32 protein-coding genes are annotated in these 41577 nt (G+C 60.5%); 19 read left to right on the top strand and 13 right to left on the bottom strand.

The window, feature by feature from the left end:
• Positions 1–253, bottom strand: a 253-nt coding sequence (locus ABSB13_RS06580; RefSeq protein WP_428106676.1) for a 4Fe-4S dicluster domain-containing protein, incomplete at its 3' end; no start/stop codon positions are given.
• A gap of 296 nt (positions 254–549) precedes the next feature.
• On the opposite strand from ABSB13_RS06580, the gene ABSB13_RS06585 reads away from it, so the two are divergent.
• From ABSB13_RS06585 to ABSB13_RS06595, 3 genes are read left to right on the top strand one after another with little or no spacing between them, the layout of a single operon-like run.
• Positions 550–1737 carry an acyl-CoA dehydrogenase family protein gene (locus tag ABSB13_RS06585; RefSeq protein WP_428106679.1) on the top strand — a complete coding sequence of 396 codons (1188 nt, stop codon included), beginning with the start codon at positions 550–552 and terminating at the stop codon, positions 1735–1737.
• A 45-nt stretch (positions 1738–1782) separates the two neighbouring features.
• The gene (locus tag ABSB13_RS06590) at positions 1783–2889 is read left to right on the top strand and encodes an acyl-CoA dehydrogenase family protein (RefSeq protein WP_428106680.1); all 1107 of its coding nucleotides are present in this window, start codon (positions 1783–1785) and stop codon (positions 2887–2889) included.
• Positions 2890–2907: 18 nt separating this feature from the next.
• Entirely contained in the window at positions 2908–3873 is a 966-nt protein-coding gene (locus ABSB13_RS06595; protein ID WP_428106683.1) for a D-2-hydroxyacid dehydrogenase, read from the top strand.
• A gap of 30 nt (positions 3874–3903) precedes the next feature.
• Here ABSB13_RS06595 and ABSB13_RS06600 read toward each other — a convergent pair whose 3' ends face one another.
• On the bottom strand, positions 3904–5592 hold the full coding sequence (locus ABSB13_RS06600) for a chloride channel protein (RefSeq protein ID WP_428106684.1): 1689 nt from the start codon (positions 5590–5592) through the stop codon (positions 3904–3906).
• A gap of 221 nt (positions 5593–5813) precedes the next feature.
• On the opposite strand from ABSB13_RS06600, the gene ABSB13_RS06605 reads away from it, so the two are divergent.
• From ABSB13_RS06605 to ABSB13_RS06615, 3 genes are all read left to right on the top strand, one after another.
• The gene (locus ABSB13_RS06605) at positions 5814–5966 is read left to right on the top strand and encodes a hypothetical protein (protein ID WP_428106686.1); all 153 of its coding nucleotides are present in this window, start codon (positions 5814–5816) and stop codon (positions 5964–5966) included.
• 98 nt (positions 5967–6064) lie between these two features.
• Positions 6065–6547: a response regulator gene (locus ABSB13_RS06610; protein WP_428106689.1), complete on the top strand. Its 483-nt coding sequence runs from the start codon at positions 6065–6067 to the stop codon at positions 6545–6547.
• 164 nt (positions 6548–6711) lie between these two features.
• Positions 6712–7953: an aspartate aminotransferase family protein gene (locus ABSB13_RS06615; RefSeq protein WP_428106690.1), complete on the top strand. Its 1242-nt coding sequence runs from the start codon at positions 6712–6714 to the stop codon at positions 7951–7953.
• 19 nt (positions 7954–7972) lie between these two features.
• On the opposite strand, the gene ABSB13_RS06620 is transcribed toward ABSB13_RS06615, so the two are convergent.
• Positions 7973–8464 carry a nitroreductase family deazaflavin-dependent oxidoreductase gene (locus ABSB13_RS06620; RefSeq protein ID WP_428106692.1) on the bottom strand — a complete coding sequence of 164 codons (492 nt, stop codon included), beginning with the start codon at positions 8462–8464 and terminating at the stop codon, positions 7973–7975.
• 67 nt (positions 8465–8531) lie between these two features.
• Positions 8532–9941, bottom strand: a complete 1410-nt coding sequence (locus ABSB13_RS06625) for an amidase (RefSeq protein ID WP_428106693.1) — start codon at positions 9939–9941, stop codon at positions 8532–8534.
• Positions 9942–10536: 595 nt separating this feature from the next.
• Here ABSB13_RS06625 and ABSB13_RS06630 point away from each other — a divergent pair.
• Positions 10537–11247, top strand: coding sequence for a TetR/AcrR family transcriptional regulator (locus ABSB13_RS06630; protein WP_428106695.1), 711 nt, complete (start codon positions 10537–10539; stop codon positions 11245–11247).
• On the top strand, positions 11244–12437 hold the full coding sequence (locus tag ABSB13_RS06635) for an LLM class flavin-dependent oxidoreductase (protein ID WP_428106698.1): 1194 nt from the start codon (positions 11244–11246) through the stop codon (positions 12435–12437). Before ABSB13_RS06630 ends, ABSB13_RS06635 begins: the two co-directional genes overlap by 4 nt.
• A gap of 14 nt (positions 12438–12451) precedes the next feature.
• On the opposite strand, the gene ABSB13_RS06640 is transcribed toward ABSB13_RS06635, so the two are convergent.
• Positions 12452–13036 carry a hypothetical protein gene (locus ABSB13_RS06640; RefSeq protein ID WP_428106699.1) on the bottom strand — a complete coding sequence of 195 codons (585 nt, stop codon included), beginning with the start codon at positions 13034–13036 and terminating at the stop codon, positions 12452–12454.
• Between the two features lie 126 nt (positions 13037–13162).
• Here ABSB13_RS06640 and ABSB13_RS06645 point away from each other — a divergent pair, with 126 nt between their 5' ends.
• The 5 genes from ABSB13_RS06645 to ABSB13_RS06665 all read left to right on the top strand — a co-directional run bounded on the left by ABSB13_RS06645 (position 13163) and on the right by ABSB13_RS06665 (position 21453).
• Positions 13163–14677, top strand: a complete 1515-nt coding sequence (locus ABSB13_RS06645; protein WP_428106702.1) for a SagB/ThcOx family dehydrogenase — start codon at positions 13163–13165, stop codon at positions 14675–14677.
• Positions 14678–14918: 241 nt separating this feature from the next.
• Positions 14919–16574, top strand: a complete 1656-nt coding sequence (locus ABSB13_RS06650; protein ID WP_428106704.1) for an APC family permease — start codon at positions 14919–14921, stop codon at positions 16572–16574.
• A gap of 116 nt (positions 16575–16690) precedes the next feature.
• Positions 16691–17518 carry a PP2C family protein-serine/threonine phosphatase gene (locus ABSB13_RS06655; protein ID WP_428106705.1) on the top strand — a complete coding sequence of 276 codons (828 nt, stop codon included), beginning with the start codon at positions 16691–16693 and terminating at the stop codon, positions 17516–17518.
• Between the two features lie 224 nt (positions 17519–17742).
• Positions 17743–19791, top strand: a complete 2049-nt coding sequence (locus ABSB13_RS06660) for an APC family permease (RefSeq protein ID WP_428106708.1) — start codon at positions 17743–17745, stop codon at positions 19789–19791.
• Positions 19792–20508: 717 nt separating this feature from the next.
• Positions 20509–21453, top strand: a complete 945-nt coding sequence (locus ABSB13_RS06665; RefSeq protein WP_428106710.1) for an IS1595 family transposase — start codon at positions 20509–20511, stop codon at positions 21451–21453.
• A 499-nt stretch (positions 21454–21952) separates the two neighbouring features.
• Here the strand turns inward: ABSB13_RS06665 and ABSB13_RS06670 are convergent, their stop codons facing one another.
• From ABSB13_RS06670 to ABSB13_RS06680, 3 genes are read right to left on the bottom strand one after another with little or no spacing between them, the layout of a single operon-like run.
• Positions 21953–22651: a hypothetical protein gene (locus ABSB13_RS06670; RefSeq protein ID WP_428106712.1), complete on the bottom strand. Its 699-nt coding sequence runs from the start codon at positions 22649–22651 to the stop codon at positions 21953–21955.
• Positions 22648–23007 carry a hypothetical protein gene (locus ABSB13_RS06675; RefSeq protein WP_428106715.1) on the bottom strand — a complete coding sequence of 120 codons (360 nt, stop codon included), beginning with the start codon at positions 23005–23007 and terminating at the stop codon, positions 22648–22650. Before ABSB13_RS06675 ends, ABSB13_RS06670 begins: the two co-directional genes overlap by 4 nt.
• On the bottom strand, positions 23004–23744 hold the full coding sequence (locus ABSB13_RS06680) for a hypothetical protein (protein ID WP_428106716.1): 741 nt from the start codon (positions 23742–23744) through the stop codon (positions 23004–23006). Before ABSB13_RS06680 ends, ABSB13_RS06675 begins: the two co-directional genes overlap by 4 nt.
• Before the next feature lie 265 nt (positions 23745–24009).
• On the opposite strand from ABSB13_RS06680, the gene ABSB13_RS06685 reads away from it, so the two are divergent.
• From ABSB13_RS06685 to ABSB13_RS06705, 5 genes are all read left to right on the top strand, one after another.
• Positions 24010–25026 carry a serine/threonine protein kinase gene (locus ABSB13_RS06685; RefSeq protein WP_428106717.1) on the top strand — a complete coding sequence of 339 codons (1017 nt, stop codon included), beginning with the start codon at positions 24010–24012 and terminating at the stop codon, positions 25024–25026.
• Entirely contained in the window at positions 25026–26456 is a 1431-nt protein-coding gene (locus ABSB13_RS06690; RefSeq protein ID WP_428106719.1) for an ammonium transporter, read from the top strand. Before ABSB13_RS06685 ends, ABSB13_RS06690 begins: the two co-directional genes overlap by 1 nt.
• Positions 26457–26681: 225 nt before the next feature.
• Positions 26682–27245 carry an Lrp/AsnC family transcriptional regulator gene (locus ABSB13_RS06695; protein WP_428106721.1) on the top strand — a complete coding sequence of 188 codons (564 nt, stop codon included), beginning with the start codon at positions 26682–26684 and terminating at the stop codon, positions 27243–27245.
• Complete coding sequence (gene gltB / locus ABSB13_RS06700) at positions 27242–31801, top strand: glutamate synthase large subunit (protein WP_428106723.1); 4560 nt, start codon at positions 27242–27244, stop codon at positions 31799–31801. Before ABSB13_RS06695 ends, gltB begins: the two co-directional genes overlap by 4 nt.
• Positions 31802–31860: 59 nt before the next feature.
• Positions 31861–33306 (top strand): glutamate synthase subunit beta, encoded by a 1446-nt coding sequence (locus tag ABSB13_RS06705; protein ID WP_428106726.1) that lies wholly within the window; start codon positions 31861–31863, stop codon positions 33304–33306.
• Between the two features lie 23 nt (positions 33307–33329).
• On the opposite strand, the gene ABSB13_RS06710 is transcribed toward ABSB13_RS06705, so the two are convergent.
• Genes ABSB13_RS06710 through ABSB13_RS06720 form a run of 3 tightly spaced genes read right to left on the bottom strand, consistent with a single transcriptional unit; the run spans position 33330 to position 37333 of the window.
• A complete protein-coding gene (locus ABSB13_RS06710; protein WP_428106727.1) occupies positions 33330–34607 on the bottom strand; it encodes a (Fe-S)-binding protein in 1278 nt (425 codons plus the stop codon).
• Positions 34607–35878: an FAD-binding oxidoreductase gene (locus ABSB13_RS06715; RefSeq protein WP_428106729.1), complete on the bottom strand. Its 1272-nt coding sequence runs from the start codon at positions 35876–35878 to the stop codon at positions 34607–34609. The genes ABSB13_RS06710 and ABSB13_RS06715 overlap by 1 nt, the downstream gene beginning before the upstream one ends.
• Positions 35879–35899: 21 nt before the next feature.
• Positions 35900–37333 (bottom strand): FAD-linked oxidase C-terminal domain-containing protein, encoded by a 1434-nt coding sequence (locus ABSB13_RS06720; protein ID WP_428106731.1) that lies wholly within the window; start codon positions 37331–37333, stop codon positions 35900–35902.
• 183 nt (positions 37334–37516) lie between these two features.
• On the opposite strand from ABSB13_RS06720, the gene ABSB13_RS06725 reads away from it, so the two are divergent.
• Positions 37517–38737, top strand: coding sequence for a pyridoxal-phosphate-dependent aminotransferase family protein (locus ABSB13_RS06725; RefSeq protein WP_428106734.1), 1221 nt, complete (start codon positions 37517–37519; stop codon positions 38735–38737).
• Positions 38738–38743: 6 nt separating this feature from the next.
• On the opposite strand, the gene ABSB13_RS06730 is transcribed toward ABSB13_RS06725, so the two are convergent.
• A complete protein-coding gene (locus ABSB13_RS06730; RefSeq protein WP_428106735.1) occupies positions 38744–39163 on the bottom strand; it encodes a GFA family protein in 420 nt (139 codons plus the stop codon).
• 90 nt (positions 39164–39253) lie between these two features.
• Positions 39254–41577: DNA gyrase subunit A (gyrA, locus tag ABSB13_RS06735; protein WP_428106737.1), on the bottom strand; the 2324-nt coding region annotated here is incomplete at its 5' end.

Genomic DNA, 41577 nt, shown 5'->3' on the forward strand with positions numbered 1-41577 from the left:
CTTCGGTCTCTACGTTGGCCGGGTCGGGGATACAGCAATCGACGGGACATACCGCCGCGCACGCTTCATGGTCGAAAAAGCCGACGCATTCGGTGCACTTCGACGGCACGATGTAATAGATGTCCTGCGCGATCGCGGGACTGGTCGCGCCGTTGAGATCCCACGGCGCTCCGCCCGCGTAGATCGCCGTGTTAGGACATTCCGGCTCGCACGCTCCGCAATTGATGCATTCGTTGGTGATCGTCGTTGCCATCTCGTGAACCCCGGTCTATCGGCAAAACTGGATTGTGATCGATATCAAAAAAACTCTAACAACGCCGATCTGAGCGGGCAATCGATCCCCCACGAATTGCTCTAATAGAACCCTGCGACGGAGTTTATACTGAGCGAAGTCGAAGGGCTCAGAGCAAACTTCGCTGGCTCTCTCTTAACACTGAGTGCAGGGGTCACCCGTGCCTTTTCGCGGCGACGTGGTATTGACTATGCTGGGCGGCAAGCCGCGGTACGCCCGACCCCAAGCGCAATCACGACCGCAGGAGTGTCTCGCACATGGATCTTCAATTCACGTCCGAAGAAGAAGCATTTCGGCTAAAGGTCCGCAGCTGGTTCGCCGAGAACCTGCCGAGCAGCGGCCTGTCCGCCGACAGCGATGGCCGCGACGACAAAGCCTGGATCGCCAAGGCCAAGGTCTGGCAGCGCCGATTGTACGAGGCCGGCTACGTCGCGCTCGCATGGCCCAGGGAATACGGCGGCCAGGCGTTGGATCCCGTGCGCCAATCGATCGTCAACGACGAGATGGTCCGGGCCAAGATGCCGTATCTCGTCGGCCAATTGGGACTCTCGATGCTCGGGCCGACGCTTATCTCGTGGGGCAGCGAGGAACAGAAGCAGCGCTACCTGCCGAAGATTCTCAGCGCCGAGGAAATCTGGTGCCAGGGTTACTCCGAACCCGGCGCGGGTTCCGACCTCGCCGCGCTGAAGACGCGCGCGGAAATCGTCGGCGATGAATTCGTCGTCAACGGTCAGAAAGTCTGGACGTCGGGCGCGCAATACGCCGACATGATGTTCTGCCTGGTGCGCACCGACCCCGAAGCGCCCAAGCATCGCGGCATCTCATACATGCTTATCGACATGCACACGCCGGGAATCACCGTGCGTCCCCTGGTTCAGATGACCGGCGATCGCGGCTTCAACGAAGTGTTTTTCGACAACGTCCACGTGCCGCGCAAAAACCTGGTCGCCAAGCTCAACGAAGGATGGATCGTCGCCAACGCCACGCTCTTTCACGAGCGCAACATGCTCGGCTCCGCCAGCGGCAGCGAGCAGCGCTTCAATCGCCTGCTCGCATTGGCCAAATCGATCGAGCGCGGCGGCCGTCCGCTCACCGAGGACCCCGTCTTTCGCCAACGGCTCGTGGAGCTGGAGATCCGCGTCGAGGCGATGCGCTTTCACGCACTGCGCCAACTGACCGATCAGATTCGCGGCAAGAATCCCGGCGTCGAGGCAATGATCAACAAGCTGGTCGGCACCGAGCTGAATCACGACCTCGCCACCGCCGCGATGGAGGCGATGGGCGACTACTCGATGCTCGCGCGCGATGACGAAGCCGTGCTCGATCACGGCTACTGGCCGTATGAGTGGATGTTCTCGCTCGGGCTGGTGATCGGCGGCGGCACGTCGCACATCCAGAAAAACATCATCGCGGAGCGCGGCCTGAAAATGCCGAAATCCCGTTGAGCCGGGTGAGAGTGCAGCGGCGCCAAATTTGGAGAGAGAACAATCATGGATTTCGGACTCAGCGAAGAACAACAGCAACTCAAGGAAAGCGCGCGCGCGTTTCTGAGCGGCGAATGCCCTGCCGCGTTCGTGCGCAAAACAATGGCCACCGATGACGGCTATCCGCGCGAACTCTACGCCCAGATCGCGAAGCTCGGATGGAGCGGGCTGGTCGTTCCCGAGAAATTCGGCGGCGCGGGACTCGGGATGCTCGACATGGCGATGATTCTCGAAGAGGGCGGCTACGCGGCGATGCCGGGGCCGTTCCTGTTCTCGTCGGTGCTCGCGGCCAGCGCGCTCAAACTCGGCGGCTCCGAACGGCTCAATTGGAAATGGCTCACCGCGCTCGCCGAGGGCAAAGCAATCGGCACGGTCGCGGTCGTCGAGCGCGCCGCCAGCATCGATCCGGTTGACATCGCGACGATTGCGGCCAAAGACGGCTCGGGATGGCGTCTCAACGGCGCCAAGATGTTCGTGCCGTATGCCAACGTCGCCGACTTCATCGTCGTCGCCGCCAAAGATAATGCTCGCAATATTTTCCTGTTTGTCGTCGATACAAAAGCGCCGGGCGTGACGACCCGTTTGCTCAAGAATCTCGATCTGACGCGGCGCGTCTCCAGCGTCGAGCTCAAGGGCGCACCCGCCGAGCGGCTTGGCGGCGGAACCGATCTCTTCGCGAAACTGATCGACGTCGCCGCGGTCGCGGTCGCTGCCGACTCGCTCGGCGGGACTGAACGCGCGCTCGAGATGGCGGTGGAATACTCAAAAGTCCGCGAGCAGTTCGGCAAACCGATCGGATCGTTCCAGGCGCTCAAGCACGCGGCCGCCGAAATCGTCGCCGACCTCGAACCTGCGCGCGCGATGCTCTGGTACGCCGCCTACGCTCAGGACATCGGCGCGGCGGACGCCTCGCGCACGGCTGCGATGGCGAAAGCGCGGCTGTGCGATATCTACAGCCGCGGCACCGACCGCGCCGTTCTGATGCACGGCGGCATCGGTTTCACCTGGGAGCACGACATGCATCTGTGGTTCAAGCGCGCGCGCTTCAACGAGTCGTGCTTCGGCTCGCCCGCGTACCATCGCGAGCGCGTCGCCGCGCTCGGCGCGTATTGAGGGCCACGCGGGATCGAGATGACCGTCACGAAGATAGTTGTTCTCGACGGTCATGCGTTGAATCCGGGCGACTTGAACTGGGAGGCACTGCGCGCGATTGGCGAGCTGCAAGTCTTTGACCGTACCGCAGACGATCAGATTGTAGCGCGCGCGCACGAAGCCGAAATCGTGCTGACCAACAAGACCCGGCTGTCGGCGCAAATTATCCGGCAGCTCAAAAGTACCCGTTATATCGGCGTGCTGGCCACCGGGTACGACGTAGTCGACGTGCAAGCGGCACGCGAGCTCAAGATCTCCGTCACCAATATCCCGACCTATGCCACCGCCTCGGTTGCGGAATTCACCTTTGCGCTGCTTCTCGAGCTGTGCCATCACGTGGCCCTTCACGCCGACTCGACGCGCGCGGGAGAGTGGTCGCGATCGAAGGATTTCAGCTTCTGGAAAACGCCCTTGGTCGAGCTGGCGGGCAAGACGATCGGGATAATAGGTCTCGGTCAGATTGGCCGGCGCGTGGCCGCGATCGCCCTGTCGTTCCAAATGCGGGTGATTGCTGCCGGTGCGGCCAGCAGCCCGGTTCCCGACTGGCCTGGCTTTCGATGGTGCGAAGTCGATGAGCTCCTGCGGCAAGCCGATGTCGTGAGCCTGCACTGCCCGCTGCTTCCACAAACCCAGGGAATTATCAATGCTAAATCATTGGCGATGATGAAACCCAGCGCCTTTCTCATCAACACGTCGCGTGGTCCGTTAGTCATCGAGCAGGACCTGGCCGATGCGCTCAACAACGGGCGTATCGCGGGCGCCGCGGTTGACGTGCTTTCGACAGAGCCGCCCTCCCCAGACAATCCGCTTTTACGTGCGAAGAATTGCATCGTGACACCGCACATCGCGTGGGCATCTAGGGAAGCGCGAACGCGGCTGCTCGATACCGCGATCGCCAACGTGCGCGCATTTCTCGACGGCCATCCCGTCAACGTCGTGAACTAAGTTCCCACGGCCTGCGGCATCTTCACCGTTTCACTGTTTCACGGCGCGCAGGATGTCGGTCTTGGTCACGATTCCATTGAGAGCGCCGGCGCCGTCCGTCACCAGCAACATCTGCGCGCCGCGCTCGCGCACCAGCAGCCGCAGCGCCTCGCTCAAGTCGCAGTCGTCGGTCACGCGAATCGCGCCGCGGTCCGCGAATTCGCCGACGGTGATTTTGTCCCAATCCGCGGGGGCGACCCGGCTGAGAGCGGATACGGAAATCGTCCCAACGGCCTGGTCGCCTTCGTACACCGGGAAGAACGTGTGCCGATGACGGGCCGCGACGCTGGCGACGAATTCGCGGATGGTTGAGCGGGATTGCACGGAAATGACGCGACGCTGCATCACGTCCCGCACCGCCATCCCGGATAGCTCCGCGAGTTTGGCGGTCTCGTGAAGATGCTGATCGCCGGAGACCGACGCCTCGCCCGAGATTGCGTAGGCGACCGCGGCGCCGATGAGGCTCGGGATGATGTAGGAATGGCCGCCGGTGGTTTCCGCGACGAAGACCACTGCGGTGAGCGGAGCTTTGTATCCGGCCGCGAGGAACGCCGCCATTCCGACCGCGGCATACAGATCGTGCGTCGGCGAGTGAACGACCGATTGCGCGTAGGCGTTGCCGATCGCTCCGCCGACCAGCAACAGCGGCACGAACATCGCGCTGACGCCGCCCGAGCCGAGCGAGAAAATCGTCGCGAGCAGCTTCAACGCGGCGAATGCCAGCAGCACTTCGGTCGGAATCGGATGCCTGAGTACGTAGCGGACGGCTTCGTAGTTGGGACCGATCGGAATGAGCGGGCCGTTGTAAATCGTCACGAACGCGAGGCCGCATAGCGCGGTGCCGAGTCCGCCGATCGTGAGCTTGAGTGTATGCGGTATCCTGGCAGTGATGAAAAACATGCGCACGCGGCGAAACGTGATGTCGAAGACGATTGCGATGAGCCCGATTCCAGCGCCGAGCAGCGCTGACCATGCGACGTCGATTGCCCGGAAGCTGGTGCTGCCCGCGAAACCGAACAACGGCGTGGCGCCGACGATCGACACCAGCGTTGCGTAAGCGACCACCGACGCGATCAGCGACGGCAGCAGCGCTTCGTGCGCGAGGTCGTCCTTGTACGGCATCTCGAGCGCGAACACGATGCCGGTAAGCGGAGCGCGGAACACCGCCGACATGCCCGCCGCCGCGCCGCTGATCAACATGATGCGGCGGTCGCGCGTTTCCAGACCGAAACGGCGCAGCTTGGTCCATAGCCACGATCCGATCGCGCCGCCGCTGTAAATGCTTGGTCCTTCAAGCGCCGCGCTGCCGCCCGAGCCGACCGTGGTCACCGCGGCGAGCAACTTCCACCAGAACGGATGCATGTCGATGTCGCCCAGATGCTCGTGGTAGGAGCGAACGATCTCCTCAGTCGAGTGTTCGTCGGGGTCGGGCGTGCGAAACTGCATTATCAGCCCCGTCACGAAGAAGCCGGCGACGAGTCCGGCCACGATTGCCCAATGATGGGCAAGGTAGTAGGGAAGTAGTGTCGCCCAGATGATGTCGAGGATGAGCACGGCGATCCCGGTGATGATGAGGCCGGTCAGGATACCGATGATAGGCGCGACGAGGAGCCATTTCTGGATGTCACGCGAGTACGTTGCCCTCAGGTCTTCATTGACCAGAGCGGTGTACTTTCGCAATAGGGGATGCTTAAAGAAACTTGATTCCAGGAAGCTCGCCAAGATTCCCAATGCTGCGATCCTTTCCCCGCCTGGATTTGGCTCGGCGAGTCATTTTCCAATATCAATGATTAGCATCATGTGTCGGCTGGGCACACTCGCAGTGACGAATGTAGCAGAATTGACACAAGCAATCGCATGCGGCAGGTTGACGCATTGAAGAAGCGGCAGCGGTATGCAGGATGGAACTGATGTTCAACGTCCAAATCGGCGATTTGCGGGTCATCGAGAGTTACAACTGGCTCCGCAGCATCATGGGTCGAGTAGGCACGTCGTCCCTCGTCATGTCGCGATTTGAATATAACGCCGTGGTAAATGGCACGGCAATTGGATGACTTAGTTAAGGTGGGGTCTCATCCGACCTCGTCCAGGCGTCGCTAGTTGGCATGTTTTAAGAATCGACTGCCACGGATTTGTCAGGTGATGGGGGATTATGAGTGATCAAGAGAAGGATAAGGAACAAGACAAAGAATCGAGTCTGTTGAACTCTGCGGTCAGGATTTTTCTCGTCGAAGACAATCCGGACCACGTTTTTATCGCGCTCACCGTAGTAAGGCAGGTGCTGGGCGACGATATCGAATTGGTGCATGCGTCGAATGCCGACGAGGCATTGCTCATGATCGCGCAGTTCACCGAGCAGGATCGCCCGGATTTGTTTTTGGTGGATTTGCGTTTGCCTGACAACGGCGGCTTCTCCGTGTTGCAGGCGACGCGAGCGAACGAGGCGCTGACGGCGGTGCCGATGTTCGTTATCACGAGCTCGCTGTACGACCGCGATATTGCGGAGAGCTATCAACTCGGCGCGTCTGCCGTCCTGTGCAAGCCGCTGTCGCGCGCCAAGCTGCGCGACGAGTTGGTGCGCGTCGGCGCACTGCCGCCGTCGCAGCGGCGGGTCGATCCGTCATATCGCCAATAATCAAGCCGGATTGCATTCGCATACGGGCTGTGAGTCGCGCGACTCACGGCCCGTTCGATTTTGCAGGCTTGACGCTTGCGCCGGCAAATAGGATTCTCGCTGACGGTCTGCCCGGCAGCAGACGGGATTTGCATTGCGGCGAAAATCATCGCACAGGAGTTGCCGTGAAACCCTACACATTTGAGCATAGTGACGCGCTGATGGAGCGCGCCAAAAGAGTTGTTCCCGGCGGCATCTACGGCCATCAGGCGCCCGTGCTGCTAACCCGGGGCGCTTACCCGTCATTTTTCGCGCGCGGCGAGGGGTCGCACGTCTGGGACGTCGATGGCAACGAGTACATCGACTACCTTTGCTCATACGGCCCAATCGTGCTCGGCCATCGGCATCCCAAAGTCGAGGAAGCCGCGCGCCGGCAGATGGAACTCGGCAACTGCTTCAACGCGCCGGGGCCGGTGTGGGTCGATCTCGCGGAGCATCTTGTCTCGATCACGCCGTTTGCCGACTGGACGGTGTTCGCCAAAAACGGTTCCGACGTATGCACCTGGGCGACCGAAGTCGCGCGTCAAGCGACCGGGCGGCCGAAGATCGCGATGTGTGCCGGCGCATACCACGGCACCGATGCATGGTGCACGCCGCTTCCCGGCGGAGTGACGGCGGAAGATCGTGCGAACATGGTTTATTTTCGATTCAACGACCTCGAGAGCCTGCGCCACACGGTCGAGGAAAACCGCGGCAAGATGGCGGGCGTAATCCTGTCGCCGTTCAAGCACGACGCCGGCCACGACTCGGAGTTGCCGGTCGAAGGATTTATGTCCGGCGTGCGGAAAATCTGCGACGACAACGGCATCGTCTTCATCCTGGACGACGTTCGCGCCGGCTTCCGCCTGCACATGGGCGGCTCAGGCGAGTTGTTCGGAGTGCGTCCGGATCTCACGACTTACTGCAAGGCGATTGCCAACGGCTATCCGCTGGCCGCATGCCTTGGCCGCGACAGTCTCAAGCAGGCAGCGCAGGAAGTGTTCTTTACGGGATCGTACTTCACCAGCGCCGTGCCGATGGCGGCGGCGCTGGCGAATCTCAAGGAGCTGCAAGCGGGTGGCGGAATAGAGAGGATGCGCACCAACGGCGAGAAGCTGCGCACCGGCCTGCTCGCGCAGGCGCGCGGCGCCGGACTCGAGGTGACTTACTCCGGACCGCCGGCGATGCCGTACATGACGTTCAAGGCCGACGCGGGCCATCATGATCGCGCCAGGGTTTTCTGCGGCGCATGCTCGCGCAGCGGCGTGTACTTCGCGCCGCGTCACAACTGGTTCATCTCGGCGGCGCATACCGAGCGCGACATCGAGCAGACCCTGGACGTGACCGAGCGAGCATTCGAGGCCGTGCGCAAGCAATTCGGCGCATAGCCCGTCGCGCAAGCGTCGGTTACGACTTGATACGCTCCAGAACGATGACCGGGATTTGACGGGTGGTGTTCTTCTGGTAGCCGACAAAGGCGGGCATCGCTTTGGCCTGGGCGTCGAACAGCCGCTTGCGCTCGGGGTCGGCGGTGATGACGGCCCTGGCCTGGAATTTTTCCTTGCCGATCTCAATCGTAACCGCCGGGTGAGCCTTGAGGTTGTGGAACCAGGCGGGATGCGTCGGCGCTCCGGCCTTCGACGCGATTATTACGATTCGATCGCCATCCCTGGTGTACACCAGCGGAGTGGTAGTGGGACGGCCGCTCTTCGCGCCGGTCGTAGTCAGAAGCAGCAGCGGCGCGCCCACGAAGGGGCCGCTGAGAACCTTGCCGCCGTTGGCGCGAAACTCTTCGATCAGCTGGTCGTTGAATCCGCGCAGCGCTTTATCGTTGGCGCGAAACTCTTCCATCTGTTTGTCGCTGAGTCCCGGCATCGCTTTCTGGTTGAAATCCGGCATGGTGGTCTCCTTTTTTTCGGGAAAGTTGTGGCTGATCGTGAACCCGGTCCGTCAGCTTACGCCTGACTTAAATCTCGGGCCATTTGTTGTTCCAGGGGCGCGCCTGTTCGTACGCGTACGAAGCCTGCAGGACAAGGTCCTCGCGATAACGCTCCGCAACGATCTGCAATCCGCAGGGAAGGCCGGAGTCGGTGAGTCCCGCGCGCACCGACGCGGCGGGATGGCCGCTCATGTTGAATGGATAGGTGAACACGACGGCATTGAGCGGGTCCTTGAGCGGTTGGCCGTTGATCTCGGCCGGCATCGGACCCTTGGCGGGAAAGGCCTCGGTCGGAAGCACGGGACATAGCAGCAAGTCGAAGCGCTCGAACACGCGCTGGCACCAATCGTTGATCTCGCGGCGGCGTCGATACGCCGCGCCGTAATGCTTCCACGTGACGCGCGGCGCGCCTTCGGTGCCGGTGGCGAACGCGCGGCCGAAATTCTCGCGATCCTTGTCGAGCCATTCATGCAGCATCGCATAGCCTTGCGTCGCGCCGACTTGCATCCAGGCGCGGCCGGTATCGGGCATAGGGTCATCGATAGTCGTCAGGTCGTAGCCGAGGTTCTTGAACACGGCGACAGCTTTTTCGATTTCGCGCGCCACGTCGCGCTGCACGAGCTGGCCGAAGTCGGGATGAAATGCGATGCGAAGTTTTTTTGGGATGCGGTCAAGTATGGCCTGATAGGAAATTCCCGGATGCGGCACGGAGTCGGGATCGGCCGGGTGATAGCCGACCACCGCGTCCATGAAAAGCGCGGCGTCGCGCACGGTGCGCGTGAGCGCTCCATGCACGGAGGTGTCGTTCCATTGTTGCATCCCGAGCGTAGGGTCGTTCGGAATCCTGCCGAAGGTCGGTTTCAGCCCGTAGCATCCGGTGTAACAAGCAGGGATTCGCACGGAGCCGCCGCCGTCGGAGCCGGTCGCGATCGGTACGACGCCGCCGGCGATGGCGGCCGAGCTGCCGCCCGATGATCCGCCGGGCGTGCGCTCGAGATTCCATGGATTGCGGGTGACACCGAACAACAGGTTCTTGGTGAAAGCGGTGTAGCCGAACTCGGGCGCGTTGGTCTTGCCGATCACGATCGCGCCGGCCGCTTTCAGGCGCGCGACTTGAATCGAATCGGACTTGGGCAGGTTGTCCTTGAACGGCTTCGAGCCGAACGTGGTTCGCAGACCGACGGTATCCTCGAGGTCCTTGACGCCGAGCGGCAACCCCGCCATCGCTCCGACTTCTTCCCGCCGCGCGATCTTTTCGTCCAGCGCGCGCGCCTCGGCCATCGCGGCGTCGGCGCGCAGTGCGCAAAACGCGTTGAGCTTGGGGTTGGTCTGTTCGATTCGTCTGATCGTCAGCTCCATCAATTCGCTGGGCTTGAGTTCGCGTCCGCGAATCATCGCGGCGAGTTCGTGTGCCGGCTTCCAATACAGTTCGGTCATGGCGAATACCTCCCGAGGAGAGGGGACAATCACCTGCGCGGCAGGGGTGACCCCTGCACCCAGTGAAAACGCGAAGACGCGAAATCCGCGCAGCGCGGCTTTCGCGAAGGGTTTATGTGAGCAACGGCGATTCCGTGGGCTTCTGCCCCATCCCTTCGAGCCGAACTTACTACGATGCGCGCGAAGGTGGAAAGCGAAGCGACCAGGGAGCGCAAGCCACGCGGCTCAGCGCGCCTTCGCGCTCATTGCTGTCATCCTGACGATGCGAGCGAAGGCGAGCTGAGGAAGGATCTCGGACAGCTTCGCGTCACGCGAAGCCGGTACCGGTTTCGGATCGCCCGCTGCGCATCGGGTGATGAACAAACCGTGGGTTCCGCCGGCGAAGGTGAAGTGAGTCGGGCTACCCGGCGGAGGATCAAATCACCTGCGCGGTGGGCGGCAGGGGTGACCCCTGCACCCAGTGAAAAGTGAAAATGTGAAGACGCGAAATCCGCGCAGCGCGGCTTCCGCGGAGGGTTTGTAGAGGAGACAGCCATCTAGTTTGACAGCCTAACAGACGTTAGATAGGGTTTTTGCCGGGTCAGTGCGAAGCGCTTTGAAAAATTCGGCCGCGCGCGCGAGCGCCAGGGTGGTTGATCTGCGGCGGCCCGTCGACACGCGTGACCGCGTGCTGCAGGCGGCGCAGGCGCTGTTCGCCGAGTTCGGCTATCGCGGCACCAGCCTGCGAGACATCGCCAGGCGAATCGGGGTCAAGGCGCCGTCGCTGCTGCATCATTTTCCGTCCAAGCAACAGCTCTATCTCGCGGTGCTGGACCAGATGTTCGAGAGTCTGGACGATGCGGCCAACGCGATCGTCTGGAGGCATGAAGGCCGGCAGGAGCGGATGCGCCAGGCGGTCGGGCACACGGTCGACTTTATCGCCAGCCATCCCGATTTCGTGCGAATCATGTGGAAAGAGATGGCCGACGAAAGCGGAACCGGGCGGCAAGTGCTCAAACGGCGGCTGCCGCCGCTGTTTTCCACCGCGGTCACTTTTATTTTCCACGGCCAGCGCGACGGCGAATTCCGCACCGATATCGATCCGCTGCATTTCATGTGGGGGCTGAACGCGATCACGATTGGCTACTTCACGATCGCGTCGATGATCCGGCGGCTGTGGGACGTGAACCTGCTCGAGCCTGCGATGGTTGAGCGGCGCAAGCGCGAGCTGACCGACATGGTCGAGCGCACGCTGTTCATTGTTGACGGCGCCGCGCGGCTGGAGAATGAATCGACGAAAACCCGAAGGAGAAAATCGCGCTTATGAAACTGGGAACCTTTTATGAGCATCAGCTGCCACGGCCATGGAAGGAGGGCGCGGAGCTTAAGCTGTTCCAGGATGCGCTCGATCAGGTCGAACTCGCGGACCGGGTCGGCATGGACCATATGTGGGAAGTGGAGCATCACTTCCTCGAGGAGTACGCGCATTCGTCGGCGCCAGAAATTTTTCTGGCCGCGGCGAGTCAGCGCACCCGGCAGATTCGGCTCGGTCACGGGATCGTCTTGCTGCCGCCGGGCTACAACCATCCGGCGCGGGTCGCGGAGCGAATCGCGACGCTGGACCTGGTGAGCGGCGGGCGGGTCGAGTTCGGTACCGGCGAATCGTCGGCGGAGCTGGAGTTGGGCGGCTTTTGCATCCCGCGCGCGGACAAGCGCGCGATGTGGCAGGAGTCGCTGGGCGCGATCGCGCGAATGTTTGTCGAGGAACCGTTTCTTGGTCATGAGGGCCAGTACTTCAAGATGCCGGTGCGTAACGTGGTGCCCAAGCCCGTGCAGAAACCGCATCCGCCGCTGTGGGTCGCGTGCTCGCGGCGCGAGACGATTCATCTGGCGGCCAAGCTCGGGATCGGCGCGCTGACCTTCGCGTTCGTATCGCCGGAAGAGGCGCGGGAGTGGGTCAACGACTATTACACGACGCTCGAGAATGAGTGCGAGCCGATCGGATACGCGGTCAACGCGAACATCGCGATCGTCACCGGCTTCATGTGCGACAACGACGCCGAGCGGGCGCGCAAGATGGGCGAAGAGGGGCTGAAGTTTTTCGGCTACGCGCTAGGCCATCATTATGCGTTTGGGCGGCACGAGCCGGGCAAGACCAACATCTGGAACAATTTCAAAGCGAGCCCGATGAATTTGCCGGGGCTGGACGGGGCGACCTCATGCGTCGGATCGCCCGACCAGATTCGCACGCGGCTTGGCCAGTTCGAGCAAGCCGGCGTTGACCAGGTGGTGTTCATCTCGCAGGCGGGCAACAACAAGCACGAGGACATCTGCTCGTCGCTCAGCCTGTTCGCCGAAAAGGTCCTGCCCGAGTTCAAAGAGCGCGAACAAAAGCGCGCCGGGCAGAAGGCCGAGCGGATGGCGCCGATCGTCGAGAAAGCGATGAAGCGCAAACCCGAGCCGAAAATTCCCAAGAGCGACGGACCCGTCGTGGTGCAGGCCGGGATGCTCGTGTAAGCGCGACGGCGCCTTCAATCTGTGACGGGCGCGGTCGGCGCGGGTCCGACGCGAGTGAACTTTACCGGGAATCCGCCGCAGTCTTTGGGATTGACGAGTTCTTCGCGGAAATTACTCGGGTCGCTGACGATAATTCGCGCCTTCACCCATCGCGACTGCTGGAATCCATGATCGGCGCATATCTGATCGGCAATCACGATGCCCGGCACGTGTTGATCGAGAGTACCGCGCCACACGACGTTGCCCGGCGGGATATTTTTGTTGCCGTCGATCAGGGTTGCGACGTAATTGCGGCCGCGCAGCATCTGGTCCAGACCGATAACCACTCGAAGCGGGCCGCCCGGATAGGTGGCAATCCAGTTTCCGTTGAGCAACCTCGCCACATTCATCGGCGGCGGGGGCGGCTGCACGGGAGCGGCCGGAAGCATCGGCATCGATGGCCCCGAAGATTGTTGGAACGACTGCGAATTGCACGAGGAGGTCACGCATGCGAGCACAATCGTCAGCGCTGCAAGGGCGGCGCGGCGCGCGATAGCAGGTGGCGGACTCGCGGCGGTCAACGTTCGTGAGCAGCGGCGGTGGATGCTCGGACGCGGCATAGATTCCTCCAGCGGATGGATGCTCAAGTATAGACTGAGTTACGTTGCAGAACAGCAGGGTCCGGTTTGCCGCGGTGCGCCAATATCGATGAGTTAACGCTGCGAGCCAGCATCAGGAGTGACGAGTTGGGCAACGATTACATCGAAGCGTCGCGCGTCTTTCACGAAATCACCAAGCATTCGTACACCAGCGTCCGTTCGTCGCCGCACTTTCTGGACTGGGACATCAAGCCGATGCCCTACAAGATTTATCCGGGAGCCGCGTCCGTCGCGTTGCCGCGCGATCTGAATCTTTCCGCGACGCCCACGCTGTCGGCGCTCTCGTCGTACGTACCGGCGGGATTTTCCGCACCGATCGAAACCGCCGCGCTGACCCGCATTTTGTTCTGTGCCGGCGGGCTGACGCGGCACAAGCAGGTGGGAGGTGAGGAATATCATTTCCGTGCGGCGGCGTCGGCGGGCGCGCTATATCCGATCGAGATTTACGTGGCGGCAGGAGCAGTGGAGGGCCTCGAGTCGGGCCTTTATCATTTTTCACCGGGCGATTTGCGGATGACCGGGCTGCGACGCGGCGATTGGCGCGGTTCCCTGGCAGACGCGGCCGCGAAGCGCAGCTCGATTCTGGACGCGCGCGCGGTGATCGCATTGTCGGCAATCTACTGGCGCAGCGAATGGAAATATCGCGCGCGGGCGTATCGGTATTGCTATTGGGACGCGGGAACCATGCTGGCTAACCTGCTTGCCGCGGCGGCGGCCGAGGAAATTTCCGCCGACGTGATCACCGCATTCGAGGATCCCGCACTCGAAGCGTTGCTCGGAATCGACGGCGAGCGCGAAGGCATGGTCGCGCTGGTTGCGCTGGGGCGATCGGACGGGCCATCGGCGCCATCGCCTGAAATCAAGCCGTTGACGCTCGAGACGATTCCGCTTTCGTCGCGGGAAGTCGCGTACCCTGACGTGGACAGGATGCATCGCGAATCGCGGCTGGTGACGGCCGATGAGGTCGCAAGGGTTGCGGCTGCGAAATTGGATTCGGCGCCATCGTCGTCAAGCACGGGCGAGCTTCGTTTCGAAACGATCGCGTCCGAAGATTCCACGGGACTCGGCGAGACCATCATCCGGCGCGGATCGTCGCGAGCATTTGCCCAGGATGCGATTGGCGCGGAAGAACTCGCGACGATCATGGCCGCTTCAAGCGAGCATCCGCAGGCCGACTTTCCGCCGTTGACCGACACTTATCTAATCGTCAACGCGACCGACGCAATGGAACCCGGGGCGTACTACTACAACCGGCAAGCGCGCGCGTTCGAGATGCTGAAGGCGGGCAACTTCCGGGGCGAGGCCGGATATCTGTGCCTCGAACAGCCGCTCGGCATGGATTGTTCCGCGCTGGTGGTTTACATGGCCGATCTCGAGCGCACGCTTCGCGCGTTGGGAAATCGCGGTTACGGCGACGCGCATCTCGAGGCTGGAATTCTTGGCGGCCGCGCCTACCTTGCGGCATATGCGCTCGGCCGCGGCGCTACGGGACTCACCTTCTACGATGACGACACGAGCAAATTTTTCGAGCCGCACGCCGCCGGAAAAAGCCCTCTGTTGATGGTTGCGCTCGGAATTCCCCGCTCGCGGACGAAATCGTAGTCAAGACTGCGGGCAGGTTGAAAGAGTCGGCGAGACGCAGCCGCAGCGGGGTACTGATGACTGCCTGATAGGCGGATGCCTGTCGTTTGAGCAGGCACGTTGCAATTTTCATCAATACTCATTCGATTTTGAAGTGGCACTTTTCCTGCTTTGAGCTTCCTTCATACTCCCGCCCGTAACGGGAGCGACGCGTGTGCATGCGGCGGACAACCACTCCGGCCCATGAATTGAAGGAGGTAAGATGGCTGAAGAACAGAAAAAGATGCTGCCGACGCTCGGCTTGACCGGGGTCACGGTCAACGCGATGGCGCTGATCGCCCCGGGGGCCTTCCTGTGGATCACGTTTGTCGTTCAAGCCGGCTACGCATACCCGTCCGGCATGTGCATGTGGGCGGGTATCTTCGCTGCGTTGATGCTCGCGTACGCGACGGCAATTTCGTACGCGGAACTTGCCAAGCTGTATCCCGGCGCAGGCAGTTCCTATTTCTTTGCTGAGCAAGCATTTCTCAGCAAGACGCACGCGTATCGGTTTGCACGCATCGCCAAATTCACAATGGGATGGGCGTCGCATCTGTATTACTGGGTCTATCCGGGTGCAATGGTCGCCACGATCGGGATCATGGTCGGATACATCGTCGGCAACTTTGCGCCTGGCACCATCAACGCCGGCACGCCGGGCCCCGTGTTCATGGCGCTGATCGCGGTTGTCGCTGCTTTTGGAATCGCATACATCGCGTTTCGCGGCGTTAACGGCTCGACGATGGTTAATATCGCGATCAACGGTATCCAGATAGTCGCCCTGCTGTTCTTCGCGGCATTGGCGATCGCTTACCGACTCGGGCACCCCGATGGGTCCACCGGTCTTGCCCTCGATGGCACCAGCAAGGTGCTGCACTACGCTTTCAGTGGCGACGCACCCGCACATGCAAGCGCCTGGTCGGTCATCGCGCCGCACAACTTCAGCTATGTCATGCTGCAGGCCACCATCGCGATCTTCCTGCTGGTCGGCTTCGAGTCGGTGACCGCACTCGGCGAGGAAGCGAAGAACCCCAAGCGCGACATCCCTCGCGGCGTACTGCTCTCGCTAACGATCCAGGGGCTGTTCTGCTACCTGATCGAGTACTTCGCCGCCAACTATTTCATGAACAGCGCCTACAGCCTTGCCGACGCAAAAGGCTCGGCGGCGCCGCTTGGCGACATGATGACGATCATCGGCAACGCGCTGCTCGGCGGCCATGGCCAGGCGTTCATGATGCTCGAAGCGCTGACCGTGTTCCTCGCGCTGATTGGCACGACCCTTAGCTGTATCAATACCGGCGCCCGCGTGACCTACGCGATGGGCCGCGACGCGGAAGTGCCGGAGCACTTCGGTCTGCTGCATGGCGAGAATCTCACGCCGCATCGCACGATTTGGACGCTCGCGGCTATATCGGCGGTGCTCGGCGCGTACGCGGCGCTTTATTTCTTCGCCGGCAGTTCCGCACCGGACGACAAGACGATCGCCACCCTGCCGCACAACTTGTGGTATGCCGTCGGAATGAGTTCGAACGCATCTCTGACGGCTCTGCCGAACGGACTGGCGTTGGTCACCCTGCTCTCAAACTTCGGAACGTTCGTAGTCTACGGGCTGACGAATCTCTGTTGCATCGTCGCGTACCAGGAGCGTCACGAGTTCCATGGCATAAAACACATGGCGATACCGATATTTGGCGCGGTCGCGAATTTTGCTTGCATGGCGTTCTACATCATCGGGCCGATTGAGGGGCTCGGCAGCGTGAAGGAACCGCTGATGGCGGTCGCGATCGCGGTGATTTGGGGACTCTACGGCGCGGTTTACTTCATGCGTAATTCCAAGAAGCGCGGCAAAGACACGATTCTGGTAACCAAGCCGGCCTGATCCCAGGCGCTGGTTTGGCGAATAATCCCGGGGGCGAGCCGCGTGGGACCGCGGCTCGCCCCCTTGGCCGTTCAAGCGACTTTACTCCTCAGCGTTAGCCGGGTAGCTCAATTCAAATGGATTCGTCGCTCGCCGCTCCTCCTTCGGTAGAGCAGGCTTTCGAGTTGGCGCTGCTGTCCGACGTAGGTACGAACCGCCCGGACAATGAAGACGCGTGCGGGCATTTTATCGAGAGTCCCGACAGCGTGGTGTTCGCGATTGCCGACGGCGTCGGCGGCTACGAAGGCGGTGAAGTCGCGAGCCGGATGGCGATCGACATAACTCTCGAAGCTTATCGCGAGAGCCCGCCGGCGTGGGGCGCCGGCAAGCGGCTCCATCGCGCGATTACGCGCGCCAACATCGAGATTCACGACAAGGCGCTTACCGTGCCGGAACTGGGCCGGATGGCGACCACGATGACCGCGGTTGCGGTCGAGAAGGGGATGCTCGCGGCGGTGCACGTCGGAGATTGCCGGCTGCATCTGATCCGTCACCGCCAAATCTCGCAAATCACAAAAGATCACACGATGGTCGCCGACCGGGTCAGGATGGGCATGATGTCGGCGGCGCGCGCGAAGAATCATCCGGAGCGCGGGATGCTTCTGCGCAGCCTGGGTCACGAGTTGATCGTGTCGATCGATCGGATCGCGATGCCGCTGCTGGAGCGCGATCGCCTGATCCTGTGCAGCGACGGGATGTACAACGTCCTCGATGACAAGGAACTGGAATCGCTGACGCGTGGCGTTGACCCCGAGACGGGATGCCGTATCTTGATCGACACGGCCAATCGGCGCGGTACCGCGGACAACCTGACCTGCGCGGTCTTCAGAATGACGTCGCCGACGGGGCATACGGCGACCGCCGGCGGATGGCGCGATCGATTGCGAGGATTGTTCGGGCGATGAAGCGTATGAGCGCTGGCAGTGATCTAATTGAATACGGGTTCAAAACAGAAATTCCGGATAATGCTGCAAAATGCAACGAAGGACCGTGCATTTTGTGGATATCATCGCACTACAAAATTTGCCTCACGCGGATATCCTGTTATGATCTTTAACTTCGCAGGCTGCATTTTGCATGATCGCGGCGTGCAGTCGGCATTTCCGGCGGCGCCTGGGGAAGGTCCTACTTGGCCGTCACTGTAAAGCCGATCCAGCCAACGGGCCTTAATCAGTCCCATCCGCAGGCATTGTTCGGAAAGCAGACCACGGCAATCGTCGTCACGACGGGGATGCTTGCCTTCATTTCCTTCTGGCGGGCGTCTGCGATCGTCCTGTGTGACCTTGCTTCGACCTCCTACTACATCGGCGGCATTGTCGAGCAGGCCTGCGGCCGTTCGGCGCCATATTTCATCCTGGCCGTGATGCTTTTCTCGTATGCGGTGCGCGCGGTGTACGTCGAGTCGTGCTCGATGTTCACGCGCGGCGGAGTTTACCGCGTCGTCAAGGAGGCAATGGGTCCGACGCTCGCGAAAATCTCGGTGTCGGCGCTGATGTTCGATTACATTCTGACCGGTCCGATCAGCGGCGTCTCCGCCGGCCAATACCTGGTCGGCTTGATCAACGAACTACTCAAGCTCGCCCACTCCGGAATTATTCTGCCGCCGGATTTCTCGGCCGCCTTCTTCGCCATCGCCGTGACCGTATATTTCTGGCATCAGAATATTCTTGGCATCGAGGAATCCAGCGGCAAGGCGATGCGAATCATGCAGGTCACGACCGTGATGGCCGTGATCATGATCGCATGGTGCGGGATCACGATGGCGGTGCGCGGGGCGCATCTGCCGCCATTCGAGCTCCGCTTCACGGCCGACTCGCTTGGTTGGCTGGCGAATTTTCCAGCCGCGCGCACGATCGGCGCGATCGGCATCCTGATTGCCTTCGGCCATTCGATCCTTGCGATGTCAGGCGAGGAGTCGCTGGCGCAGATCAACCGCGAAATCGAGACGCCCAAGCTCAAGAACTTGCTCCGCACGGGACTGGTGATCTTCCTCTACAGCATGTTGTTGACCTCGTTGGTGTCGTTCTTCGCCGTGATGATCATCCCCGATAGCGTCCGGATGTCTCAGTACGGCAACGATCTGATCGGCGGGTTGGCGATGTTCATGGTTGGCCCGCTGTGGGCGCGGCTTGCACTGCGCGTGTTCGTGGTGTTCGTGGGCTTCCTGATCCTGGCCGGCGCGGTGAACACAGCCATCGTCGGCTCGACCGGCGTGCTCACGCGGGTGGCCGAAGACGGCGTGCTGCTCGACTGGTTCCGCCACCCGCATAAGCGCTACGGGACGAATTATCGCATCGTCAACCTGGTCGCCGGCTTGCAAATCGCGACCATCGTGCTGTCGCGCGGCGAAATATATGTCCTGGGCGAGGCCTACGCCTTCGGCGTCATATGGAGCTTTGTCTTTAAGACGCTCTCGGTGCTGGTGCTCCGCTACCGGGAGAAATACAAGCGGCTCTGGCGGATGCCGCTGAACCTCAGGTGGTTCCGGCCCGGCGGCCAGGATTTCCCGCTCGGCTTGGCGCTGACGTTTCTGGTGTTGCTGCTCACCGCCGTCATCAATCTGTTCACCAAGAAGGTTGCGACCATCTCGGGCGTCGGATTTACGCTTGCCCTGTTTGTCATGTTCGAGATCTCGGAACGCTTTAACGGCCACGTTGAGCACGTCTACGGCGAGGAGCCGGAGAAATTCAACCTCGAACTCGTCGAAGAGGGGGAGGTTGACCCGGTCCACCTCGGCCTCGCGGCGCAGCACAAGCGGCTCATCGCGATTCGCGATCCCGGCAACTTGACCCACCTGCACCGCTATCTCTCCGAGCCCGACGACGCGGAACTGATCGCAATGACCGTCCGCGCCGAGCGGGGTCTCGCCTCGAGCGAGGGCGCGCAGGTCTTCACCGACCACGAGGAGAAGCTCTTCAGCAAGGTGGTCAAGGTCTGCGAGGATCACGGCCGCGCCGTGACGCCGCTGGTCGCGGTTTCCAACGACCAGATTTACGCGATCGCGCGGATGGCCTACCTGTTGGACGTTGAAGAAGTCGTGATGGGCGTGTCGGAGCGCTTCCATCCTGACGTGCAGTTGGAGAATTTCGCGATGCACTGGGGATCACTCGGCGACTCGGAGCGTCATATCAAGGTCCGCGTGCTGTCCGACACCCGCGACATCCGGGCGGAGATCTGATTTTAGACCTCGCGCAATGGAACGCTGGAAGGCGACCAAGTCCCGCAAAACGCCACACCAACCTGCGCACGTCAAACTTCCAAACTGAAACCGCGCGCAAATCCCTGTGACTCCTCAATCCGGTTTAGGGGCCCGGTTTTGGGGATGAACTATTTCAGCCTGCCCGCGCCGGATTTCAAGTGCTATTCATACACCATGGTCAACCGCCAGGATGTCCCGTGCTCGCCCGGCTCACCCGAAATCGGGCGACCACTGCGTCTGGCAGAATTTGTTTTTGGCGGAACAAAGCTAGCCCTAGTGCGGAGCCGTCCCAAAACCACAACGGATGGTGTAAATTGCGCTCTCCGGCTCTATTCGATCAGCCAGATAGACGTGAGCGAATCGCTGTGAAGTTCCGCCACGCCGCCGCACTCGCGCTTGCAGGCTGGTATTTGATACTGCCCCCGCTAACTCCCAACGGGCGATGGATCGATACAACTGCACCGCTCAGCGCATGGTACAAGGTGAAACCTCCGTATGCATCAAAAGATGGCTGTGAGAGAGCGAAAAACGGAATGATTGCACTTCACCGCGCGAATCCTTCAAGTCCCTCGAAGCTACTGAGCCTCAAGGATGAGCAAGCCGGTCTTTGCGTCCACTCCGATGATCCCCGTCTCTATGCAAATTAGGGCAATAATATACTTGACTCATCAGACCGAATCCTGTATGATTAATGACATGAAGGAACCACGCACATTGAAAGATGCAGTTGTTTATTTCTCCGATCCTGATAACTGCTTGAATTATCTGGTTAAACGCCGCTGGCCGAACGGCGTTCATTGCCCTAGTTGTGGCTCGGAACGGGTTAGTTTTGTTCCCAAGCGGCGCGTATGGCAATGCAAAACCCGGCATCCGAAATGCCAGTTTAGCGTTAAGGTCGGAACGATCTTTGAGGACTCTCCGCTTGGCTTGGACAAGTGGCTCCCCGCTGTCTGGATGATCACTAATTGCAAGAATGGCGTTAGCTCTTGGGAGATTCATCGCGCCATCGGCGTTACACAAAAAACCGCGTGGTTCATGCTGCATCGCATCCGGCTCGCGATGCATAGCGAAGATGGCAAGTTGAGCGGCGGAGAGATTGAAGCCGATGAAACTTTTATCGGCGGTCTCGCTCGCAATATGCATAAGGACAAAAAGGCCAAAATTACCGGCACTGGCGGAGCGGGTAAGGCTATTGTAATGGGATTGCTGGATCGCAATAGCAGCAAGGTTCGACTCGCGCATGTACCAAACACCCAAGGCGATACCCTCCACACTCATGTTCGTAAGTATGTAAAAGGTGGTTCGTATCTCTTTACCGATGCGTTTGCTGGCTATCACGGCCTGGATCGCGAGTACATTCATCAAGTGATCGATCATGCCGAAAGCTATGTCGAGGGAAACGTCCATACCAATTCGATTGAGAATTTCTGGTCGCTGCTCAAGCGCGGCCTCAAGGGTACTTATGTTAGTGTTGAGCCTTTCCATCTATTTCGCTACTTGGATGAACAAGCCTTTCGGTACAACAATCGAAAGGAAATGGACGATGGCGACCGATTTAACGCTGTCGTTTCGCAAATCACTGATAAGCGCCTGACCTATGATCATTTGACTGGTAAGGATGCCTCTACGACGCCACTCTAAGCCCCGCCAAGGTCGCGGGAAACGAAAGGAATAGATAACTAGTCCTGTTGAACGAATTCCAAACGCAATCGAAAGCTCAATGTGTCATTATAAGTAAGGAGAGCATTTAGGGAGTCAGCTAACATTTTAAGTGTAAGTGCTTCCCTTCCATCTTTAATCAACTGCACAAAGCAGTTAGGGCATGTGACTTCGGCGGGCTTCCAATCCTTCAAACGACAGGAAATCGTAGCTCCGCATTTCCTGCATTCTAATTGTATCGCTAGTATATCAGATGGCTCGAAATAAATGCGCTTGATAATTGTCATTTCATTTTCCGTTTTGGTTTTGGCCCACGCTTGTGTGGATTCCGCGCAACGTGCTTTTGATATTCCTGCTCGCGCTTCTGAATCTCCGAATGCGATACCGACAACAAACGATCTATGGTGTTCGTAAAGGCATCGAACTCGGATATAGGCGCTTTAGGTTTCATCATCTTTGTTCCGTGAAGTAGATGCGTGTTCTATTGAATTGATGTCGGTATCGAACTTATATCGACCGGAACAAAGCCCGTACCTAACGGGGCTAGTTGATACCCAAGATAAAGAAGCGATACCGCGACTATTTCTTTGCAATTAACCCCCTGAGCTACGTTCCCAATCAGAATTCCGCGCCCCGGCTCAGTATATACATCTGGATAACCTCGATAGTCACCGATAGCAGCACCGGAATTGTCACGAAACGCTATCTGGATAGTAGCACCATTCCAAGCGACTTCGGTATTGTTAGTAATTAGTATATTGACCTGGCAACCATTAGAAGCCGTTCCAAGTTTTTCAACCTTGACTAAAGCAGGTGGTGGGGGAGGCGGGCAAGCCCGTATCGTTACGTCACGAATTTGATCGGGGGTGAGATTTCTCGCAATATAGATTGCATCTACCAATCGAAGTTCAGAGGCTCTTGCATAGCTACTCATGTCGCGAGTGCTCTCGATCGTAGTCATATCAACCGATTCTTTGTCTTCACCGAGATCACGCTCCTTCGCGATAATAGATGCCAAGTCGCCTATCGTACTCACAGGTCGTCCCTTAGGGCAGGCCGACATAAATAGTTGATCTATTGTTGTAGCATCCATCGATTCAGAACCACTCGAAGGCGGCGGTTGTGAAGATGCACATGCACAACAGAAAATCGACAATATCAATAATGCTAATTGTTTCATCGAAGTTTAGGGAGAACCATCACGTTATTGCCAAGCTTAGCCTCTGATTTGAGACAAGCATTTTGTATCGCATCATGGACTCCGCTCGGTTTTACATCGGAGCTATAGACTAGCTCGGCCATCTTTATGAATAAAAGGTGATCATCAGGAGATACAGAAGTACCCATGAGCGATTGTTCTACACGCGAAAGCGGAATGCCTTGATCGCGGTAATTGGCTATATTTTCGGCAAGCATACCCATACCAGTGCATCTCTCAGCAACAGCCGCATTCGCATCGCTATCGGCAGCAAGAGCCGAATCATATATCAACACGAAGCAGAAAACAGCCAATAGTAGCATCGACAGATGTTTCATTCTCCCCTCTCTAAGAGGCGCTGAGAAAGCAGCTCCATAAAATCGTGAGTACGCATAAGTGCGTTCAATGCTTCGGGAGCATTATACATACCACGTGCGTGTGATACCTCTTTGCGCCAAATCTCATTTAGGTAGTTGGCTTGGCTCGCGGCATCCGCATAGAATTTTGAATGTGCCTCTTTTTCAGCATTGCGACCCGGTGACTGCTGAATAGTTTTTAGTTTTCCGTCAATCGCATTTAAGATTAAGCCCCACTCCGAGAACTCCAAGGGATGTTTCTGTGGCCCAATGGTTGTTACGCCCAAGTCTTTTGCTAGAACTCGCAGACCGCGTTCGGCGATACGCATTGAATGAAATACACAGGCTGTATTGCAACCCAAGACATAGCACTCGACCGCTTCCCTAATATCATCCTTAGCCGACAAAAAGTTAGCCCGTACTTTAGCCCAATCATGATCGAGTTTATCGAGTTTTTGTGCTTTGTCTGGTGGTATAAACGCGAATTGACGATCTCGCAATTCTGATTCCATCGTTTCCCGCAACACTTTTACCCCGACTCGGATCTGGTCAAGCGAAATGCCAACATCTCGTATTTGATTCATTATGCGGTCGATACGTGCCACGGCAGCATTCAATGCCAAGTCCACGCAGTATTTTCGACCGAGAGAAAGTTGTGTGACTACATCTATCTCTATGATATGTTCGTGCGCCACAGTATCACGGAGCGCCGGATTCAATCTGATTAGTTCTTGGAATATTCTTTCGTACCGTTCGAGCCATACCAACAAAAGGCCCAATTGCCAAACAGGATATTGCAGCATATCAAATAGGTTTATCAGTTTGTGTTCTGTACTCGAACCAAGCCTGACAGAACCACATTGATGAGTCAAGTATATTATTGCCCAAATTAGATCCGTGCCTGGGCGCCCGCATCCCCTTCCATCACCTGCGTGCCGGATGGTAACGTCCGCTGACCGGCTTTTTTTCGAGACGGTCTGAACAATGCGCGAGGTCGGCATTGGAGAAAACCTCGATCAGTACAAATTGATCGAGGTGATCGCGCGCAGCGGAATGGCGTCGATCTTCAAAGCTATCGACCAAATCGACGGCGCGACCGTCGCGATCAAAGTCCCCTACATGCAGTTCGAGAGCGACGTGGTCTTCTACGGCCGCTTTCAGCGCGAAGAAGAAGTCGGCCGCCGCCTCAACCATCCCGGCATCATCAAGGTCCTCACACCCAGGCGCAAAAGCCGCATGTATATCGCGATGGAGTACGTCGAGGGTTCCTCGCTGCGCGCGATGATTCAGGAAAGCGGCGGGCTATCGGTGGAAAAGGCGCTCGATCTTGCATGCCAGTTGGCGGAGACGCTTGTGTACATGCACGGCGAAGGCGTGGTGCATCGCGATTTGAAGCCCGAGAACGTGCTGGTGACGGCCGAAGGCCGGACCAAGATCATGGATTTCGGAATCGCACTGGACGAAAGCGCGCGGCGGCTGACGTGGTCCGGCCTGTCATCGACCATCGGCACGCCCGACTACATGGCCCCCGAACAGGTCAGCGGCCGGCGCGGCGACGTTCGCACCGACATCTATTCGCTGGGCGTGATTCTCTACGAGATGCTGACCGGCCACCTCCCGCACTCGGGCCCCAACGTTTACAACGTGATGCGCGCGAAGACCTCCGAAGATCCGCAGCCGCCAACCGCATTCAAGCCCGATCTCGATCCGCACCTCGAGGAGATCCTCCTGCACGCAATCGAGCGCTCGCCGCGCGACCGCTATGCGAGCGCGGCCGACATGCTTGCGGACTTGCGCGATCCGTCGCGGGTGGTTCCCAAGGGCCGCGCGCAGAACCTCCATCCACGCAGCCTCGCGCTGCAGCGCGCGCGTCGAACCGCCGCGTACGTGCTGTTTTTCACGTCGCTCATCGGAATCTTTGTATCTCTGATTTGGCTTGCAAACCGTTACCCGGCGTCGCCGACACCCGCGCGCCGGTCATATCGAGGGCAGGTGAAATGATGCCGAGACGATCGCAACTCGGATTTGCCGCCGCCACTTTCGCCGCGCTGACGCTATTCCCGTCGATAGTGCGCGCGCAGACTGCCGCGTCGTCACCGCCGCTGGACAATTCGCTCAACCTGGCGTGGCTGCTGGTCGCGGGCTTCCTGGTGATGTTCATGCAGCTCGGCTTCGCAATGGTGGAGACGGGGTTCACGCGCTCCAAGAACGCGGTCAACACCATGGCGATGAACTTGATCATTTATCCGATCGGCATCATCGGCTTCTGGCTCACCGGCTACGGCTTCATGATGGGCGGCGTCGCGCACTGGCCCTCGCTTGGCATGGGCGCGATCGGCCATCACGAGTTGTCGATCACGATTGGCGCGCATTCGTATGGAATCATCGGCTTCAGCAAGTTCGCGCTGCTCAACGTCAGTCGCGATCCGGCCAGTCTCGGCATGTTTCTGTTCTCGCTGGTTTTCATGGACACCGCCGCGACCATTCCGACGGGTGCGATGGCGGAGCGCTGGAAGTTCAAAGCGTTCTTTATCTACGGACTGTTCATGTCGATGTTCCTGTATCCGTTGTACGGCAACTGGGTATGGGGCGGAGGATGGCTCTCGCAGCTCGGCACGAACCTGGGCCTGGGCCACGGCCATCTGGATTTCGCCGGATCGTCGGTGGTGCACATGACCGGCGGAGTGGCCGGTCTCGCCGGCGCTTACATGGTGGGTCCGCGCATCGGAAAGTTCCGGCGCGACGGCGCCATCGGCGCGTTGCCCGGACATAACCTGCCGATGGCCATCAGCGGAACGTTGATTCTCGCGTTCGGATGGTTCGGCTTCAACGCCGGCTCGACGCTCGCCGCATCGGATCCCCGGATCGCGATCATCGCGGTGAACACCATGCTTGCCTCGGCGGCCGGCGCGCTCGCGGCACTGCTGTATTTGTGGAATCAGTATCACAAACCCGACGTCGCGATCGCCTGCAACGGTCTGCTGGGCGGACTCGTCGCAATCACCGCCCCGTGCGCATTCGTATCGCCCGCAGCGGCTGTTCTGATTGGCACGATCGCAGGACTGCTGGTCGTGTGGGCGGTGCTTGAACTCGAACGCCGCTTTCGAATCGACGATCCGGTCGGCGCGGTCGCCGTGCACGGTGTGTGCGGAATATGGGGCGCGCTGGCGCTCGGTCTGTTTGCCGACGGCACCTACGGTGACGGATGGAACGGTGTCGCGGGTCCGGTGCGCGGCCTGCTCTACGGCGACGCGGGTCAATTTGTCGCCCAGTTGATCGGTGTCACGGTGAACGCGGTCGTAGTATTTGGCCTTGCGATCCTGTTCTTCAAGATCGTCGAGCGCACGGTGGGCAACCGCGTGCTGGTGGAAGTGGAATGGTCGGGGCTGGATGCGCTTGAGATGGGAAGCGACGCCTATCCACATTCGTAGCGCGGCGGGGATTCGGCGCGAGCGGCGCGTTACCTGAGCGATCGGGCTTGGACCGGAACAATCGCAGTATAGGTGAGCGGCGATCGCTGGTTTAGACCTATATTTCGTCGGCACGCATCGCATTGGCCTTAACAAACTCATGTTTTACTCAGTCAAATCCTTATAAACGCTTGACAGCTTCCGGTTTTCCGCCTATCTTCATCGTCACTCGACGAGGATAACCTTATGAAATTCGGCGGAGATTCCCCCGAACTCGACGCCATTGACCTGCAGATTATCGGCCTCCTGCAGGAACACGGCCGCATTCCGCTGGTCAAGCTCGGAGAGCAAGTCGGGCTTTCGGCGCCGTCGGTCAACGAACGCGTCAAAAAACTCGAAGACGGCGGAGTGATCACCGGCTATCACGCCACCGTCGATGCGACCCGGCTCGGCAAGGACGTCACCGCATTTATCGGCGTGTCGATTTCGCATCCGAAAACAATCTCGCTGTTCAAGGAATCCGTCGCACTGCTCGACGACGTGCTCGAATGCCATCACGTCACCGGCCAGCACACGCTCTTGCTGAAAATCAAAACCGACAACACTTCGTCGCTCGAGCGGCTGATCAGCACCATCCGCTCGATCGAGGGAGTGGCGCGGACGGAGACGATGGTGGTGCTGTCGACGCATACCGAGCGCGGTTTGATTTCGGTTCATCCCAACGGCGACTCGCACGAGCCTGCCAACGGCAGGCGCCATCGCCACGGCGCCGCGAAACCTGCGCCTGCGGAACCAAGACGGGTATCATGATGCACAACTACCGAAGTATTCCGAAGGCACAAGGCCTCTACGATCCCGCCCACGAGAGCGACGCGTGCGGCGTCGGCTTCGTCGTCAACATCAAGGGCGAGCGCTCGCATGACATCGTGGCGAAGGCGCTGCAGGTGCTCGACAACCTGACCCATCGCGGCGCGTGCGGATGCGATCCGCGCACGGGCGACGGCGCTGGAATCCTGCTGCAGATTCCGCACGAGTTTTTCTCGAGCGAAGCGGCCCGGCTCGGCTTCGAACTGCCGGCGCCCGGCGAATACGGCGTGGGACAGGTTTTCCTGCCGCTCGACCCGGTCAAGCGCAAAGACTGCGAGGACGCATTTGAGAGAATCGTCAACGAGGAAGGTCAGCGCCTGCTCGGATGGCGCGACGTGCCGGTGGTCGAATCCGCGTGCGGCGATATCGCGCGGCGCGGGATGCCGGTAATCCGCCAGGTCTTCATCGCGCGCAGTGGGGACTTGGCCGACGCCGAGGCGCTCGAGCGCAAGCTGTACGTAATCCGCAAGCGCGCCACTTCAGCGGCGGAAAAGCTCGGCCTCTTCGATCCGGAACTGTTTTATTTCTGCAGCCTCTCGGCGCTGACCGTCGTCTATAAGGGTCAGCTCATCTCGACACAGATCCCGCAGTTTTTCCCCGATTTGCTAAATGGCGCCATCAAGAGCGCGCTCGCGATGGTTCATCAGCGCTTCTCGACCAACACGTTTCCGAGCTGGGACCGCGCGCATCCCTACCGCTTCATGTCGCACAACGGCGAGATCAACACGCTGCGCGGCAATATCAACTGGATGCACGCGCGCGAGAAGCTTTTCTCTTCACCGCTGTTCGGCGACGACATCAAGAAGCTGTTGCCGATCGTCGAGCCCAACGGCAGCGACTCCGCAACCTTCGACAATTGTCTCGAACTGCTGGTTCGCACCGGACGTTCGATCCCGCACGCCGTGATGATGATGATTCCGGAAGCGTGGCAGAACGATCCGCAGATGAGCGATGGCAAGCGCGCTTTCTACCGCTTTCATTCATGCATGATGGAACCGTGGGACGGCCCCGCGTCGATCGCGTTCACTGACGGTATCAGAATCGGCGCGGTGCTCGATCGCAACGGGCTTCGTCCGTCGCGCTACACGGTGACCAAGGACGGATTGGTCGTGATGGCGTCCGAGACCGGCGTCCTCGACATCGCGCCGCAGAACGTCGCGCTCAAAGGGCGGCTGCAGCCGGGACGAATGTTTCTCATCGATACCTCGCTGGGCAGAATCGTACAGGACGAAGAAATCAAGAATTCAATGGCGGCGCGACAGCCGTATCGCAGCTGGCTCGACGCCAATCTCGTCGCACTCGAGTCGCTCCCCGAGGCGAGCGATGCGCCGGCGGTTGACTGCTTTGAAGACGACGAGCTGCTGAAGCAGCAGCAATCGTTTGGCTATACGATCGAGGATCTCAAAATGATCCTCGCGCCGATGGCGACCAACGCCCAGGAGCCGGTCGGCTCGATGGGCACCGACACTCCGCTCGCCGTCCTCTCGAACCGACCCCAGCTGCTTTACAGCTACTTCAAGCAATTGTTCGCGCAGGTGACGAATCCGCCGATCGATCCGATTCGCGAGGAACTGGTGACCTCGACCGAAACGACAATCGGCGCCGAGGATAATCTGTTCGAAGAATCGCCGCTCCACTGCCGCCAGCTTCAACTCAAGCAGCCCCTGCTCACCAACCAGGAACTTCAAAGGATCAAACGGCTGGCCGTCGAGGGCCTGCGCACCGTCACGCTTTCCACGCTTTACCGCGTTGATGACGGCGAAGGCGGGTTTCGCGCCGCGCTCGACGCGCTTTGCCGCGCCGCTTCGGACGCGATCGAATCCGGCTACACGATAATCGTGCTTTCGGATCGTGGCGTGAACGCGCAGTACGCCGCCATTCCGGCGCTGCTCGCGACCGGAGCCGTGCATCATCATCTGATTCGCGAAGGGACGCGCACCCGCGCCGGCCTCGTCGTCGAGTCGGGAGAACCGCGCGAGGCGATGCATTTCTGCCTGCTGGTCGGCTACGGCGCGGGCGCCGTCAATCCGTACCTCGCATACGCGACGATGGCGGGAATGATTCGCGACGGCCAGCTCCGGGACATCGACGAAGACACCGCCATCCACAATTTCATCAAGGCCGTCTCCAAGAGCATTACGAAAGTCGCGTCCAAGATGGGGATCTCGACGACGCAAAGTTACCGCGGCGCGCAGATCTTCGAGGCGATCGGATTGGCGAAGGACGTGATCGACAAGTACTTCACCTGGACGGCGTCGCGCGTGGCAGGCGTCGGCCTCGACGCGATCGCGCGCGAGACGGCTGCGCGTCACACCTACGCGTTCAAGGTGGTAGCGAACCTCGACGGCGAGCTCGATGCCGGTGGCCAGTACCAGTGGCGCCGCGCCGGCGAGTTCCACATGTACAACCCGAACACGATCGCCCGGCTGCAGCATTCCGTGCGCTCGGGAAATTACCGGGCGTTTAAGGATTACACCAGGGCGGTTGACGAGCAGAGTCGCTCGCTCACCACGCTTCGCTCGCTGCTCAAGTTCAATTCTGATCGGCCGCCCGTGCCCCTGGAGGAAGTCGAGCCGGCCGCCGAGATCGTCAAACGCTTCAAAACCGGCGCGATGTCGTTCGGATCGATCAGCAAAGAGGCGCACGAAAACCTCGCCATCGCGATGAACCGGATCGGCGGCAAAAGCAACACCGGCGAGGGCGGCGAGGATCCGGCGCGCTTCGTGCCCGATGCCAACGGCGATAGCCGCCGCAGCGCGATCAAACAGGTGGCGTCGGCGCGCTTCGGCGTCACCAGCCATTACCTGGTCAACGCCGACGAACTGCAGATCAAGATGGCGCAGGGCGCCAAGCCCGGCGAGGGCGGCCAGCTTCCCGGTCACAAGGTCGACGACTTCATCGCGAAGATTCGCTACTCGACGCCCGGCGTGGGATTGATCTCTCCGCCCCCGCATCACGACATCTATTCGATCGAAGATCTCGCGCAGCTTATCCACGATCTCAAAAATTCCAACAATCGCGCGCGCATCGGTGTCAAGCTGGTCGCCGAAGTCGGCGTGGGCACCATCGCCGCGGGAGTCGCAAAGGCCAAAGCCGACGTCGTGCTGATCAGCGGTTATGACGGCGGCACCGGCGCGTCTCCCCTTCAATCGATCAGGCACGCGGGAATTCCGTGGGAGCTGGGACTCGCCGAGACGCAGCAAACCCTGGTGATGAACGGTCTGCGCGGACGCATTCGCGTCGAGACCGACGGCCAGCTCAAGACCGGCCGCGACATCGCCATCGCCGCCCTGCTGGGCGCCGAGGAATTCGGTTTCGCCAGCGCGGCGCTGGTCGCTTCGGGATGCATCATGATGCGCGTCTGCCATCTCAACACCTGCCCGGTCGGCATCGCGACGCAGGATCCGGTGCTCCGCGCGAAGTTCTCGGGCAAGCCCGAGCACGTCGTGAACTTCATGATGTTCATTGCGGACGAACTGCGCGAATACATGGCGCAGTTGGGCTTTCGCACCGTTGCCGAAATGGTTGGCCACGTCGAATGCCTGGATTCCAACGAAGCGATCGCGCATTGGAAGGCGCGCAACGTCGATCTGGCCAATATTCTTCGTCGTCCCGATGTCGGGCCGGACGAACCGCTGCATTGTGTCGAGCTGCAGGATCACGGCCTCGGCGCCGCGCTCGACAACCAGATCATCGAGCTTGCAAAAGACGCGCTCGAGCATCGCAAGCCGGTCGAAATCCATCTCCCCATCCGCAACGTGAACCGCACCGTCGGCACGATGCTGTCGGCGGAAGTGTCGCGGCGCTTCGGCGCGGAGGGACTGCCGCCCTACACGGTTCAGATTCATCTCAAAGGTTCCGCCGGCCAGAGTTTCGGCGCGTGGCTGGCGCCGGGAATCGCGCTCCATCTCGAAGGCGACGCGAACGACTACTGCGGCAAGGGACTCTCGGGCGGGTTCATCTCGGTGCGCCCGCCAAAAGAAGCGACCTTCAAGGCCGAGGACAACATCATTGTCGGCAACGTCGCGCTCTACGGCGCCACCGGCGGCGAAGCGTTCTTCCGCGGCGTAGCCGGCGAGCGATTCGCGGTGCGTAACAGCGGCGCACACACGGTCGTCGAGGGAGTCGGCGACCATGGATGCGAGTACATGACGCGCGGGTTGGTCGTGGTCCTGGGCAAGACCGGCCGCAACTTCTCAGCCGGAATGAGCGGCGGGGTGGCGTACGTGCTTGACGAAGACGGCTCCTTTGCGTCGCGGTGCAACACCGGGATGGTCGAGTTGGGACCGATCGGCAATCGCGACGAGCTCAAGCAGTTGCATGCGCTGATAGTGCGGCACTTGCAGTACACGCAGAGCACGGTCGCGCGGCGAGTCCTCGACAAATGGGACGACTATGCTGCTAAGTTTGTAAAAGTATTGCCGACTGAGTACCGCATGGTGCTCGAACGGCAACATCTCAACATGAATTCCGATCTCGCGCGGCTGGCCGCAGTTTAGCCGAGTGAGTAATCGACTGACTAGTCAGAATTGACCTGACTCGGGAGACCACGGCTGCGATGGGCAAGATTACGGGCTTCATGGAGATCAAGCGCGAGACTCCTTCGCGCCGTCCGGTCGGGGAACGTCTGAAGGATTGGCGCGAATTCGATCTCAAGATGCCCGAAGACAAACTGCGCGCGCAGGGCGCCCGCTGTATGGATTGCGGGATTCCCTTCTGCCACAAGGGTTGTCCTCTCGGGAACATCATCCCCGACTGGAACGATCTCATCTACCGGGGCCGCTGGCGCGAGGCGATCGATCGGCTGCACGCGACCAACAACTTTCCGGAGTTCACCGGCAGAATTTGCCCCGCCCCGTGCGAAGAAGCCTGCGTGCTCAGCATCAACAACGATCCGGTCACGATCAAACTGATCGAGAAGAACATTATCGACCACGCCTGGGGAGAAAAATGGATCGCGCCGCTGCCGCCCGCGCGCAAGTCGGGAAAGCGCGTTGCGGTCGTGGGCTCGGGACCGTCGGGGCTGGCCTGCGCGCAGCAACTCACGCGCGCGGGACATTCGGTCACGCTCTACGAGCGATCGGATCGCGTGGGCGGATTGCTCACTTATGGCATTCCGGACTTCAAGCTGGAAAAGTGGATCGTCAACCGGCGCGTTGAGCAAATGAAGGCCGAGGGACTGGAGATTGTCACCAACTGCCGCGTCGGCTTCGACATCCACGCGGACGAAATGCGCTCGAAGTACGACGCCATCGTACTCGCGATGGGCGCGACCAAGCCGCGTGACCTGCCGATCCCGGGACGGGAACTCAAGGGAATCCATTTTGCCATGGAATTCCTGCCGCAACAGAACAAGCGTAACTTCGGCGACGCGCTCGATCCGGCGGCCGAGATCACTGCCAGCGGAAAGCGCGTGGTCATTCTCGGCGGCGGCGATACGGGTTCCGACTGCCTGGGCACCTCAAATCGCCAGGGCGCGGTCGTCGTGCATCAGTTCGAGCTGCTTCCGATGCCGCCTGAAAAGCGCACCGCCGAAATGCCGTGGCCCGACTGGCCGATGATCATGCGCACCTCGAGCTCGCACGAAGAGGGCGTGCAGCGCGACTGGAGCGTGAACACGAGCAAGTTTACCGGCGAAAACGGCGTGGTGAAAAAACTCCACGGCGTGCGGCTCAACTGGAAGCATGACAACGGGCGGATGGTGATGGAGCAAATTCCGGGCACGGATTTCGAGATCGAGTGCGATCTCGTGCTGCTTGCGCTCGGATTTCTCGGCCCCGAGCCCGACGGGATAATCTCGGAGCTTGGCGTCAAGCTCGACCCGCGCAGCAACGTGCAGTGCGAGAATTACATGTCAAGCGTGCCGGGAGTTTTCGCCGCCGGAGACACACATCGCGGGCAATCGCTGGTGGTGTGGGCGATATGGGAGGGGCGCGAAGCGGCGCGCGCGGTCGATGCCTACCTGATGGGCGAGACCTTTCTGCCGTCGAGTCCTGAACTCTGATCGCTGCATAGCCGCCGACACGATCACTGAGACGCCAGAGCGAGAAAGTCCGCTAGGTGCACGACCTTGATTTTCGAACCGCGACGGCGAAGTTCGGCGGCGATCTGGAACTCGCATCCGGGATTCGCCAGCACGACGTAGTCCGCGCCTGTCACAACAATATTGTCGGCTTTGCGCCGCGCCAACTCGCGCGCCATTGCGGGTTCGGTCAAATTGTAGGATCCGGCCGAACCGCAGCAGAGTTCGGACTCCGTCATCTCGACGATCGTCACGCCCGGAATCGAGGCGAGCAATTTGCGCGGCGCTTCGCGCACTCCGAGTCCATGCACGAGGTGACAAGCGTCGTGATAAGTCACGCGGCATCGAAATTCGCGCTTCGGTCTCGCCGGCGCGTCGAGCAGCAAAGAACTCAGGTCCCGGACTTTCGAGGAAACCGCGCGCGCATCTTCGGCAAATTCCGGTTCGTCTTTGAGCAAATCGCCGTATTCTGCGATTGCCACCGAGCATCCCGACGCGGCCGACACGATTGCGTCGGCGCCGGAGTTCTTCAGCGCGCGAACGTTCGCGCGGGCAAAATCGCGGGCTCGCGATCCGTTACCCGAATGCAGATCAAGCGCTCCGCAGCATGAGGTCGATTCGAGTTGAACGACGCGATAGCCGGCGGCGCCGAGCAGACGTTCACTGTTCAGGTTTTCAGAATTCGCAAGTACTTGCGCGACGCATCCGCGATGCACGACGACTGCCGATGCGTCCGTGCGCGGCGCGATGTTTGTTCCCTTGGCGAGCGGGCGCAAGTCGCGTTCAAACGGCGGAAGAAGATCAAGCCAATCGTGAATCATACGCGGTAGAACAACTCTCAGAGCGGGTCTCAGGCCAACACGGTCGACCAGCTTCAGCGGCGCGAGCAGCATTCGGAGACGATGCGGGTACGGGAAAATCGCGCCGATGACGCGTCGCTTGAATCGATCGACGAAACTGCGGCGATGATGTTGCTCGACTAATAAACGCGCACCTTCAATCAAGCGGCCATAATGAACGCCAGACGGGCAGGCGGTCTCGCAACCGCGGCATCCGAGGCACAAATCGAAATGGCGCACCGCGTCGTCGTCGAGGCCGATGCGGCCTTCGGCCAGCGACTTCATCAAATAGATTCGGCCGCGCGGCGAGTCCATCTCACATCGCGTTACAATGTAGGTTGGACAGGCCTCGGCGCAGAGCCCGCAATGAACGCAGTCGAACAGCAGGTCGTAGTCGGAGACGCCGCGAACCGGATTCGATGGTATGAGAGAGGGCGCGGCCATCAGATTCCTCCGACAAAGCATCCGGGGTTGAAGATCTCGGCCGGATCGAAGGCCGCCTTGAGCCGACGCATAAGCGCGAGCGCGCCGGCGTTGGGAGTGTCGAAGAAATCCAGCGAGTCACGGGTGGCAGGTGCGGCGGCAATCAGCCGAAGATTGCCACGCGCCGAGCGCGCAGCTTCACGCCATCGCGCGATGGTTCTGGCGGGCGCCTCCGCGCTGCGTTCGCCGGCCAGGATTATATGCGCGACGCCGGAGCCGGCGTGAGCGCGAAATTCGGTGTCGTTGCCGCAGGCTTCCAGCACTCGCGCGAGGAACGCGGGTGGAACCGCGATTTGAGCGGCCAGCGGGGCCGAATGAAAATCGATATCGCGCAGCAGCTCGTAACTCCTGAGAGCGCCATCGCCGCTCAGAATTTCACCGCGCGCGCTGACCAATTCGCGAATCCGCCCAGCCTGGTCGCCAACCTCCAGTGGATTTCCGGAGAAACCGGCCAGAAGCAAAAATTGACTGGTAGAATGGAAGCCGGTTGCGAGGGCAGGACTGAGTATATCGAGATTACTCAGTGGCAGTGCGTCATTGAGTATGCACGCCGCGGCGAACGCGTCTGCTGCGCGTGCGTAAGGAACGACCGCAAGACAGTAGTCAGATGGAATGGGACGCACTCTGAACGTCGCCTCAGTTACTATTCCAAGTGTACCGAATGCCCCACCCATCAGTTTCATCAAATCGTAGCCGGCGACGTTTTTGACCACGCGGCCGCCGCCGTGAATGAGGTTGCCGCCGTGACCGACGAAGCGAACTCCGATCAGCAGGTCACGCGAGGTGCCCTCGGAAAGACGAAGCGGTCCGGCGTGCGCGGCGCCGATTAGCGAGCCGAGAGTAGTCATCCCGGGGCTGCATGGATCGACGGGGAGCCGCTGGCGGGCGCCTGCCATGGCAGCATTCAGTTTGCCGACGGTGATTCCTGACTCCGCAACAATTGTCATGTCGTCGGGTTCGTAGGCGACAATTCGCGCCATCCGCGCCATCGAGATGCCGAGCGCGACGGGCGAGCGCCGAATCCCCGCGAGCGAGCGAGCCGCGCCGATCGGCGCCACAGCAATCCGATCCGCTTCGCACATGCGGACGATCTCGCAAATTTCCTCGACGGAGACGGGCTCGACGATCGTATCCGCGGCGCGCGCCTCGTTGTCGGTTGGCGCGCGAACGCGGTCAGCGCCGACGATTGAGTCGAGCCGGTTCGCCAGATTTGAAGACGTTGTGGCAGCCACGATATCCGTTGGAAGCGGCGCCTAGATCGGCACCTGCCGGCGCGGGACGGCGACCTCGACGCATGCGCCGGGCTGCGGAATCACTTTGCCGGGATTCGATCGCTCCATCGGATCGAACACGTGGCGCAGCTCCGTCATGACGCGAAGATCGTCGGGCGAGAACATCAGCGGCATCTCGCCGAGTTTTTCGACGCCGATTCCATGCTCGCCGGTGAGGCTGCCGCCCATCTCGATGCAGGCCTTGAGGATTTCGCGTCCCGCATCGATTGCGCGGCGGACCTGATCAGGTTCGCGCTCGTCGTAAAGAATGATCGGATGCAAGTTGCCGTCGCCGGCGTGAAATACGTTGCCGATGCGCAAGTCATAGCGACGGCTGACGTCAGCGATCACGCGCAGAATCCGAGGCAGGCAGGTTCGCGGAACGACGCCGTCCTGAGTCGCGTAGTTCGGCGCGAGGCGGCCGACCGCACCGAACGCGCGTTTGCGCGCCTTCCACAACAGCGCGCGCTCCGCTTCGTCGCGCGCGAGCCTGACGCTCGACGCGCCAGCCAGGTTCGCAGTTTTCGCGACCTCATCGGCATAGCTGGTCAGTCCAGCCTCGAGACCTTCGAGCTCGATGATCAGCACTGCGCCCGCGTCGAGAGGCAGTCCGACATTGAACGCCTCTTCGACGGCGCGAATGATCAGCTGGTCCATCATTTCGAGCGCGGCCGGCACAATTCCCGACGCGATTATCATCGACACGGCACGCGTCGCGCTGTCGGCGTCGGGAAAGGTGGCCAGCAGCGTGCGATGATTTTCGGGCTCCCGCATCAGTTTGAGCGTTGCGCGCGAGACGATTCCCGCAGTGCCCTCCGCGCCGACGACGGCGCCGACCAGATCGTAACCACATCGCTCTTCAGCCGGTCCGCCGAGCTCGACGACTTCGCCATCGGGCAGAACGACTTCGAGCGCGAGCACGTGATTGGTGGTCACTCCGTATTTCAAGGTATGCGGACCACCCGAATTCTCGGCAATGTTGCCGCCGATGGTGCATGCCACCTGCGACGATGGATCGGGCGCGTAGAAATATCCTTTCGACTTGACGGCGTTGGTGACGTGCAAGTTGACCACGCCGCTCTCGACCTCGACGCGCCGATTGTCGAAATCGATTTCCAGAATCCGGTTCATCTTCGAAGTGCAGATCATCGCGGGCGCATTCAACGAAAGGCATCCGCCGGAAAGGCCTGTCCCCGCACCGCGCGGAACGAAAGCGATGCCGCGGCGATGGAGCGCGGCGAGGATGGCGCTCAGCTGCGCAGTCGAACGCGGGAGCAGCAGCACGTCGGGGGCGCTCTTCTGGACCGTCCATCCGTCGCACTCGTAAACCTTCAGCTCGGTGGCGCGCGAGACGATCCCGTCGGCGTCAAGAATTTCGCCAAGCTCATCGAGAAGTTTGCGGTCGATGGTACTCATTGCGACGGCGCGTCCAATCCCCGCAGCACTCTACCACGACCGCGAATCAGGCGCGCGAGTAACGCTTTTGCGGTTGATCCTTCGCAGTCATAATAGCAAGGTTCGATTTCAGCCCGGAATCTCGCGGGTGCGCGACTGGTGCGCGCGGAACCCCCGGGCGATTCGTTGCAAGGAGAAACACACGTGGCGGATTCATTTCCAGAACTCAAGCCTGCGGCGCGGATTCTGCTCGGTCCGGGGCCGTCCAACGTCAATCCGCGCGTGATGAAAGCGATGCTGTCGCCGGTCGTTGGTCACCTCGATCCGGATTTCGTGAAGGTGATGGAGGATATCAAGCGGCTGCTGCGGCTCGTCTTCCGCACCAGGAACGAGATCACGTTTCCGGTCTCCGGCACCGGTTCCGCGGGGATGGAAGCCGTGATGGCGAATCTGATCGAAGACGGCGACGAGGTCGTAGTCGGCGTCAACGGCGCGTTCGGAACGCGGCTGGCGGAAGTCGCGTCGCGACTCGGCGCAAAAGTTCACAAGGTCGAGGCGGATTGGGGAACGATCGTGGAACCGGCGGATGTCGCGGCGGCGCTGAAGGCGGCGAAAGCCCCGAAGCTGGTCGCGATCGTTCACGCCGAGACTTCGACCGGGATACATCAGCCGATCGAGGAAATCGCCGCACTCGCGCATCGACACGGAGCGATGATCGCGATCGACGCGGTGACATCGCTCGCGTGCGTGCCGGTCGAGATTGACAAGTGGAACATCGACGCCTGTTACAGCTGTACGCAGAAAGGACTCGGCGCGCCTCCCGGGCTGGCGCCGGTGACGTTCAGCGCGCGCGCGATGCAGTCGGTGCACAAGCGCAAAACGAAATGCCACTCATGGTACTTCGACGTTGCGTTGATCGAGCAGTACTGGGGACCCGACCGGCTCTACCATCATACGGCGCCGATCACGATGAACTACGCGCTCTACGAGGCGCTGCGGATCGTCGTCGAGGAAGGGCTGGAAGCTCGATGGCTGCGGCATCGCATCAACGCAGCCGCGTTCCAGGCCGGAGTGCGGGCGATGGGTCTGCGGCTCGCTGCGCAGGAAGGATACCGGTTGCCGCAGCTCACGACGGTCGCGGTGCCTGCGGGAATCGACGAAGCGAAGGTGCGAGCGGAATTGTTGCGGCTGTTCAATATCGAAATCGCAGCCGGACTCGGACCGCTCAAAGGCAAGATCTGGCGCGTCGGTCTGATGGGCGAAGGTTCGCGGCGCGAAAACGTGATGCTGGCGCTAAGCGCGCTAGAAGAAATCCTGGGCTCAATGGGATTCGAGATTGCGCGCGGCCGGGCCCTGACCGCCGCCGAGGATGCCTACAGCGCGGAGGGCACCGGCGCGGGCGAGCCGCCCGCAGAAGCATCGTGAAGCTCCTCAGGCTGGAACGATATACTTACCCGGCGGCCCTTCTTCAAACTGCTCCAGATGGTCGGTGATCTGGAACCAATCGGATTTCGACCCGGTCCAGATGTGTGCGACCGATTTTGCTCCTTCCGCGTTGTCGAGCGTGCCGAGCCGCACCCGCCGGATCGATGGGATTTCTGCTACTGTTCCATACAGCGGAGAACCGCAATTGGAGCAGAACGCCCGCAGGTTACCCGGTGACGATTCGTATTCCTTGATCAACTCGCGCCCGGTGACGATTCGAAACTCCTCGGTCCGTACCGATGCGTTCGTGGCGAAGGACGAACCGTTGGCATGCCGGCACATCGCGCAGTGGCAATAGACAACCGGCCCCAGGTGTCCGTCTATTTCGAAACGAATGCTCCCGCACTGGCATCGACCCTTAAGCATTTAAGCTCCTCCCTGTAGACTCAATCGCGGACATCGCGGCCGAGCGCGAGGGCATAGTCAGTGACTACTGCGAAATAGTCACTACATTAGCTACTCCTCCGCATCTTCTGCGCCGTCGTTGCCATTGGAGCCGTTGCCTTCGTCCTCATCGCGCTCCGCCATCCCGGCCACCGCGCGGACGCGTTCGTCGCCCTCAAGCCGCACCATGTGCACGCCCTGCGCGTTGCGGCCTGTTATTCGCACTCCCTTGACGGCCAATCGAATCACCTTGCCGCCGTCGGTTATCAGCATTACCTGGTCGTCGATCCCGACCTGCCGGACGCTGATCACCTTGCCGGTTTTCTCGGTCACGTTCATCGTGATGACGCCCTTGCCGCCGCGATGGGTCAGCCGGTAGTCGGAGGCGGGCGTGCGCTTGCCGTAACCGAGTTCCGAAACCGTCAGCAGGGTCTCGTCGTCGCGCACGGTTGACATCGAAACGACTTCGTCCTCGACCAGGACGACGGTTTTGCCTTCCTTGACAGGCTGCGACTCGAGTTCCATGCCGGCCACTCCGCCGGTCGCGCGGCCCATCGGGCGCGCCTCCTCTTCCTTGAAGCGAATCGCCTGTCCCTCGCGCGTCGAGAGCACGATTTGCTGATTGCCGTCGGTGATTCGCACGTCCACCAGCGTGTCGCCGTCTTCGAGATTGATCGCGATGATTCCGGTCGAGCGAATATTTTCGTATTCGTCCAGCGCGGTCTTTTTCACGCGGCCGCGGCGCGTCGAGAAAAAGACGAACTTGCCCGCAGTCTCGCGCGGCACGGGAATAAATGCGGACAGCGTTTCATCATTGGCGAGGCTCAGCAGGTTGGCGATCGAGCGTCCCTTGGCGGCGCGCCCGCCCTCGGGCAGTTCGTAGGCCTTTAGCTCGTAAACCTTGCCCGCGCTGGTGAAGAACATCAGGCGGTCATGCGTCGAGACGCGCTCGAGATGTTCGACGAAATCTTCTTCGGTGGTAGTCGCGCCGATCTTGCCGCGACCGCCGCGCTTCTGCGTGCGATAGAGCGAGAGTGGAGTGCGCTTGATATAGCCGCCGTGCGTGACGGTGACCAGCACGTCCTCCTCGACGATCAGATCCTCGACCGAGAACTCTCCCTCCGCTTCGATGATCTGGGTACGGCGCGGATCTGCGAATTCTTTTTTGATTTCGTCGAGTTCGGCGGCGATCAGCTTCAGCAATTCCTTCTCGTCGGCGAGAATTTTCTTGAAGCCGGCGATCAGAGCAACGGTCTCCTTGTGCTCGGTTTCGATCTTCTCGCGCTCGAGCGAAGTGAGACGGCGCAGCGTCAGATCCAGGATCGCCTGCGCTTGCAACTGCGAGAGGCCGAACTGCTTCATCAAGCCGCTGCGGGCGGCTTCGGCATCCTTCGACTTGCGGATCAGACTGATCACCGCGTCGAGATTCTTGAGCGCGATCAGCAGGCCGTCCAGGATATGCAGCCGCGCCTCGGCTTCTTTCAGCTCGAAACGCGTGCGCCGCGTCAGCACGATCTTCCGATGCTCGAGGAACGCGACGAGCATCTGCAGAAGATTCATCTCCTTGGGCCGGCCCTCGTGGATGCCGAGCAGAATGATCCCGTAGCCCTGCTGCATCTGGGTCAGCTTGTAGAGCTGGTTGAGCACGATGCGCGGCTCGGCGTCGCGCTTGAGCTCGATGACAACGCGCATCCCGTCGCGATCCGATTCGTCGCGGATGTCGCTGATGCCTTCGATGCGCTTGTCGTTGACCAGCTCGGCCATCCGCTCGATCATGCGCGCCTTGTTCACCTGGTAAGGGATTTCGCGAATGATGATCGACGATCGCGAGCTGCGCTTGTCGGTCTCGATCACCGCCAGCGCGCGCATCGTAAGCGTGCCGCGGCCGGTCAGATACGCCTGGCGAATCGCCTGGCGTCCGAGCAACTGGCCGCCGGTCGGAAAATCCGGGCCGGGCACGATGTCGAGAATTTCCTCGTGCGTGATGCCCGGGTTGCCGATCAACGCCAGTAGTGCGTCGCAAACCTCGCCGAGATTATGCGGCGGGATGTTGGTCGCCATCCCGACCGCGATGCCGTCCGAGCCGTTCACGAGCAGGTTCGGAAATTGCGCCGGCAGGATGTCGGGTTCCAGGTGCGAGCCGTCGAAGTTCGGGACGAAATCGACGGTGTCCTTGTCGATATCGGCGAGCATCCGCTCGGCCAGCCGGGTCAACTTACACTCGGTGTATCGATACGCCGCGGGCGGATCGCCGTCGATCGATCCAAAATTGCCCTGGCCGTCGATGAGCAGGTAGCGCAGGCTGAACGGCTGCGCCATGCGGACCAGCGAATCGTAAACCGCCATGTCGCCGTGCGGATGGTAACGAGCGAGCACTTCGCCCACCACCGCTGCGC

Source organism: Binatus sp. (SeqCode), from assembly GCF_050013435.1.
In the GTDB taxonomy this organism is placed as follows: domain Bacteria; phylum Desulfobacterota; class Binatia; order Binatales; family Binataceae; genus Binatus.

Coding starts and splice junctions, on each gene's coding strand:
- ABSB13_RS06640 (WP_428106699.1), bottom strand. CDS start 13,036: ATGCCGCGTCCGAGCATCCACCGCCGCTGCTCACGAACGTTGACCGCC.
- ABSB13_RS06585 (WP_428106679.1), top strand. CDS start 550: ATGGATCTTCAATTCACGTCCGAAGAAGAAGCATTTCGGCTAAAGGTC.
- ABSB13_RS06720 (WP_428106731.1), bottom strand. CDS start 37,333: ATGAGTACCATCGACCGCAAACTTCTCGATGAGCTTGGCGAAATTCTT.
- ABSB13_RS06650 (WP_428106704.1), top strand. CDS start 14,919: ATGGCTGAAGAACAGAAAAAGATGCTGCCGACGCTCGGCTTGACCGGG.
- ABSB13_RS06625 (WP_428106693.1), bottom strand. CDS start 9,941: ATGACCGAACTGTATTGGAAGCCGGCACACGAACTCGCCGCGATGATT.
- ABSB13_RS06670 (WP_428106712.1), bottom strand. CDS start 22,651: ATGAAACAATTAGCATTATTGATATTGTCGATTTTCTGTTGTGCATGT.
- ABSB13_RS06705 (WP_428106726.1), top strand. CDS start 31,861: ATGGGCAAGATTACGGGCTTCATGGAGATCAAGCGCGAGACTCCTTCG.
- ABSB13_RS06590 (WP_428106680.1), top strand. CDS start 1,783: ATGGATTTCGGACTCAGCGAAGAACAACAGCAACTCAAGGAAAGCGCG.
- ABSB13_RS06605 (WP_428106686.1), top strand. CDS start 5,814: ATGGAACTGATGTTCAACGTCCAAATCGGCGATTTGCGGGTCATCGAG.
- ABSB13_RS06685 (WP_428106717.1), top strand. CDS start 24,010: ATGCGCGAGGTCGGCATTGGAGAAAACCTCGATCAGTACAAATTGATC.
- ABSB13_RS06655 (WP_428106705.1), top strand. CDS start 16,691: ATGGATTCGTCGCTCGCCGCTCCTCCTTCGGTAGAGCAGGCTTTCGAG.
- ABSB13_RS06730 (WP_428106735.1), bottom strand. CDS start 39,163: ATGCTTAAGGGTCGATGCCAGTGCGGGAGCATTCGTTTCGAAATAGAC.
- ABSB13_RS06620 (WP_428106692.1), bottom strand. CDS start 8,464: ATGCCGGATTTCAACCAGAAAGCGATGCCGGGACTCAGCGACAAACAG.
- ABSB13_RS06610 (WP_428106689.1), top strand. CDS start 6,065: ATGAGTGATCAAGAGAAGGATAAGGAACAAGACAAAGAATCGAGTCTG.
- ABSB13_RS06695 (WP_428106721.1), top strand. CDS start 26,682: ATGAAATTCGGCGGAGATTCCCCCGAACTCGACGCCATTGACCTGCAG.
- ABSB13_RS06635 (WP_428106698.1), top strand. CDS start 11,244: ATGAAACTGGGAACCTTTTATGAGCATCAGCTGCCACGGCCATGGAAG.
- ABSB13_RS06595 (WP_428106683.1), top strand. CDS start 2,908: ATGACCGTCACGAAGATAGTTGTTCTCGACGGTCATGCGTTGAATCCG.
- ABSB13_RS06690 (WP_428106719.1), top strand. CDS start 25,026: ATGCCGAGACGATCGCAACTCGGATTTGCCGCCGCCACTTTCGCCGCG.
- ABSB13_RS06675 (WP_428106715.1), bottom strand. CDS start 23,007: ATGAAACATCTGTCGATGCTACTATTGGCTGTTTTCTGCTTCGTGTTG.
- ABSB13_RS06710 (WP_428106727.1), bottom strand. CDS start 34,607: ATGGCCGCGCCCTCTCTCATACCATCGAATCCGGTTCGCGGCGTCTCC.
- gltB (WP_428106723.1), top strand. CDS start 27,242: ATGATGCACAACTACCGAAGTATTCCGAAGGCACAAGGCCTCTACGAT.
- ABSB13_RS06665 (WP_428106710.1), top strand. CDS start 20,509: ATGAAGGAACCACGCACATTGAAAGATGCAGTTGTTTATTTCTCCGAT.